Annotated in this window: 57 protein-coding genes (1 of these 57 running past the window's edge); 42 read left to right on the forward strand and 15 right to left on the reverse strand. The window is 41.5% G+C overall.

The features are described 5' to 3' along the window. Positions 1-201 precede the first annotated feature (201 nt). The 5 genes from ACH8E3_RS10375 (at position 202) to ACH8E3_RS10395 (ending at position 3,517) form a co-directional block, all read left to right on the forward strand. Positions 202-942 carry a hypothetical protein gene (locus tag ACH8E3_RS10375; protein WP_458632564.1) on the forward strand — a complete coding sequence of 247 codons (741 nt, stop codon included), beginning with the start codon at positions 202-204 and terminating at the stop codon, positions 940-942. A gap of 119 nt (positions 943-1,061) precedes the next feature. Continuing rightward, on the forward strand, positions 1,062-2,177 hold the full coding sequence (locus tag ACH8E3_RS10380) for an aminopeptidase (protein WP_458632565.1): 1,116 nt from the start codon (positions 1,062-1,064) through the stop codon (positions 2,175-2,177). Between the two features lie 90 nt (positions 2,178-2,267). Then, on the forward strand, positions 2,268-2,513 hold the full coding sequence (locus ACH8E3_RS10385) for an HPr family phosphocarrier protein (protein ID WP_458632566.1): 246 nt from the start codon (positions 2,268-2,270) through the stop codon (positions 2,511-2,513). A 132-nt stretch (positions 2,514-2,645) separates the two neighbouring features. After that, positions 2,646-2,933 carry a DUF1507 family protein gene (locus ACH8E3_RS10390; RefSeq protein ID WP_458632567.1) on the forward strand — a complete coding sequence of 96 codons (288 nt, stop codon included), beginning with the start codon at positions 2,646-2,648 and terminating at the stop codon, positions 2,931-2,933. A 197-nt stretch (positions 2,934-3,130) separates the two neighbouring features. Then, the gene (locus tag ACH8E3_RS10395; protein ID WP_458632568.1) at positions 3,131-3,517 is read left to right on the forward strand and encodes an Asp23/Gls24 family envelope stress response protein; all 387 of its coding nucleotides are present in this window, start codon (positions 3,131-3,133) and stop codon (positions 3,515-3,517) included. Between the two features lie 45 nt (positions 3,518-3,562). Here the strand turns inward: ACH8E3_RS10395 and ftsW are convergent, their stop codons facing one another. Further along, positions 3,563-4,786, reverse strand: a complete 1,224-nt coding sequence (gene ftsW / locus ACH8E3_RS10400) for a putative lipid II flippase FtsW (protein WP_458632569.1) — start codon at positions 4,784-4,786, stop codon at positions 3,563-3,565. A gap of 12 nt (positions 4,787-4,798) precedes the next feature. After that, positions 4,799-5,146 (reverse strand): YugN family protein, encoded by a 348-nt coding sequence (locus tag ACH8E3_RS10405; protein ID WP_458632570.1) that lies wholly within the window; start codon positions 5,144-5,146, stop codon positions 4,799-4,801. A gap of 167 nt (positions 5,147-5,313) precedes the next feature. Here ACH8E3_RS10405 and ACH8E3_RS10410 point away from each other — a divergent pair, with 167 nt between their 5' ends. From ACH8E3_RS10410 to ACH8E3_RS10435, 6 genes are all read left to right on the forward strand, one after another. After that, positions 5,314-6,480 (forward strand): M20 family metallopeptidase, encoded by a 1,167-nt coding sequence (locus ACH8E3_RS10410; protein WP_458632571.1) that lies wholly within the window; start codon positions 5,314-5,316, stop codon positions 6,478-6,480. Positions 6,481-6,616: 136 nt separating this feature from the next. Then, a complete protein-coding gene (locus tag ACH8E3_RS10415; protein ID WP_458632572.1) occupies positions 6,617-8,323 on the forward strand; it encodes a DNA repair helicase XPB in 1,707 nt (568 codons plus the stop codon). Continuing rightward, entirely contained in the window at positions 8,320-10,029 is a 1,710-nt protein-coding gene (locus tag ACH8E3_RS10420; RefSeq protein ID WP_458632573.1) for a hypothetical protein, read from the forward strand. The genes ACH8E3_RS10415 and ACH8E3_RS10420 overlap by 4 nt, the downstream gene beginning before the upstream one ends. A 116-nt stretch (positions 10,030-10,145) precedes the next feature. After that, positions 10,146-10,580, forward strand: a complete 435-nt coding sequence (locus tag ACH8E3_RS10425) for a YlbF family regulator (RefSeq protein ID WP_458632574.1) — start codon at positions 10,146-10,148, stop codon at positions 10,578-10,580. 34 nt (positions 10,581-10,614) lie between these two features. Beyond that, positions 10,615-10,878, forward strand: coding sequence for a YlbG family protein (locus tag ACH8E3_RS10430; protein ID WP_458632621.1), 264 nt, complete (start codon positions 10,615-10,617; stop codon positions 10,876-10,878). 135 nt (positions 10,879-11,013) lie between these two features. Then, positions 11,014-11,916 carry a PHP domain-containing protein gene (locus ACH8E3_RS10435; protein ID WP_458632575.1) on the forward strand — a complete coding sequence of 301 codons (903 nt, stop codon included), beginning with the start codon at positions 11,014-11,016 and terminating at the stop codon, positions 11,914-11,916. A 58-nt stretch (positions 11,917-11,974) separates the two neighbouring features. Here ACH8E3_RS10435 and ACH8E3_RS10440 read toward each other — a convergent pair whose 3' ends face one another. Next, positions 11,975-13,735, reverse strand: coding sequence for an Rqc2 family fibronectin-binding protein (locus ACH8E3_RS10440; protein WP_458632576.1), 1,761 nt, complete (start codon positions 13,733-13,735; stop codon positions 11,975-11,977). 242 nt (positions 13,736-13,977) lie between these two features. Here ACH8E3_RS10440 and ACH8E3_RS10445 point away from each other — a divergent pair, with 242 nt between their 5' ends. From ACH8E3_RS10445 to spoVM, 18 genes are all read left to right on the forward strand, one after another. After that, the gene (locus ACH8E3_RS10445; protein WP_458632577.1) at positions 13,978-16,767 is read left to right on the forward strand and encodes a calcium-translocating P-type ATPase, SERCA-type; all 2,790 of its coding nucleotides are present in this window, start codon (positions 13,978-13,980) and stop codon (positions 16,765-16,767) included. An 81-nt stretch (positions 16,768-16,848) separates the two neighbouring features. Beyond that, on the forward strand, positions 16,849-17,685 hold the full coding sequence (gene dapF / locus ACH8E3_RS10450) for a diaminopimelate epimerase (protein ID WP_458632578.1): 837 nt from the start codon (positions 16,849-16,851) through the stop codon (positions 17,683-17,685). A 114-nt stretch (positions 17,686-17,799) separates the two neighbouring features. Further along, positions 17,800-19,677 carry a bifunctional homocysteine S-methyltransferase/methylenetetrahydrofolate reductase gene (locus ACH8E3_RS10455; protein ID WP_458632579.1) on the forward strand — a complete coding sequence of 626 codons (1,878 nt, stop codon included), beginning with the start codon at positions 17,800-17,802 and terminating at the stop codon, positions 19,675-19,677. Positions 19,678-19,712: 35 nt separating this feature from the next. Continuing rightward, a complete protein-coding gene (locus ACH8E3_RS10460; protein ID WP_458632580.1) occupies positions 19,713-20,609 on the forward strand; it encodes a YicC/YloC family endoribonuclease in 897 nt (298 codons plus the stop codon). Positions 20,610-20,672: 63 nt separating this feature from the next. Continuing rightward, positions 20,673-20,933: an extracellular matrix/biofilm regulator RemA gene (gene remA, locus ACH8E3_RS10465; protein WP_006209218.1), complete on the forward strand. Its 261-nt coding sequence runs from the start codon at positions 20,673-20,675 to the stop codon at positions 20,931-20,933. A gap of 13 nt (positions 20,934-20,946) precedes the next feature. Then, a complete protein-coding gene (gene gmk, locus ACH8E3_RS10470; RefSeq protein ID WP_458632622.1) occupies positions 20,947-21,528 on the forward strand; it encodes a guanylate kinase in 582 nt (193 codons plus the stop codon). Between the two features lie 45 nt (positions 21,529-21,573). Next, positions 21,574-21,789 (forward strand): DNA-directed RNA polymerase subunit omega, encoded by a 216-nt coding sequence (gene rpoZ, locus ACH8E3_RS10475; RefSeq protein ID WP_458632581.1) that lies wholly within the window; start codon positions 21,574-21,576, stop codon positions 21,787-21,789. A 117-nt stretch (positions 21,790-21,906) separates the two neighbouring features. After that, positions 21,907-23,127, forward strand: coding sequence for a bifunctional phosphopantothenoylcysteine decarboxylase/phosphopantothenate--cysteine ligase CoaBC (gene coaBC, locus ACH8E3_RS10480; RefSeq protein ID WP_458632582.1), 1,221 nt, complete (start codon positions 21,907-21,909; stop codon positions 23,125-23,127). Beyond that, positions 23,127-25,667, forward strand: coding sequence for a primosomal protein N' (gene priA / locus ACH8E3_RS10485; RefSeq protein ID WP_458632623.1), 2,541 nt, complete (start codon positions 23,127-23,129; stop codon positions 25,665-25,667). Before coaBC ends, priA begins: the two co-directional genes overlap by 1 nt. 65 nt (positions 25,668-25,732) lie before the next feature. Further along, a complete protein-coding gene (gene def, locus ACH8E3_RS10490; protein ID WP_458632583.1) occupies positions 25,733-26,215 on the forward strand; it encodes a peptide deformylase in 483 nt (160 codons plus the stop codon). 7 nt (positions 26,216-26,222) lie between these two features. Next, entirely contained in the window at positions 26,223-27,161 is a 939-nt protein-coding gene (fmt, locus tag ACH8E3_RS10495) for a methionyl-tRNA formyltransferase (RefSeq protein ID WP_458632584.1), read from the forward strand. After that, on the forward strand, positions 27,158-28,540 hold the full coding sequence (gene rsmB, locus ACH8E3_RS10500; RefSeq protein ID WP_458632585.1) for a 16S rRNA (cytosine(967)-C(5))-methyltransferase RsmB: 1,383 nt from the start codon (positions 27,158-27,160) through the stop codon (positions 28,538-28,540). Before fmt ends, rsmB begins: the two co-directional genes overlap by 4 nt. Positions 28,541-28,693: 153 nt before the next feature. Next, positions 28,694-29,734, forward strand: a complete 1,041-nt coding sequence (rlmN, locus tag ACH8E3_RS10505) for a 23S rRNA (adenine(2503)-C(2))-methyltransferase RlmN (RefSeq protein ID WP_458632586.1) — start codon at positions 28,694-28,696, stop codon at positions 29,732-29,734. Positions 29,735-29,741: 7 nt separating this feature from the next. Continuing rightward, a complete protein-coding gene (locus tag ACH8E3_RS10510) occupies positions 29,742-30,518 on the forward strand; it encodes a Stp1/IreP family PP2C-type Ser/Thr phosphatase (RefSeq protein WP_458632587.1) in 777 nt (258 codons plus the stop codon). Next, on the forward strand, positions 30,515-32,572 hold the full coding sequence (pknB, locus tag ACH8E3_RS10515; RefSeq protein WP_458632588.1) for a Stk1 family PASTA domain-containing Ser/Thr kinase: 2,058 nt from the start codon (positions 30,515-30,517) through the stop codon (positions 32,570-32,572). Before ACH8E3_RS10510 ends, pknB begins: the two co-directional genes overlap by 4 nt. A 54-nt stretch (positions 32,573-32,626) precedes the next feature. Continuing rightward, complete coding sequence (gene rsgA, locus ACH8E3_RS10520; protein WP_458632589.1) at positions 32,627-33,550, forward strand: ribosome small subunit-dependent GTPase A; 924 nt, start codon at positions 32,627-32,629, stop codon at positions 33,548-33,550. Between the two features lie 5 nt (positions 33,551-33,555). Beyond that, on the forward strand, positions 33,556-34,215 hold the full coding sequence (rpe, locus tag ACH8E3_RS10525) for a ribulose-phosphate 3-epimerase (protein WP_458632590.1): 660 nt from the start codon (positions 33,556-33,558) through the stop codon (positions 34,213-34,215). A 207-nt stretch (positions 34,216-34,422) separates the two neighbouring features. Beyond that, a complete protein-coding gene (gene spoVM / locus ACH8E3_RS10530; RefSeq protein ID WP_068659829.1) occupies positions 34,423-34,503 on the forward strand; it encodes a stage V sporulation protein SpoVM in 81 nt (26 codons plus the stop codon). A gap of 128 nt (positions 34,504-34,631) precedes the next feature. Here spoVM and rpmB read toward each other — a convergent pair whose 3' ends face one another. Next, positions 34,632-34,820, reverse strand: coding sequence for a 50S ribosomal protein L28 (gene rpmB / locus ACH8E3_RS10535; RefSeq protein ID WP_458632591.1), 189 nt, complete (start codon positions 34,818-34,820; stop codon positions 34,632-34,634). Positions 34,821-35,163: 343 nt separating this feature from the next. Here rpmB and ACH8E3_RS10540 point away from each other — a divergent pair, with 343 nt between their 5' ends. From ACH8E3_RS10540 to ACH8E3_RS10555, 4 genes are all read left to right on the forward strand, one after another. Then, the gene (locus tag ACH8E3_RS10540; RefSeq protein ID WP_458632592.1) at positions 35,164-36,903 is read left to right on the forward strand and encodes a DAK2 domain-containing protein; all 1,740 of its coding nucleotides are present in this window, start codon (positions 35,164-35,166) and stop codon (positions 36,901-36,903) included. Positions 36,904-36,925: 22 nt separating this feature from the next. After that, entirely contained in the window at positions 36,926-37,783 is an 858-nt protein-coding gene (locus tag ACH8E3_RS10545) for a DegV family protein (RefSeq protein ID WP_458632593.1), read from the forward strand. Between the two features lie 21 nt (positions 37,784-37,804). Next, positions 37,805-39,856, forward strand: coding sequence for an ATP-dependent DNA helicase RecG (gene recG / locus ACH8E3_RS10550; RefSeq protein WP_458632624.1), 2,052 nt, complete (start codon positions 37,805-37,807; stop codon positions 39,854-39,856). A gap of 63 nt (positions 39,857-39,919) precedes the next feature. Next, positions 39,920-40,207: a stage VI sporulation protein F gene (locus ACH8E3_RS10555; RefSeq protein ID WP_458632594.1), complete on the forward strand. Its 288-nt coding sequence runs from the start codon at positions 39,920-39,922 to the stop codon at positions 40,205-40,207. An 86-nt stretch (positions 40,208-40,293) separates the two neighbouring features. Here the strand turns inward: ACH8E3_RS10555 and ACH8E3_RS10560 are convergent, their stop codons facing one another. The 3 genes from ACH8E3_RS10560 to ACH8E3_RS10570 are packed head-to-tail and all read right to left on the reverse strand — an operon-like array spanning position 40,294 to position 42,414. Further along, positions 40,294-40,776, reverse strand: a complete 483-nt coding sequence (locus tag ACH8E3_RS10560) for a hypothetical protein (protein ID WP_458632595.1) — start codon at positions 40,774-40,776, stop codon at positions 40,294-40,296. After that, positions 40,773-42,044 (reverse strand): DNA polymerase IV, encoded by a 1,272-nt coding sequence (locus tag ACH8E3_RS10565; protein WP_458632596.1) that lies wholly within the window; start codon positions 42,042-42,044, stop codon positions 40,773-40,775. The genes ACH8E3_RS10560 and ACH8E3_RS10565 overlap by 4 nt, the downstream gene beginning before the upstream one ends. A gap of 1 nt (position 42,045) precedes the next feature. Next, entirely contained in the window at positions 42,046-42,414 is a 369-nt protein-coding gene (locus ACH8E3_RS10570; protein WP_458632597.1) for a hypothetical protein, read from the reverse strand. 173 nt (positions 42,415-42,587) lie between these two features. Here ACH8E3_RS10570 and ACH8E3_RS10575 point away from each other — a divergent pair, with 173 nt between their 5' ends. Next, positions 42,588-43,085, forward strand: coding sequence for a Crp/Fnr family transcriptional regulator (locus tag ACH8E3_RS10575; RefSeq protein ID WP_458632598.1), 498 nt, complete (start codon positions 42,588-42,590; stop codon positions 43,083-43,085). Between the two features lie 100 nt (positions 43,086-43,185). Here the strand turns inward: ACH8E3_RS10575 and hmpA are convergent, their stop codons facing one another. The 6 genes from hmpA to ACH8E3_RS10605 form a co-directional block, all read right to left on the reverse strand. After that, a complete protein-coding gene (gene hmpA, locus ACH8E3_RS10580) occupies positions 43,186-44,391 on the reverse strand; it encodes an NO-inducible flavohemoprotein (protein ID WP_458632599.1) in 1,206 nt (401 codons plus the stop codon). Positions 44,392-44,556: 165 nt separating this feature from the next. Continuing rightward, entirely contained in the window at positions 44,557-45,531 is a 975-nt protein-coding gene (locus ACH8E3_RS10585) for a multicopper oxidase domain-containing protein (protein WP_458632600.1), read from the reverse strand. A 23-nt stretch (positions 45,532-45,554) separates the two neighbouring features. Next, complete coding sequence (locus tag ACH8E3_RS10590) at positions 45,555-45,845, reverse strand: metal-sulfur cluster assembly factor (RefSeq protein WP_458632601.1); 291 nt, start codon at positions 45,843-45,845, stop codon at positions 45,555-45,557. A 23-nt stretch (positions 45,846-45,868) separates the two neighbouring features. After that, positions 45,869-47,113 (reverse strand): hypothetical protein, encoded by a 1,245-nt coding sequence (locus ACH8E3_RS10595; protein ID WP_458632602.1) that lies wholly within the window; start codon positions 47,111-47,113, stop codon positions 45,869-45,871. A gap of 14 nt (positions 47,114-47,127) precedes the next feature. After that, positions 47,128-47,670 carry a DUF2249 domain-containing protein gene (locus tag ACH8E3_RS10600; RefSeq protein ID WP_458632603.1) on the reverse strand — a complete coding sequence of 181 codons (543 nt, stop codon included), beginning with the start codon at positions 47,668-47,670 and terminating at the stop codon, positions 47,128-47,130. Between the two features lie 177 nt (positions 47,671-47,847). Further along, complete coding sequence (locus ACH8E3_RS10605; protein WP_458632604.1) at positions 47,848-48,180, reverse strand: hypothetical protein; 333 nt, start codon at positions 48,178-48,180, stop codon at positions 47,848-47,850. A 325-nt stretch (positions 48,181-48,505) separates the two neighbouring features. On the opposite strand from ACH8E3_RS10605, the gene ACH8E3_RS10610 reads away from it, so the two are divergent. Together ACH8E3_RS10610 and ACH8E3_RS10615 are read left to right on the forward strand one after the other, a co-directional pair. After that, a complete protein-coding gene (locus ACH8E3_RS10610) occupies positions 48,506-48,874 on the forward strand; it encodes a cupredoxin domain-containing protein (protein ID WP_458632605.1) in 369 nt (122 codons plus the stop codon). A gap of 335 nt (positions 48,875-49,209) precedes the next feature. Next, positions 49,210-49,920: a YitT family protein gene (locus tag ACH8E3_RS10615; RefSeq protein ID WP_458632606.1), complete on the forward strand. Its 711-nt coding sequence runs from the start codon at positions 49,210-49,212 to the stop codon at positions 49,918-49,920. A gap of 196 nt (positions 49,921-50,116) precedes the next feature. On the opposite strand, the gene msrB is transcribed toward ACH8E3_RS10615, so the two are convergent. Beyond that, entirely contained in the window at positions 50,117-51,085 is a 969-nt protein-coding gene (gene msrB, locus ACH8E3_RS10620; RefSeq protein ID WP_458632607.1) for a peptide-methionine (R)-S-oxide reductase MsrB, read from the reverse strand. A 201-nt stretch (positions 51,086-51,286) separates the two neighbouring features. Here msrB and ACH8E3_RS10625 point away from each other — a divergent pair, with 201 nt between their 5' ends. Continuing rightward, positions 51,287-51,604 carry a hypothetical protein gene (locus ACH8E3_RS10625; protein WP_458632608.1) on the forward strand — a complete coding sequence of 106 codons (318 nt, stop codon included), beginning with the start codon at positions 51,287-51,289 and terminating at the stop codon, positions 51,602-51,604. Positions 51,605-51,607: 3 nt separating this feature from the next. Here ACH8E3_RS10625 and ACH8E3_RS10630 read toward each other — a convergent pair whose 3' ends face one another. Next, positions 51,608-52,429 (reverse strand): AraC family transcriptional regulator, encoded by an 822-nt coding sequence (locus ACH8E3_RS10630; protein ID WP_458632609.1) that lies wholly within the window; start codon positions 52,427-52,429, stop codon positions 51,608-51,610. Between the two features lie 182 nt (positions 52,430-52,611). On the opposite strand from ACH8E3_RS10630, the gene ACH8E3_RS10635 reads away from it, so the two are divergent. From ACH8E3_RS10635 to nirB, 5 genes are all read left to right on the forward strand, one after another. Then, entirely contained in the window at positions 52,612-53,379 is a 768-nt protein-coding gene (locus tag ACH8E3_RS10635) for a sugar phosphate isomerase/epimerase family protein (protein ID WP_458632610.1), read from the forward strand. After that, the gene (locus ACH8E3_RS10640) at positions 53,372-54,454 is read left to right on the forward strand and encodes a Gfo/Idh/MocA family protein (protein WP_458632611.1); all 1,083 of its coding nucleotides are present in this window, start codon (positions 53,372-53,374) and stop codon (positions 54,452-54,454) included. Before ACH8E3_RS10635 ends, ACH8E3_RS10640 begins: the two co-directional genes overlap by 8 nt. A gap of 49 nt (positions 54,455-54,503) precedes the next feature. Beyond that, the gene (locus ACH8E3_RS10645) at positions 54,504-55,472 is read left to right on the forward strand and encodes a sugar phosphate isomerase/epimerase family protein (protein ID WP_458632612.1); all 969 of its coding nucleotides are present in this window, start codon (positions 54,504-54,506) and stop codon (positions 55,470-55,472) included. Between the two features lie 191 nt (positions 55,473-55,663). Further along, entirely contained in the window at positions 55,664-55,981 is a 318-nt protein-coding gene (locus tag ACH8E3_RS10650) for a winged helix-turn-helix transcriptional regulator (protein ID WP_458632613.1), read from the forward strand. Positions 55,982-56,192: 211 nt separating this feature from the next. Next, on the forward strand, positions 56,193-57,671 hold the 5' portion of the coding sequence (gene nirB, locus ACH8E3_RS10655; RefSeq protein WP_458632614.1) for a nitrite reductase large subunit NirB. It continues 960 nt past the right edge of the window; 1,479 of the gene's 2,439 nt are visible here — the first part of the coding sequence; its start codon is at positions 56,193-56,195; its stop codon lies beyond the right edge, outside the window.

Below are 57,671 nucleotides of genomic sequence, written 5' to 3' on the forward strand. Positions count from 1 at the left end.
AGAACACCTAACCTTCTCCTACAAAAAAACAAACGGGGTGCCCCTAGTCATTTTCGTGACTTTTGGGACAGCCCCTTTTTATTTTCGCTCCAACATATTCTACGATGCGTCATTTATATTTAATGTTTGAATGGGAACGATATAGATATCGATACCTTCATGAACATGAGAAGGGTGTAAATGAATGAGGAGTAGATCAGTATGGAACTAGGAAAATTTTTATTGTGGAGAAAGGGCATCATTATAGCGTTAAGTGTGGTGTTATCCGGATGTCATATGTTATCTGCTCATGAATCAGCTGAAGAAAAGTTTCAACTCTCATTAAGTGGTCTTACGAGTGTTGAGAATTTGAAATTTACAGGAGAAGCTGCGTTGAGAAGAAATGAACAGCGATGGTATGAAGAACAATATACGTACGAGGGTCAACTAACCAACCATAATATATTAAGTCTGCAAAGAAAGAAGCCTATGGAGGGCACAGGTAACATCGTTACTGAGGATTTGCACGTAGATAAGCTTCTCGTAAGGTTTAACCCTTTGAGTCAATTAGAGGGTATCTCTACATTGAATAAGCAGATCCATGAGGAGTTAGGTGCATCTAGAGGTACGACAATACTTAGAATTGAACTTGAACCTGAGGATGCATTGAAATGGTTAGCTCATCAATTAAGTAGTGAAATGGAAAGTCTAAAACCTGATACCAGTCAGAAGACAAATGACGCCATGAACACCACTGCTGATGTAGAAGCAATATGGAAGCAAGGTTCAGATCAATTGAAAATGATGCTGAAAGAGGCAAGGGTGCGCACAGTATATCATTTGACGATGGATTCGAAGAATAAAGTTCCATTAAGGCTAACATCAGAGACTACAATTTCCTACTTAGATTTAGAAGGGAATAGACAACAAGAAATGATGGTGAATGACGTAGTGGTCCAATGAGATTAGATGTTTATCATCCTGCTATAGCTGACTAGTACGAATGAAACGTGATATAATGAATCATGAATTAACCAATGTTCAAAAAAAGAGATATATTTAATTGAGGAGGAGCGATTTGAATGCGAGACCCTAGAATTCAAAAACTAGCAGAAAACTTAGTTGGTTATTCTGTAGATGTTCAATCTGGTGAGAATGTATTGATTGAAATGATTGGAACTGAACGCGATCTTATGAAAGCTATCATAGAAGAGGTTGCTAAACGTGGAGGGAATTCGTTCGTTGAACTGACGGATAAGTCTGTTCAGAGAACACAATTGACTCACGCATCGAAGGAACAAATGGAGACATGGACTGAAATTGATCTAGAACGAATGAAAAAGATGGACTGTTATATTGGTATCCGTGCAGGAGAGAATGTGAATGATCTATCTGATGTACCTGAAGATAAAATGAAACTTTTTAACGCCATTTATAATCATAAGGTACATAGTCAGCAGCGGGTAAACCATACGAAGTGGGTTGTTCTTCGTTATCCAAATGCAAGTATGGCTCAATTGGCTAATAAGAGTACGGAAGCTTTTGAACAATTCTATTTTGACGTATGTAATCTTGATTATGCGAAGATGGATATTGCCCAAGATCCTCTTGCAGAACTTATGAACAGAACCGACAAGGTGCGTATTACAAGCCCTGGTACGGATCTAACTTTCTCTATCAAGGGCATCGGCGCAGAGAAATGTTCAGGTCAAAAGAATATACCTGATGGTGAAGTGTATAGCGCTCCTGTACGTACATCCGTTAACGGAACAATTCATTATAATACGCCTACTGTATATAATGGTATATCGTTTGAGAATATTAAGTTTACATTTAAAGATGGAAAGATCATAGAAGCGACTAGTAATGATACAGTTCGATTAAATGATATTCTTGATTCAGATGAAGGAGCACGCTATATAGGGGAGTTCGCTATAGGATTTAACCCTTATATTCTTCATCCGATGAAGGACATTCTATTCGATGAAAAGATTGCTGGAAGTCTACACTTCACGCCTGGTCAAGCTTATGATGTAACGGATAATGGTAATCATTCTTCGATTCATTGGGATTTAGTGTTGATTCAACGTCCTGATTATGGTGGTGGCGAAATCTACTTTGATGATGTGTTGATTCGTAAGGATGGTTTATTCGTTATACCAGAGTTGGATGGACTTAATCCAGATAATCTAATATGAGAAAGAAAGCACTTGCATCAAAAAGTGGATTCAAGGTACTATTGTAATTAGAATATCAAGAAATACTATGAGAAACTACGGAGGGATTCTATGTCTAACAATAATGCAGCAGTTGTAGAGATTGCTCAAACGGCAGGTAAGTTCACGTCTTCTATCGTTCTTCAAGCAGAGAATAAGTACATTGATGTTAAAAGTATCTTGGGCTTGTTCACGACACTAGTGAGCCACAAAGATTATGAACTACATGTTCATGGTCCTGATGCGGACGAGGCTAAAGTTGCTATGAAAGAAGTATTTGCTAAACATGGTTTGCACATTTCTTCTATAGCTGAATAACAGAAGCCAAGGCATCCTTACTTTCACAAGTGGGGATGTCTTTTTTTGAGGAGTTCTTGTATTGAAGTCTATTATCGACTAATATTAAGGGTAGCATTAATTTTTTTACTTTTTTACATAGGGGGAAGAGAGATGACTTCGTCTGATACACAGGAACATTTGAATCTCAAAGCGATTAATCTTCTTCAAGAAGATGCAGATAAAATTCAAAAACTAATTGAAGTTCAGATGGAGAATTTGGCAACGCGTTATTGCCCGCTCTATGAGGAAGTTCTGGACACTCAAATGTATGGATTCTCGAAAGAGGTTGATTTTGCTGTGCGTTTAGATTTATTAGACGTATTTACAGGCAGACAATTAGTTAGTCAGCTTGAACGCAAATTAGCAATTCTTTATGAGGCGTTGAACGACAAAGAGTAGCCTGTAGATAACAGGCATAGATGGAATTTGAATGCATGCCGATTTGTGGACATGCATTTTTTTGTTCAGATGGATAGCTGATATATATGACTAAGAAGTAGAATTGGATGTTTATAAATATTTTTCTCGAAGAGTATTTGCTTTTCCGTCATTTTGGAATTACAATTACCAATAATGAGGTATAAGGGGGGATGGGCATGACGGAACAACTTCAGCTAGAAAATGGAAGCATTCGTATTTCGAACGATGTCGTCTCTAAGATTGCCGGTATGGCAGCCCTGGAGACACCGGGTATTGCTGCAATGTCTGGGGGACTATCTGAAGGATGGGCTAAACGTCTTAGTGGTAAAAACGTACAAAAGGGTGTTACAGTCGAAGTTGGCCAGCTAGAGGCAGCTATTGATCTGCGTATTATTGTACTTTACGAAACTCCTATACATGAAGTGTGTCGTATGTTACAACAAAATGTGCGTGAAGCTATTGAGAGTATGTCAGGTTTACGCGTTGTAGAAGTGAATGTCAAAGTTGAAGGCGTCGCTTTCAAGGATGATGAGATTGAGGAATTAGTTATTCGTAATAAGTAAATCAATGAAACAGTATATAAGTATGATCCAAGCTATTAAAAAAGACTATCGGGTAGCCCGATAGTCTTTTTGTGATTTGATTTGTTCTTGTACCGCGGGTTTATTACTCTCGCGTGAAATGCTAAGCACAATACCCATACTGATCATCATGACCAAGGTGGATGAACCACCATAACTTATAAATGGTAGTGTGACACCTGTAAGTGGTATCGTCTGAGTCACTCCACCAATATTGATAAAGGCTTGAATGGCTACAAGTCCCATGACACCAATACCAACTAAGGTACCAAATATATCAGGGCAACGTAGAGATACGATGATCCCTCGCCAAATGAAATATAAGTACACCAATAAAAAGAATGTTGTACCTATGAATCCGAATTCTTCACCAATAACAGCAAAGATAAAGTCATTATACGAATTCGGAAGGTAGTGTAATTTCTGTATACTCTGGCCGAACCCTGAACCGGTAATGCCACCTTGTCCAATAGCCGTAAGCGATTGAATGAGATTGTAGCCAGAACCATCGGGATCTGCAAACGGGTCGATAAAGGCGGATATGCGATCCTTTTTATAACTCTGATTAACCGTTGATGTAGTGTCCGTTTGAGAAAAGGAACTTATGAGTGCATTCATTCCAAGCACAAGACCAGCGCCTAGTATAAATAGCGCAATAGAGCCTATGATATGCTTCATACTAGCTCCCCCGGCATAAATAATCAGACCGCAGGTGCCTACAAGGATCATACAAGAGCCAAGGTCTGGCTGCATCATAATAAGACCAGCAACTGCTCCAGCAATCATAATGACAGGTATGAAGCCTTTCTTCAGATCACGCAAACGATCGCCTTTTTTGGTTATCAACGCAGCAAGGTACAGAATGGTTGCGAGCTTGGCGAATTCAGTAGGTTGAATACTGATTGGACCAAATCGGAACCAGCTTCGTGCGCCATTGGTCGCTTCCCCTATATAAGGTACTAGAATAAGCATGATAATCGTGACCATGAAAAAAGGAATAAATAATATCTTGTATTTATTGTACGGTATGTTCATAGCAATAAACATGAAAAAGGCACCTAATGCAACAGAAACAAATTGGCGCTTCGTGAAGTAAAAAGCATTGTGATTAAACTTCTCGCTGGCGACAGCTAAGCTCGAACTAGCACTGAAGACCATGACAAGTCCAAAGCCTACAAGTAACAGTGTAAGGATAAGTAATTGAAAATCCGGGGCCCCCTTCTTAGGAAGAGGATTATGTTCTTTCACCATGGTATGCTCACATTACGCTTCAAGCATGGATTTGAATTGTTGTAGTTTCTTATTCGCAATTCCTAGAATATGTGATGGAATAACGATATCGTAATCTAACCCATGCGGATATGTTGCAATACCCATAAACACGGCTTCGATCTCAAGGATGGTATCTGGATCTTCTAATTTACCCTCAACTGCTCTAGTATTCATACGAAGAAAATACTCGTTATTATTTTCTTTGTCCTCAATTTTATATTCGTAAGTTGCACGATAATATTCCCACTGCCAACGGAAGAATCCAGCTTTATCTGCCGTTTGATCCATATAAGCTAAATCACTTTTAAGGCCAACCAAACCTGTGTTTTCAAAAATCATTGCTTAATCATCTCCTTATTCGTCAATCTCTAAACTTCTTTATTCATGATATTATGTTTCGAGAAGTTCTGCAAGCAAGAGTGTTGTAGCTAATACCTATTCTGAAGCCATTTCTGATACAATAGAAACAATAAATTGGTTAGCATCTTGAAACGAGGCGGATTGTAATGATAGAAGAATTGGCACTAAATGACATCCATTTAAAGATGGTCGAATGGAGAAGATATTTACATCGCCATCCTGAATTGTCTTTTCAAGAAGGGAATACGGCTAGATACGTTGCAACGATATTGCGTGAGTTAGGATTAGAAGTACAGATAGAATTTGGTGGAGGGCACGGCATTGTAACTACGATTAAGGGTGCATTACCGGGTAAGAGAGTTGCTCTACGGGCAGACATGGATGCTCTTCCAATTCAAGATGAGAAGTCATGCGAATATACTTCTGAGGTAGATGGTGTTATGCATGCTTGTGGGCATGATGGGCATACATCCATATTGTTAGGTGTCGCGACCTATTTCAGCAAACGTAGAAGTGAACTACATGGGGAAATTGTTCTGATCTTTCAACCTGCTGAGGAAGTCTGTCCAGGTGGTGCTAAAGGGATGATAGCTGGTGGTGTGCTAAACGACGTAGACGTTATTTATGGATTGCACTTATGGACGCCAATTCCTGTAGGAACCGTGGGTAGTGCACCAGGTGCACTCATGGCAGCTGCTGATGAATTCTTTATTGATGTGTTTGGAAAAGGGGGGCATGGCGGGATCCCTCACGTGACCATTGATAGTATTATCGCAGGGTCAGCACTTGTTATACAACTGCAAAGCATTGTAAGTCGGTCTGTAGATCCACTTCAACCTGCTGTTGTCACAGTAGGAACGATTCAAGGTGGGGGCGCACAGAATGTGATTGCAGAGAAATGCAGTATTACAGGTACAGTTCGTACTTTTGATGAAGATACGAGACAGATGATTCGTTCGCGAATCGAAACCATTGCCCATCATACGGCTCAGACCTATGGGGCAACAGCTAAAGTAAGGTATGTTCTCGGTTATCCACCATTAGTGAACGATATATTAGAAGTAGAACGTTTCTTTGGTGCAGCGCGAAAGATATATAACACGGAGGATGTTTGGTCTCTACCTAAGCTCATGCCAGCAGAAGACTTTGCATACTATCTCGAACAAATACCGGGATGCTTCATGTTCGTAGGGGCAGGTAATCATGATAAAGGCATGACGTATCCTCATCATCATCCACTCTTTGATTTCGATGAAGAGGCGATGCGTAATGGGCTTATGTTGTTCATTGCAATGGTGGAATCCCAACAATAAATACGACATGAAGAATACTCCACGATTCATTGGGGGAAGATACCTCTCAATGGATACAAGATTAGAAATATGATGTGTTCGAAGGATTGCTTGTATAATATCCTTTTATCATATAGATCTTGAGGGGGAGGCAGTCATGAGTAATGGGAAGCCATGTATTGTTCAGCGAGATCGTACGGTGTTACTAGAGTGTGGACATGAAGCATTTGAATTAGCGAGAGAACAGCTTATTTGTTATGCAGAGTTAATTAAAAGTCCGACTACATTCCATACCTATCGAATGACATCCTTATCATTATGGAACGCTGCATCGCTAGGATGGTCTTCTAAGATGGTAATGGATAGCCTAAAAACGTTATCTCGATGGGATATTCCGTCAGGGTTGATTCAGGATATGGAAGAGATCATCTCCCGCTACGGGAAGCTAACGTTAGTGAAGCATGAAAATACTCCACATCAGCTTATTCTGAAAAGTACAGATGTGACTCTAATGGATGAGGTTCTGAAGTGGATTGGTAAATCTAATACAAGCTTCCAAAGAAGGTCTCCCACTGAGGTTGTTATTCATGCCATTGTTCGTGGATGGATGAAACAAGAATTGACTAGATTAGGGTATCCGGTACTAGATTTGGCTGGGTATGATAAAGGTCAATCTTTGTCGCTATCTTGGAAGTCTAAGAATGGACAATCACTAGTACAACTAAGAGACTACCAGTTAGATGCTGTTACAGCATTTGAAGGCTTACCTGGAAGTGGTGGGAGTGGCGTGGTTGTTCTACCTTGTGGTTCAGGCAAGACGATCATTGGAATGGCGATTATGGAAAAGTTGCAATGTGAAACACTTATCCTAACCTCAAATACAACATCGGTTAAACAATGGATGGATGAATTACAAGACAAGACAACGCTGACCTCAACTGAGATTGGGGAGTATTCAGGAACTACCAAAGAAGTGAAACCAGTCACCGTTGCGACATATCAAATTCTTACACATCGTCGTAATAAAAATGCTGAATTTGAACATATGAAGTTATTTAATGAACGGCGATGGGGACTTATTATATATGATGAGGTTCATCTACTTCCTGCACCTGTATTTCGTGCGACTGCGGAGATTCAAGCGACACGTAGGTTAGGTTTAACAGCTACATTAGTCCGTGAAGATGGTTGTGAGCAAGACGTCTTTTCTTTGGTTGGCCCAAAGCGAGTGGATGTCCCCTGGAGACAGTTAGAGAGTAAAGGGTGGATAGCAAAGGTGCAATGTCTTGAGATCAGAGTACCGATGTCCATGGAGATAAAGGAACAATACCAATCTGCTGGGAACAAGTATAAATTTCGAATTGCAGCAGAGAATCCAGCTAAATTGAACGTCATTCATCGTATTGTGCAACGACACTTGAATGCACGGATTCTCATTATTGGGCAATATTTAGAACAGCTGGAGTTGATTGCGACATCCATCCAAGCTCCACTAATAAATGGAAAGACACGACAACAAGAACGCACCCGTCTATATGATCTATTCAGAAAAGGAGAGATATCTATTCTTGTCGTTTCTAAGGTGGCTAATTTCGCCGTGGATCTACCAGAGGCGTCGATTGCGATAGAAGTATCAGGTAGCTTCGGATCGCGACAGGAGGAAGCACAGAGGCTTGGTAGAGTGTTGAGACCTAAAGCTGCCGATAACAACGCATATTTCTATACCTTAGTATCAAAGGACAGTAAAGAGGAAGATTTCGCAATAAAGCGGCAAATGTTTCTGTACGAACAAGGATATGAATATGTGATTACGGATAACAACCATGCGATTCAATTTGGCAGAAGGGAGCATATCCTTTCATGACAGGGTCGAGAATAACAAGCTTAGAAGATCAGTTTAACTTGGTCTCATTGAGTTCCGATGAGCGAGAGCTTTTGAAGACGTTATATATTTGCTATGCAGGACAATTATTCGATGAGACACAATTGATGAGACACAGAAGGATGGGATGTAGCGGGGCAGAGCATATGATCCTGTTCCTATCTTTAAGAAAAAAGAATAGCATTTGCGCAATGATGAGATCATGGGGAGAACGGATGTATTATATACCGAAGGAGAATTTGCCACGACTCCACCATGCATTTATGGAACATAGTCCACATGACGTGATAGAGCCTGTCCGCATTCTAATGGAGGCGAAGACAGGATTAGTATTAGACCTGTTGCAAGTGCTGTCCTATATAAGTCAGGGTCATTTCTTGATTAGCTCTAAAGGTTGTATACATAAGAAAAGTATTCAAAGATTAAATGAAAGAGTACATTTACGTTCGGAAGATCTGGCTCAATTATCAATATCATTACGTCATGCGGAAGATACACCTGTGCATATTGCATTTCTTGTGGATTTACTTGATGGACTAAAGCTTGTAGAAATTGAAGGTAAGCATATGAAGCTACAAGAGACACAGTTATTCAGATGGTTAAGTATGAGTACAGAACAAATGACAAGTATTCTTGTGAAATCAGTATTAGATCGTTATGGTTCATCAGATGCGAACATGGAACACCTCTATTGCCTGATCTCTCAACCTGACTTGTTGTCTGGTCAGTGGATTGACATTCAATTCCTTATGGAAGAATGCGTAGATCAACAACTGCTGAAGAGATCACAAATAGAAGCCATGACTGAACGGATAAAGACATGGGTAACTGCCTTTGCTGGTTGGGGATGGATGGATGTAGGCATGTCTGTGGATCATCGAATTTGTTTTCGTTGGACACTTCCTAGTAGCCAGATTCGTAATGTGTTGTATGAGAATCATTTAAGTTCTTCAATGACAAGCGCAGTGGATGTATCCATGCGTAAGTTATACGTGCAACCTGAATTCGATATCATTGTATTGCCTGATGTTCCTCATACGCTACGGTTTACCTTATCGTTATTCACGAGTCTACAAATGAACGATCATACATCTATATATAAATTGACGGAGGATTGTGTCCTTCAAGCGTTGCAAAGAGGAATAACGATAGAAGAAATAATATCATTTATGACTTTTAATTGTGAAGGTGAACTGCCTGCTCACGTATTATTGACACTTCGGAAATGGGCTGAACATGCGAAAGACAATCGCTGCGTCACCAATGCACCGAAGTGGCATCGTTATTTCACTGCCAAAAAATATGATGAAGACAAAGTGTTAGATGATTATGCGATGTTCATGAAGGAACTACATCTTGATGTGGATCGACAAGAGGAACAATCCCCGTCGCTTCCACTCTCCTATACTAATCTTCAACAAATACCTAACAGATGGAAGGAAGACTTTAGAAGCTATCATAGTTCTACTGCGAAGCAAATCATCCAACAAGCGTTAGATTGGCAGACGAAAGTGCAACTATCTGTAAATGGAATAAGAGTGGAGTTTATTCCCTTAAATATATCCAATAGTTGTGATATAATCTCTGGAGAAATATATAATCATACGATAAATAGGTATGAGAAAGTTGAATTAACATGCCATGATTGGCAGGAAATGAGAATTATTGTTCCTGTATTTGTGGAATAAGTCCATATTTCATGATATGAATACATCTTCATAAGCTGTGAGGGATATGTTATGATGAAATTATCTACTAGATTATACGAGTAGAAAACCATCAATAAGAATTGGGGAAAACGTTCATGAGCGTAGCAGAATTACAAACATTTGATATGGCAGAAGTGTTGACTTACGCCTATGAATTGGGCGATTTGATTAATCAATCTGTGGATGTATCAGATTATCTATATTGGAAGCAGCAAGTTGATGGGCATGAAGGTGTTCAAGGCCTTATCAAGAAATTAGAAACAAAGAAAGAGTTGTTTGATGAGACAGAGCGTTTCGGGCATTTCCATCCCGATTATCATGCTGCTCAAGATGCGGTTCATGCTGTGGAATTAGAACTTGAATCTTTTGAGGAAGTTCGTAATTTCAAGTGGGCTGAGAAGAAGCTGGATGATATGTTACATCAAATGTCCGAGACGATCGCATTCTCGGTGTCAGATAGTATTAAAGTACCAAGTAATAATCCACAGCCAAAAGGTTGCGGTAGTGGCGGGAAATGTTCCTGTGGTTAAGAGCTGAGATGGTTAGTAGAGAGGTGGCAAGATGATGTTTGCGGAACGAACAGGTTTTATTATTTGGGTAAATGATATAAAAGCAGCTCGGAACCTGGAGAAGTACGGAACGGTACATTACGTTTCTAAAAAAATGCATTATGTCGTTATGTATGTCAATGGGGATCGTGCAGAAGAGACTGCGAAGAATGTTCGTAGGCTATCCTATGTACGTAAAGTCGAACGCTCCTATCGCAATGAGATTCAGACTGAATATAGTAGTGATGTTCCGGACAAAACAAGCTATTACGGTCTGTAAATTGGTTTCTCAGTGATTGAATACCTTGTCGAAATGATTTCATAAAAGTACAACAATACGGTCCATTGGGGCCGTTTTTTTTATACGATAAGACCATAAATATTTCGGGCTTATATCCGAAAAGGAGTGAATGAGATGAGTATAGAATATGGAAAATGTGACCTTCATACGCATACGCAAGCATCGGATGGCATGCAATCTTCTAGCATCAATGTCAAGCTTGCTAAAGAAAAGGGACTCTCCGCGATAAGTATTACGGATCACGATACTGTGGCGGGTATTGAAGAAGCGTTGGCTGCAGGAGAGAAGCATGGAATTGTAGTTGTACCTGGTGTGGAAATAAGCACCCGCTCTGGCGGGAAGGATATCCATATTCTTGGATATTATGTAGATTATACGAATGTGATATTTCTAGAACGGCTTGTACAGTTACGAGAGACACGACAGCTACGAAATGGAAGAATCATAGATAGATTACAACAGTTAGGCCTCCACATCGAATTGGAAGACGTCATAAACGGATTAGGACGACCACTTTTACCTGATGAAAGCATTGGGCGCCCGCATATTGCCGATGTACTCGTTCATAAAGGGTATGCTACGGATATGAGAGATGCATTTGATCGATACTTAGCTGAAGGAGCGCAGGCATTTGTGTCTGAATCGCGCATTTCTCCGAAGGATGCATGTATATGGATCAGAGAAGCTGGTGGTTCACCAGTTCTTGCCCATCCTGGTATATATGGTAATGATGTCTTAGTTAGGGGAATTATCAACAGCACGGACTTAGCAGGGATCGAAGTATATCATTCAGACCATGGGGAAGAAGAGGAGTTACGTTATGCATCCATGGCACAAGAATATGATCTGATCATGACAGGTGGATCGGATTTCCATGGAGCAAGACAGGGTGTCGTATTCCATGGTGATATTGGAAGTGTAACCGTACCTATATCCGTGTTGGAACAATTGAAGGGCTGTGAAAGAAATAATCGGTTTGCAGAGCGCTCATGCGACATATCGAGCGGATTCCTATAAATGAAAAGGTGTCTTACAAGCCATGTTCATGGTTTGTAAGACACCTTTTCACTCTTTCTTAATTCTTAATTATGCTGGATAGGCCTTTGACCATCTGTTCATCAGGAGTAACGAATAATGTCTTTTGATGATCATAAATGACAAATCCAGGTTTCGATCCGCTTGGTTTACGAACATGACGGATTAACGTTGTGTCTACAGGAACACTACTGGATTCCTTAGCTTGACTGAAATATGCAGCAAGTTGGGCAGCTTCCTCTAGCGTCGCTTCACCGAAACTCTCACTACGGATAACAACATGAGAGCCTGGAATATCTTTGGTATGTAGCCAAGTATCATTCGGACTGGCTAAACGGTTGGTGACATATTCGTTCTGAAGATTATTCTTCCCGACATAGATCTCTATGCCTTCTGAAGATGTGAATACATGAAGTGTTGGACGGTCCGTCTTCTTCTTAATCTTCTTCTTTTTAGATTTCTTACTGCGATCACGTAAATATTGTTGCTGAATTAATTCCTCGCGAATTTCCTCAATATCATTCATAGAAGCGTAAGACAGTTGTTGCAACAATTCATCCATATAGCGAATCTCTTCATGCGTTTTAGTTAATTGCTGATCAATGACGATGAGGCTGTTCTTATATTTATTATATTTTTTAAAATAACGTTGAGCATTCTCAGTGGGACTTATTAATGGATCTAGCGGAACAGTAATCATCGCTTGATCTTCATCGTAGAAATTAGTTAATTCGGCAGCAATGTCCCCTTTTTGGATCATATGAAGCGAAGCGAATATCAATTCACCCCAAATACGATATTGATCGGCATCGCCCGCTTCGTTGATGTCTTCTTGAAGGTGATCGAGTTTCTTTACATTCTTAGCACGCTCGTTGGTTAGGAAGCGAAGTAGATCACTCACTTTCTGTTTCACCGTATCTCGTTCAGCTTTGTCTCCGAAGAACTCCTCTAAACACTCACTGATCGAAGGATAGTTCGTTACCTCACCGTTAAGCATTGTAAGTGGAATAGCTGAGAATACGGCCTTCCCTTTGGCATTATCACCAATAGAAGGTTGGTATTCGTGCTTCTCTACAGAGTCCATGACTTGAGAGAAGACATTCCACAATAGTGTAGCATCGACTCTCTGATCTTCTGAAGGAGAACCTTGTTGTTGTCGAGCACGAAAGACAAGTTCCTGAGCGACCAAAGGACTAAGACCGCTGAAAGAATCGACGATCCAAGAAATAGGCTCTTGATCTGTAGCTATATAAGAATCAATAAACGAAGTCTGTTGTACTTCAAGCGGGTTAAGCTTATGCTGCTCGGGTGGTTCTGTGTACGAGACACCTGGCATGACAATGCGATAGCTGCTGATCGCAGGGGTGATATGGTGGATACCATCAAGGATATTACCGTTTGAAGCATCTATAAGAATGATATTACTATGTCGACCCATCAATTCAATAATGAGCTTCTTTAATGATACATCGCCAAGTTCATCACGTTGTCGAATCGAAATGTGAATGATCCGCTCCATACCCACTTGTTCAATATTCTCGATCGTACCACTCTCACAATGTTTACGCATAAGCATGCAGAACATAGGGGCTTCCTGTGGATTAAGGAAAGTCTTATCTGTAAGTTGAACGCGTGGATAAGTCGGGTTGGCCGACAATAAGAGCTTAGAGTTTCCTTCTCTAGAACGCAGATTAAAAAGTATATCGTGTTGGTTGGGTTGATATATTTTATTAATACGGGCACCAATGTATCGTTGTAATTCTTGTACAATGGCCCTTGTTACGATGCCGTCTAATGCCATGATTTATATCTCCCGTCTACTATAGTTGAATATGATTGTAACAGTTTATCTTGATTCCTCCAAAATGTTGTTGAAAACTTATGAACGATCAAGTACCTAATCTCTATGATGCCATAGTTCAGAGGAAAACTTAAGAGCGGGTCTGTGATAATTTAACACCTGTCCGAATATCATTACGTTATAAGAGGTGGAAAAGCTATTGCACCACCTAAACTGTAGATAGATCGGGAGGGAACGATAGCATGGAATTAAAAAGTTGGCATCAGATGGATGTGGAGGAACTACAGCATGTTATGGGTGTTCAACCACAGACAGGCCTTACCAAAGAAGAAGTAGAACATAAGAGGGCGAAGAGTGGTTTGAACGAATTGAGTGAAGGCAAGCGGGTTTCTCCTGTTATTCTTTTATTGAACCAGTTCAAAGATTTCATGGTTGTTGTATTAATGGCAGCGACTTTATTGTCAGCCGTACTAGGTGAGTATCTGGATGCGATAACTATTCTCGCCATTATTATTCTAAACGGGGTACTTGGATTTATTCAAGAATTCCGAGCGGAACGCTCCCTAAGAGCGCTGAAGAAATTATCTGCTCCAAGTGCAAAGGTATTACGTGGTGGAAAGTTAGATGTTATATCAACAAGCTTACTTGTACCAGGAGATATCGTTCTGTTGGAAAGTGGTGATCGTGTTCCAGCGGATGTGCGTTGGATTGAGACGAATATCTGTAACGTGGAAGAATCTGCACTTACGGGTGAATCTTTACCGGTATCTAAACACTGTCAAGTGATCTGTGAAGATGACGTTCCACTGGGTGATCAGAAGAATATGGGATTCATGGGAACGATGGTGACTAGAGGCACGGCAAAAGGAATTGTCATCCGTACAGGAATGGATACGGAAATGGGGAAGATTGCCGATCTAATTCAAAGTACAGAGTCCCAAGAGACGCCATTACAACACAGATTAGAACAACTTGGCAAAATACTTATTATCGTTGCGTTAGCCCTAACCATTATGGTCGTTGTAGCAGGTATTCTACACGGACAGCCTCTCATGAGTATGTTGATGATCGGAGTCAGTCTAGCCGTTGCAGCTATACCAGAGGGGTTACCAGCTATCGTTACGGTTGCGCTCGCCCTAGGTGTACAACGTATGATCAAGCGCAGAGCCATTGTTCGTAAATTACCCTCTGTTGAGACACTTGGTTGTGCATCCGTTATCTGTTCAGACAAGACTGGGACATTAACTCAGAATAAAATGACGGTTACTGCTGTATGGGTGGAAGGACGGACGCTGGAAGTGACGGGGGATGGGTATGCACCACTTGGATTGATTCTAGAGAATCAGCATCCCGTTGATCTGAAACATGATCAAGGTTTGCGTCGCCTACTCCAGATCGGAGCTTTGTGTAATAATGCTGAGATTGTGGAGAGTGTACCAGATGAGCTACGTAGCAAGAAGAAGATGAAAGAGGAAGCTATGGCTTCTACTTGGGATCTAAAAGGCGATCCTACCGAGGGAGCGCTCGTGGCTCTTTCATCTAAGATGGGATTGTCACCTCACTCCTTAGGTGGTCTATATCAGAGAGAGCAAGAATTCCCATTCGATTCAGAACGTAAGCTCATGTCTGTTATCGTCAAGCATCAAGGAGGAAGGCTGCTGTATACAAAAGGTGCGCCTGACGTATTGCTTCATCAATGCACTTATATATTGTGGGGTGGTAAAGTTGTTCCGCTAACGGGCACGCTTCGGCAACATGTGTTGACTGCGAATGAAGCCATGGCTTCGGGTGCCTTACGTGTTCTTGGAACAGCCTATCGGGAATTGCGAGCACAGGAGAGAGTGGAAAGTGACCTGCAGGCAGAATCCCAACTTGTCTTTGTTGGACTTGCAGGTATGATTGATCCGCCACGACGTGAAGTTCGAGATGCTATAGCAACATGTCGTCGTGCGGGAATTAAGACCGTGATGATTACAGGAGATCATGGCACCACTGCAGAAGCCATTGCGCATCAACTGGGCATTCTGCCAAGAGGCGGACTCTCTCTTAGTGGACAGGAATTGACTAAACTCAGTGATGAACAGCTAGATACTCAGGTGGATCAGATCTATGTGTATTCCCGTGTATCTCCAGAGCATAAATTACGAATTGTGAAATCGTTGCAACGAAAAGGACATGTCGTTGCTATGACAGGTGATGGTGTGAATGATGCACCAGCGATCAAGGCGGCGGATATCGGTATATCGATGGGTATAACCGGCACGGATGTGACTAAAGAAGCTTCTTCCTTAATTCTCAGTGATGATAATTTCTCGACCATTGTGTCTGCTATTGAAGAAGGGCGTAATATTTATGAGAACATCCGTAAGTTCATCCGTTATTTATTAGCTTCAAATGTAGGCGAGATCCTTACCATGTTTTTTGCGATGATGCTGGCATTGCCTCTTCCGTTACTACCTATTCAGATTCTATGGGTCAATCTCGTAACGGATGGATTACCAGCAATGGCCTTAGGTGTAGATCAGCCAGAGAAAGATCTGATGGAGCATAAACCTCGTGGTGCGAAAGAAAATATATTTGCTCGTCGACTGGGTTGGAAAATAATAAGTCGAGGTGTGCTTATTGGTTTATGTACATTAGGCGCATTCTGGCTAACATACCGAATCTCGCCAGAGCAACCAGGGCAACTATTGAAGGCCCAGTCTGTCGCCTTTGCTACATTGGTTATGGCGCAATTATTCCATGTGTTTGACTGTCGTAGTTCACGTTCTGTGTTTCATCGTAATCCATTTCAGAATAAATACTTGATTCTAGCCGTATTATCATCTGTCCTTCTGATGTTAGGCGTGTTCTATATTGAGCCTCTTCAGCCGATATTCAAGACGGTACCTCTTGGATTACGTGAATGGGCACTTACACTTGTAGCAGCAGGTATCCCTACATTCTTGATGGGAGCGGGAAGTGTATGGGGAGGAAGAAAACAAAAACGTAATCATGCACAACGAATTATTGCAAAAAGTACAAACATTTAAGCACAAAGTGAATAGATTGATCCTGCGGGAATACGTTATGCTTAATTGCAATAATGTATTCCCTGTAGGAGGTTAAGGCTAATGGAATTCACAAAAATGCATGGACTAGGCAATGATTTTATTATTATATATGGAGAAAAAGAGTTACCTAATAATGCAAATGAGTTAGCTGTTCATTTATGCAATCGATATATGGGTATAGGAGCAGATGGGCTTGTCTTTATTGTCGAGTCCAAGATGGCAGATTTTCAAATGATCATTATTAACTCAGATGGTTCAATGGCAGAACAATGTGGAAATGCGATTCGCTGTGTTGCCAAGTATGTATTTGATCGCGGATATATAAGTGGAAATGAACTAACGATTGAAACGATTGGAGCCGGTGTGCAACAGGTTCGCCTGTTCATCCAAGATGGACGTGTTCATAAAGTAATGGTAGACATGGGAGAACCCATACTCGATGGAAACTCCATACCAACGACACTTTCTTTAGATCCAATCGTAGATTATCCGTTAACGATCATGGAAAGAGAGTTTCGAGTTAACGCAGTATCTATGGGTAATCCTCATTGTATAATTTATGTTGAAGATGCTGCATCTTTTGAAATAGAGAATTGGGGGCCACAAATTGAGGTTCATCCCATGTTTCCTCGAAAAGTAAATGTGGAATTTGTTACGGTGCTTAATCGCAACCATGTGGATATGCGCGTGTGGGAACGTGGCGTTGGACCCACGCTTGCGTGTGGAACGGGAGCTTGTGCCACGCTTGTATCGTCTGTTCTGAATGGAATGACAGACCGATCAGCGACGATTAGCCTTGCGGGTGGCGACTTATTCATTGAGTGGAATGAGGCGGATAACCATGTGTACATGACTGGGTGCGCCGCAGAAGTATATACCGGATGGATCTGTTTGTAGCGGACTAGAATGCACTCTTTTGTGAAACTATCATTTTTTCATAGGAAAATGCTTATCTTTCATAGTGATGTATGATACATTTATACGAAACAATGTTGATGATGGAGGGTAATCATGAAGCCAGATTTGCGAAAGGCATTAGAGAATAATGTGCTTATCGGGGATGGTGCGATGGGTACTTACCTATACCAGATGGGATTTCCTGTTGGAATATCTTATGAAGAACTTAACCTCACTTCACCTGATGTCATTGCGGATGTACATCGTCGTTATAGGGCAGCAGGAGCACAAGTGTTGGAATCGAACACCTTCTCTGCTAACTATGATAAGTTGTCCAAATATGGGTTGGAAGCCAAAGTTGAAGAGATTAACCGAGCAGGAGTTCGGATCGCTAGAGATGCAGCTGGATCTGAAGGTTATGTCGTAGGGGCTGTAGGTTCAATCCGCGGTGGCAAGCGCACGAATGTTTCTACGAAAGAACTAAAGAAATATTTCGAACAACAAATATCTATTCTTCTTGATGAGGGTGTAGATGGTATATTGCTAGAAACATTCTATGATGTAGAAGAAATACTTATTGCTCTTTCCAGAGTTCGTAAATTAAGTAATATTCCTGTCATTTGCCAGTTTGCTGTTGAGGATGTGGCGAGAACTTTAGATGGATATACGATGCCCGAAGCATTTCAGATTCTACAGCAAGAAGGCGCAGATATCATTGGGTTCAATTGTCGTACAGGGCCTAATGGCATTATGCGTGCGGTGGAGACCCTCAGTGGCCAATTAACGGTTCCAGTGTCCGTATTTCCTAATGCCGGTGTGGCAGATCTAGTAGACGGTGAGATTCGCTATACAGCAACGCCTGAATACTTCGGGGAAATGGCCGTGCGATTTGCAGATATGGGTGTTCGGATTGTAGGGGGATGTTGTGGGACAACACCGGAACATATTACAGCAATATCGCATGCTTTAAAAGGTTATGTTCCTAAACCGATTGATAAGAATGCTGTATATAAAATAGCTACACCCGTCGTAACATACGACTATATTGAGAGCGGATCTAATGATCAGGATGATGAACCAACAATCGTTGATCTTGTGAAGCAACGGCATACCGTTATCGTGGAACTTGATCCACCTCGTGATTTAGATATCAAGAAATTTATGCGTGGAGCCGAGGCGTTGAAAAAATCTGGTTGTGATGCTTTGACATTAGCTGATAACTCCCTCGCAGTTACACGTATGAGTAATATGGCGTTAGGGTATCTCGTTCAAGATCAGATTGGAATTCGTCCACTTATTCATATCGCTTGTCGCGATCGCAATTTGATTGGAACGCAATCTCATCTTATGGGCTTTGATGCACTAGGTATTGATCATGTCCTAGCAGTAACAGGGGATCCGGCGAAGTTCGGTGATTTACCTGGATCTAGTTCTGTATACGACCTTACCTCTTTCGAGATTATTCGTATGATTAAACAGCTGAATGAAGGCATCGCGTTCTCTGGGAAACCATTGAAACAAAAGGCCAAGTTCATGGTTGGAGCAGCATTTAACCCGAACGTCAAACATTTGGATAAAGCCGTGCAACGATTGGAAAAGAAGATTGCCGCAGGTGCAGATTATATCATGACTCAACCTGTCTATGATCCGAAATTAATCATTGCGATTAAAGAAGCCACTGCACATTTAGATACACCAATCTTTCTAGGTATTATGCCGCTTGCAAGTGGTAGAAATGCTCAATATCTTCATAATGAAGTTCCAGGTATTCTGCTATCTGAAGAGGTTCTTGCGCGTATGGCTGGATTAGAAGGTGAAGAAGGAAGAGCGATGGGTGTTTCTATTGCGAAAGAGTTGATTGATGAAGCCATGAAACATTTTAATGGAATCTACATTATGACACCATTTTTATTTTATGAGATGAGTGTTCAATTGACAGAGTATGTATGGAAGAAGTCTGGACGTGAGCTCTCCCCCTTGTTTCGTTCATAGTTATCAATTACAATAGGTAGATGGATGTGGTGCCGATGTCATACAGTATGACCGGATTCGGTCAATCGAGTCTGCAATTTGCAGGTTATAAGGTAGGAATTGAGATCAAATCGGTGAATCATCGTTACTGTGAAGTTGTACTTCGGCTGCCTCGGGAATGGACATGTTTCGAGGATGTTCTGAAAAGAACAGCGCAGCAGTACGTGAAGCGCGGAAGGATTGATATTCATATTCATAAAGAGGCGGAAATGGACAATGCAACAAGTGTTGCATTGAATCATTCCGCCGTTAAAGCGTATTTGCAAGCTGTTGAAGTGCTACATACCCAATATGGTCTGGAAGGTACATTGACAGTGAAGGATATACTTGCTTTGCCTAATAGTATTATTCCTGCAGAGCAGCTCCCCATCACGGATGACGTGGATATCGAGAAATGGGGCGAAGTTCTTCTGGAAGGACTTCATCTTTCCCTTGAAAGTCTGATGGTGATGCGTCGTAAGGAAGGGATACATTTAGCACAAGATATTGCACAGCGATTACAGCGATTGCAAGAATTGCATGATGAGATGGTAACCTTTGCTCCACATGTAGTGGAGGAACATCGCGCTAAACTTCGACAAAGACTATCTGAATTAGAGGATGCACCATTCACTCTTGATGAACACAAGCTTGGAATGGAGATTGCACTATATGCAGATCGATCTAATATTGATGAAGAGTTAATTCGACTTCAGAGTCATTTCGTGCAAAGTCAGGAATTACTTCTTGCCGAAGAAGCAGTGGGACGGAAATTAGACTTTCTGATTCAAGAGATGAACAGGGAAGTCAATACCATTGGTTCCAAAGCGAATCATCTTTCTATAGTGACCCGTGTTGTAGAAATGAAGGCGGAACTGGAGAAGATGAGGGAACAAACTGCAAATATTGAATAAGTAAGTGTGCATTTATGGACAGCATTGTGTCAAATGTATAGGGGGAAGAACTCAGATATGGCAATCGCAATTAAACTCATTAACATTGGCTTCGGGAATATCGTTTCAGCGAATCGTATTATTTCCATCGTTAGCCCAGAATCTGCACCGATCAAACGTATCATTCAAGAAGCTAGAGACCGGCATATGCTCATTGATGCAACTTACGGTCGACGTACAAGAGCGGTCATTATTACAGACAGCGATCATGTTATTTTGTCAGCAGTACAACCAGAGACAGTAGCTCATCGCTTATCTAGTAAAGATGATGACAATGACGAATAAGATGGAGAACAGAATGGTTAAAGGATTGTTAATTGTCTTATCAGGTCCTTCGGGAGTTGGTAAAGGAACGGTGTGCAATGCATTACGGGATAAAATGGATAATATAACATACTCAGTATCCGCAACAACACGTCTTCCTCGCTTGGGTGAAGAGAATGAAGTCAATTATTTCTTCAAGACGCGTGAACAATTCGAGAATATGATAGAGAATGATCAATTGCTCGAATATGCTGAATATGTTGGTAACTATTATGGAACACCTCGTGATTTTGTGGAAAAGACGCTTCAGAGCGGTAAAGATATCATTCTTGAAATTGAAGTGCAAGGTGCGCTGAAAGTGAAAGAAAAGTTCCCAGAAGGTGTCTTCATATTCTTACTTCCACCATCATTAGATGTACTGGAAGATCGGATTAAAGGACGTGGAACAGAAAGCCAGGTTACAATCAATAACAGACTTGCCGTTGCGCTTGATGAGATTAATCTGTTGGAGCATTATGACTACGCTGTAGTGAATGATCAGATTGATCAAGCATGCAAACGAATAGAATCTATTGTAATAGCCGAACATTGTAAGGTTAGAAGTAGTGATAGCTAAATCTGCTACCATAGAACTTCAATAAAAAAGAAGAGGTGTCCTATCATGTTATATCCTTCCATCGATGCGATGATGAACAAAGTTGATAGTAAGTATTCGTTAGTGGTAGCTTCTTCCCGTCGTGCTAGACAATTACGTGAAGGCGGAAAGACGATGTTGAGCGCGCCGAAATCACATAAGAATGTAGGGGTAGCTCTTGAAGAGATCTACGCAGATATGATCGTGATTGTACCTGGTACAGAAGAAGAAAACAACAAATAATTGTAATAATACATTAGAATAACAAGTTGTTGTAAAGTTGCACATAAAGGTTCATTACTCAACAACCGTAAGGTTGTTGTTTTTTTTTTGTATTCCAGATGAAAGGCGGGAGTGCACATGTTGCATGGTAAAAAAATAGTGTTGGGTGTTACAGGAGGAATTGCTGCATATAAAGCGGCAACGCTAGTTAGTCAGCTTGTACAAAAAGGTGCGGATGTACATGTGATCATGACAACTTCAGCGCAACAATTCATAACGGAGTTAACCTTACAAACACTGTCCAAGAATCTGGTATATAGTGATACTTTCGATGAGCGAGAGCCTTCTGTAGTGTCACATATTCATCTAGCAGATGTAGCCGATTTAGTTATCATTGCACCTGCAACAGCAAATATCATTGCCAAAATGGCTCATGGATTTGCAGATGATATGTTATCCACAACATTATTAGCAACGACAGCACCCGTTATGGTAGCACCGGCGATGAATGTACATATGTATCAACATCCAGCTGTTATTGAGAATATGAGGATTCTTCGAACGCGCGGGGTGTCTTTTATCGAACCAGGAGAGGGATTATTAGCTTGTGGATATGTTGGTAAAGGGCGAATGGAGGAACCAGAGAATATCATTACTATGATTGAGGCGTTCTTCTCGGGCTCAACAACTCAACAATCGCGGCTTCTAGAAGGTAAAAAGGTTGTAGTAACTGCAGGCGGGACAATAGAGAGAATTGACCCTGTTCGCTATATTACAAATGATTCATCAGGTAAAATGGGTGTGGCTATTGCCAAGGCAGCTCATGAGATGGGAGCGGAAGTTACGCTTGTAGCAGGACATATAGATGTAGCACCACCTATCGGTATTCATGTTATTCCTGTCCAATCTGCTCAGCACATGTATGATGCTGTCATGACGGTATGGGAGGACTGTGATGTCTTGATTAAAGCGGCTGCTGTAGCGGATTATCGCCCCCGAGATGTAGCGGAACGCAAAATGAAGAAGTCGGGAGATAGGTTGAGCTTGGAATTAGTGAAGAGTATAGATATATTGGAACAGCTAGGCACCTTGAAAAAACAACAATTTCTTATCGGTTTCGCAGCTGAGACGAATGACATAGAGAAATATGCCCGTGAGAAATTGGCTCGCAAAAACTGTGATTTGATGGTTGCTAATGACGTGACGATAGAAGGTGCAGGATTTCGTTCGGACACGAATATTGTACAGATTTACGACGCTCATGGATTGGTAGAACAATTGCCAACACTCTCCAAAGAGGAAGTTGCCCAACGTTTGCTCACGATAACGGCTACACGTATAGGTAGAGTACAGTCTTGATGGAAATAGCGAAGGTCATTGTCGATGTATCGGTCAAGGCAACGGATCGACCATTTGATTATTTGATTCCTGAATCGATGCAAGATTGGGTGGAAGTGGGGAGCCGAGTAGGGGTACCTTTTGGACATCGTACAGTTCAAGGATTCGTCGTATCCATTCACCCACAGGTGGAGATAGAATCTTTTAAAATGAAGCCTATACAAGAAGTGCTTGATCTGATTCCTCCCCTCTCAGAAGAATTGGTAGAGTTGGCCCAGTGGATGAGTCAGCAATACGCCTGTCGCCTCATTACAGCGCTTCAGGTGATGATTCCGACGGCGCTAAAAGGAAAAGCGGAACGATATATATCTGTGGCTAACCAAGATATTGATCCAATCGTGGAAAGTGATTCTGGTCTTGCATTATTTGAAGAACAATCATTTCGTGGTCGAGATGAAGATGAGATTCTTATATATGTTAAACGCAAAGCTGAAGTGACGATGCAACAACTAAGGAATGCTTTTCCTGATGCGAGTGTTGCGATCAAATCTTTACTTCGCAGAGGTATGCTGCAAGAGAATCAATATATTAAAGATAAGTTACAGAAGAAAACGATTAAAGCTGTTGATTTAGTATTCAGTGTTGACGAGACGCAAGATATTATGAATCAATTCTCAACGAAGGCGCTTCGGCAAAAAGAAGTGCTTCAATTCATTCTGGATTCGAAGGATCTTCTTCCATTATCTATGAAAACAATCATTTCTGCTCTACAAGTGACTTCGAGTACAGTGAAGACTCTTGCGGATAAAGGATATGTCAGAATGTTGGATATAGAGGTATCACGTGACCCTTATGCAGGTCGTCAATTTAAATCAACTACACCACTTATATTTACGGAAGAGCAACAACATGCTTATGACCGTATTATTCAACCGTTAGATGATCAGATACATGATGTATTCTTATTACATGGTGTGACAGGTAGTGGGAAGACGGAAATTTACTTACAAAGTATACAGCGTTGTCTGGAACAAGATAGACAAGCTATCGTACTTGTGCCTGAGATCTCCTTGACACCTCAAATGGTTGAACGTTTCAAGGGGAGATTCGGAAATCTAGTAGCTGTCATGCACAGCCGGTTGTCTGCAGGAGAACGGTATGATGAATGGCGCAAAATACGTGAAGGGAAAGCTACTGTCGTGGTAGGCGCCCGATCCGCGGTATTTGCTCCGTTTACAAATCTAGGATTAATTATTGTGGATGAGGAGCATGAGACATCTTACAAGCAAGAAGAAAATCCGAAATACCATGCAAGAAATGTTGCTGTTCATCGTGCTAAGCAGCTTGGTGCTGTAGTTGTTCTAGGTTCAGCGACACCATCGCTAGAGACATATCATGCAGCTAAATCGAAATCGAATCCGAATTTCTCACCATGGCTACTTGAGATGCCTACGAGAGCATTAGGAAATAAACTACCTGAGGTTCAGATCGTAGATATGCGAGAGGAATTACGAGTTGGGAATCGATCCATGTTCAGTCGTGGCCTACATGAGGCGATTATCAAACGATTAGAAAATAAAGAACAGATGGTGCTGTTGTTGAATAGAAGAGGTTATTCTACATTCGTCATGTGCCGTGGTTGCGGTTATGTTGCGGGGTGTTCAGAATGTGATATTTCATTAACATACCATCAGAAGTCGAATCATTTACGGTGCCATTACTGTGGTCATGCGGAGCCCGCACCACAGGTATGCCCCGACTGTGGAAGCGAACATATACGTTTCTTTGGTACGGGTACACAGCGTGTTGAGGAGGAACTAGCCAAGTTATTCCCAGGCATTCGTGTCATTCGAATGGATGTTGATACGACAACAGAAAAGGGTTCACATGAGAAGTTGTTGAAACAATTTGGAGATCGTAAAGCGGATGTCCTACTTGGAACTCAAATGGTTGCGAAGGGGTTGGACTTCCCAGATGTCACCTTAGTGGGTGTCATTACAGCGGATTCAGCGCTTAACCTTCCAGATTTCCGTGCGGCAGAGAAGACATTTCAACTGTTAACTCAAGTTGCCGGACGTGCAGGTCGTCATCATTTGCCTGGTGAAGTATTTATCCAGTCTTATACACCTGAGCATTATTCCATCGTGCATGCTAGCAGTCATAATTACACCTCATTTGTAAGAGATGAATTTCGTCACCGTCAAGCGCTACATTATCCGCCCTATTGTCGGTTAATTCTTGTTACTATGTCGCACGAACAACTTCCGTTATTGTTGAGAATGGCGGAGAATATGGCTATGACAATGCAAGGAAAGGCTAGACAACGCGGTTGGTTCGGCAATCTTGATCGATTAACCCCGGACGCATTAGATATTCTTGGGCCTGTAGCCTCACCGATCCCTAGGATTAAGAATAGATACAGATTCCAATGTATGATAAAATGGCGTGGGAACATTGATGCGATTGGACTCGTTCTGGATGCTGCTCAGCAGATAGAAGATTCTGTTCATGATAAAAATCTTCAAATTAGTATCGACATTGATCCCCAAATGTTAATGTAAGGTACTCATGATATGACAATAACGTACAATAATATATAACAACGGTTAAGGAAGGTGTTCAATTCATGTCTATTCGAATTATTGTGTTAGAACCTGATGAAGTGCTTCATCAAATAGCTAAAGAAGTTAAGAGCATTACACCAAATGTGAAGAAATTGCTGAATGATATGGCAGATACGATGTATGATGCTGAGGGCGTAGGTCTAGCTGCACCCCAAGTCGGTATTTTGAAAAGATTAATAGTGATTGATGTTGGGGATGAGAATGAATTAATCCAAATGATTAATCCTGAATTAGTATCCTCTGAAGGAGAACAGTTCGGTCCTGAAGGTTGCCTTAGTATTCCAGGGGTGAACGGTGATGTTCGTCGTGCCGAGACGGTGACAGTCAAGGGGCTAAATCCAGAGGGAGAAGAAATCATGATCACAGGAAGTGGGCTATTAGCCCGTGCGTTCTTGCATGAAATCGATCATCTTAATGGTGTAATCTTCACGGATATCGCCGAGAGTGTATACGAGGTTACTGCCGAACGACTAGGGAAGGAATGATCAACACATGAATATCATATTTATGGGGACTCCGAATTTCGCCGTTCCTAGTCTGCGCATGTTGCTGGAAGAAGGACATCATGTTGTGGCCGTCGTGACACAACCCGATCGTCCACAAGGTCGCAAGCGGATTCTAACTCCAACGCCAGTGAAGGAAGTTGCTCTGGAATACGGAATTCCCGTGTTACAACCTGTACGTATGCGCAATACAGAAGCTGTGGATGAACTGGCAACTTATCAACCAGATTTGATCGTGACAGCAGCATATGGACAAATTCTTCCCATAGCTGTATTAGACCTACCATCTCGTGGATGTGTGAATATCCATGGTTCCTTGCTGCCTAAGTATAGAGGAGGGGCTCCTATTCAGCGTTCTATTATGAATGGTGAAGCTGTTACAGGCGTGACATTGATGTATATGGCTGAGGGTCTAGACACAGGAGATATGATTGCCCAGGTAGAGGTCACTATTGAGGAAGAAGACACTTCGGGAACGATATTCGAGAAATTGAGTCTCGTGGGTGCTTCCTTGCTTAAGGATCAGTTGCCTAATCTTCTTACAGGGGAAGTGAAGAGAATACCTCAGAACGATCTTGAAGCTACCTACTCTCCTAATCTTAAACGTGAGGACGAACAAATAGACTGGAATCGTAGTTCACGCGATATTTATAATCAGGTAAGAGGCCTGGTTCCCTTTTCGGGGGCTTTCTGCATATGGGAAGGTGAGGTGTTCAAAGTATGGGCAACCTCAATGAATGTTGAATCCTCATCCACTGAATCCGTAGATGCAGGTACAGTTCTGAATCTTAATGAACAAGGCATTGAAGTGAAGACGGGGGACGGATCGATCTGGCTTACTAGCATTCAGCCAAGTGGCAAAAAAGTGTTAGAGGCAAAAGCATTTATCCGTGGGACCAGTATGGTTCAAGGAACGGTGTTGTTATGAGTAAAGATCGTAGACCGGCTAAAGGTCATCAATGGACCGCACGAGAACTAGCTATGGATGTATTAACAAAGGTTGAAGAAGAAGGGGCTTATAGTAATTTGCAATTAAATGCAGGATTACAACGAGCCTCATTCATCAAAGAGGATGCTGCTCTTGCTACAGAGTTAGTATATGGTACAATTGCGCGTCTGAACACGCTGGACTACTTCTTGAGACGTTATGTAACTAAAGGGATGGACAAGCTGCAGCCCTGGGTCCGTAATTTATTGCGAATCAGTCTATATCAATTCATGTATTTAGATCGTATACCACCACATGCTGTAGTCAATGAGGCTGTCAATATTGCCAAGAATAGAGGACACCAAGGTATTTCTGGTATGGTCAATGGTGTGTTGCGAAGCATATTGCGTAGTATAGATGAGTTGGTACTACCTGAGGACCTTGAGCCAGCTATGAGAATATCATTACAACACTCGCATCCCAAATGGCTAGTTAAACGTTGGATAGCGCAGTATGGGGAACAGATAGCTGAGAATATATGTGCTGCGAATAATGAACCACCATCCATTAGTGTGCGTGTAAATACAATGATGATTAGTCGCGAACAATTGCTTCTGGATATGGGGAAGCAAGGTGTCGTAGCCATTCCTTCCCCATTAACCGCGGAAGGAATTCTTGTCACGAGCGGTGGGAATATGGCTTTGACAGCGTGGTATCGCGAAGGAATATTATCCGTGCAAGATGAAAGTTCCATGTTAGTCGCAGATGCTGTTGGTCCTAAGCCAGGCATGAGGGTATTGGATTGCTGTGCTGCTCCCGGAGGTAAGACAGCTCATATGGCAGAATTAATGAAGGATGAAGGCACCATTGTTGCTAATGATCTATATCCGCATAAAGAAGTGTTAATCCGCCAACAAGCCGATCGATTAGGATTAACGTCGATTAAGACGACAATCGGGGACGCATTGGAATTGCAAGACAAATACCAAGAAGGATCGTTTGATCGTATTCTTGTGGATGCTCCTTGTTCGGGGCTTGGTGTTATTCGTCGGAAGCCTGATCTGAAATGGGTCAAGACAAAAGAGGATATTGAGAAGATTGCCATTGTGCAGTGTGAGTTGTTAGAGCGTATTTCTCCGTTGTTGCGAGTGGGTGGTATTCTAGTATATAGCACCTGTACGATAGACCGTATAGAGAATGAAGAAATGGTGCAACAATTCTTAGCTAAGCATCCGCAATTCGAAATGGCGACAGATGATCCAGTATCTTGGAAAAATCTGAATAGCAATACGTTATCTCGTGGCGTAGGATTACAGATATTACCTCAGGATTTCAAAAGTGATGGATTTTTTATTGCAAGAATTCAAAGAATCTCCTAAAATGGGGAGATCAATATCAACAGTTGTGTATCCTCTTAACCCGCTGGGCATAAGCTATAGCGGGTTTTCTCTTTTAATATCACTTTTATTTGTGTTAAAATAGGAAGAATGAGAGATGATATGCATATGAATAAAATAAGCGGGTGGGAAAACATGAAACCATTTATATATGATTATAGTCTAGAAGAGCTACAAGAATGGGCTAAAGAGAACGGCGAATCTACTTTTCGAGGCGGTCAGATTTTTGACTGGGTATACGTAAAAAGAGTCAACTCTTTTCAAGACATGAATAATTTGTCCAAGGAATTACGCCAAAAGCTAGAGGATCAATTTCAATTTGTAACACTGAGCGAAATCACGAAATTTGAATCCAAGGATGGGACTGTTAAATTTTTGTTTGGTCTACACGATGATCATGCGATTGAGACCGTTATTATGAAACATAATTATGGAAACAGCGTCTGTGTGACAACGCAAGTGGGTTGCCGAGTTGGATGTACATTCTGTGCATCTACATTAGGTGGTTTAAAGAGAGACTTAACGGCTGGCGAAATTGTTGCACAAGTCGTCCAAGCTCAAAAGATATTGGATGAAAAAAATGAACGTGTTAGTAGTATCGTCATTATGGGCACAGGAGAACCTTTTGAAAACTATGATGCATCGATGAAGTTTCTAAGAATAATGATTCATGAGAAAGGTTTGAATATTGGTCAGCGGCACATTACGGTATCTACCAGTGGGATTGTTCCTAATATTTATAAATTCGCTGATGAGAATACCCAAATTAACCTTGCGATTTCTATTCATGCACCTAACGATGCTTTAAGATCGAAGTTAATGCCTGTGAATCGACGTTTTCCTTTTGCAGATGTGATGGAGTCCTTGCGATATTATCTAGCCAAGACAGGTCGCAGAATTTCATTTGAATATGCGTTAATCGGTGGCGTTAATGATCAGCCGGAGCATGCTCAAGAGCTAGCGGATGTAATCAAGGATATGCTATGCCATGTCAATCTCATTCCAGTCAACCATGTGCCAGAGCGTAAATATGTACGTACATCACGCAGTGATATTTTCCAATTTCAAAGAATACTTGCAGATAACGGAGTGAATGTGACCATTCGCCGTGAACAAGGCCATGATATTGCGGCCGCCTGTGGACAGCTACGGGCTAAGCATATGGAGTTGAGGTGAGGTAATTGTGATCAAGTATGTACATGTTAGTCATATTGGTAACGTTCGGTCTATAAATGAAGATGCCGTGAATGTGAGTGTAACTAGTTCTGGATACACCCTTGGAATTCTTGCAGACGGTATGGGTGGTCATATGGCTGGAGAAAAGGCAAGCCAGCTTGCTGTGGATACTGTATTAGCAGATTTATCGTCTCTTGAGAAAGGGATGTCTTCTAATGCTCTTCATGCGGCTCTTAGTGATGCCATTCTTCATGCGAACCACGTTGTACATCAAGAAGCTTCTAACAATCCACAGTGCCATAATATGGGGACAACGATTGTCGTCATATTACTAGACGGTGCTTCAGGCTGGATTGGACATATAGGGGACAGTCGTGCCTATAAAGTGACAGAGGGCAAGGCTGTACAGTTGACAGATGATCATACGCTTGTGAATGAATTGTATAAGAATGGACAGCTAACAGAATCAGAATTAGAGACGCATCCAAGACGGAATGTTCTTACGAAAGCATTGGGCACGGACACCGAAGTCACAGCAGAATTCGATCACGTAACACTTGCCGAACAGGAAGTACTCCTTCTATGCAGTGATGGTCTTAGCAATATGGTGAACAATAAATATTTGGGTCAAATTGCTGGGCTACAGGAAATACCACTAGAAGAACGAGCAGAACGGTTATTGCAATTAGCGCTTCTTGCAGGTGGCGATGATAATATTACAATGGCCCTGTTTGAACTTCAAGATGAAGCCGTAGTGGAACGCATAAAGGAGAGGGAGTCATGATTGGGCACGAGTTAGGCGGTCGGTATGAGATTATTGAGCGAATCGGCGCAGGTGGTATGGCGCTCGTATACAAAGCTCACGATATTTTGTTAGGCCGTAACGTTGCCATTAAAGTGCTGCGCCAGCAGTTCGTGGATGATGATGAATTTATTCGCCGCTTTCGCAGAGAGGCACAATCGGCCGCTTCTTTGTCGCATGCGAACGTAGTTAATATTTATGATGTAGGACAAGAAGATGAAATACATTATATTGTAATGGAATATATAGAAGGACACAACTTGAATGAAATCATCAAGGAGCGTGCTCCATTACAGGTTGAAGAGTCAGTGCGTATTGCATCGCAAATTTGTGATGCACTTGATCATGCCCATCAGAACCAAATCATACATCGAGATATCAAGCCTCATAATATATTGATTGGTCGTAATGGTCGTGTGAAAGTAACGGACTTCGGTATTGCCCGTGCAGTCACATCAACAACGATTACACAAACGGGGTCAGTTCTTGGCTCGGTTCATTATTTCTCTCCTGAACATGCTAAGGGTGTTATAACGGGTGAGAAGTCGGATATATATTCACTTGGTATCGTATTATATCAAATGTTGACAGGTACTTTACCATTCTTAGGAGAAAGTCCAATTAGTGTAGCATTGAAACATTTACAAGAAGAGTTCGATGATCCTAAAAGTGTCAATCCACTTATTCCACAAAGTGTAGAGAATATCATTATGAAATCCATGCGTAAAAATCCCAGTGAACGCTATCATTCTGCTAAAGAAATGCTCAAGGATCTAGACACTTGTTTGCAACCTGAGCGTCGTAATGAACCTAAAATTATGTTTGCAGATGCTGATATAGATCAAACAAGGGCAATGCCTGCGATTAAACATATGAATAAAGAAGCCTCAACCATCAGAGCAAATAAATTATTTGACGAAGGTGAGGATGAGTTGACAGAGGTACAGCATAATAAGAAATGGGTTAAACCAACATTATTAATCAGTGTGATACTATTGATACTCATTGGTATGGTCGGAGTCATCTGGTATGTGAATCATAAATTTGTAGTTCCAGAAGTAACGATTCCTAATGTAATCAATGTCCAAGAAATCAAAGCAGTAGCTGATCTAACCGCACTCGGTATTGAGATTGAGGACCCTATCATTCGGACGTATAAAGAGGGCTTTGAAGAGGGTGTTGTATATGATCAGAGTAAGAAAGAAGGTACAATAGTTAAAAAGGGCGCAATGATCAGGTTGTTTGTTAGCACGGCTAAACCACTTGCTACTATGCCTTATGTTAAGGGTAAGACTTTTGATGAAGCTTCCAAAGAGCTTATTGCTATCAAGGTGAAAGAAAAGAGTATAAAAAAAGAGCTCAAGTATAATGACGAACCCGAAGGCACGATCATCGGACAAATACCGGAAGCTGATTCTCAATTTGATCCTGAAGATGTTGAAGTTGTTCTGACCGTTAGTCAAGGGCAAGAAACAATCGAAATGCCGGATCTCATCAATATGACTCGTAGTAAAGCTGAAAGTGAATTGAAAAAGCTTGGTTTAGTATTATTAGCTGTTGAAGAAGAACCAAGTTACAAGATAGAAGTAGGGAAAGTAGCGAGACAGTGGCCATACGATGCTAAAACGTCTGTAACCGTCGGGGAAGAAATTAAAATATTCGTAAGTACTGGTTACCCTCCGGAAGCTTTGAAGTATACGTTCAATCTACCTGTAGCGCCGGCTGTTGAGGGTCAGAACAGTAAGATTCGAATTGAATACTCTGATGCTCGTAATGATGATGGTGAGAAGAAGGATTGGGGCACAAAGACCATAACAACGACACAAGTATTCCCAGTTGAACTCGTTCTTGCACCTAACAAGGATGCGGTAGTATATCTGTCTCGAGATGGAGAGTATTTCGATACGTATCCAATCTCTTATACGGATGCGAAGAATGGTTTGGTTCAAGAAGTAGAGATTCCTCATAATGATCTGTTTCCTCCTGTTAGTGAAGGAAATACTGAGTCCGATCCTGACCCCGATAATGAAGATTAACATTTATGTTATATCTCATGATCTGAGTCCTTGTGAAAGTGAGGTCAATGTAACATGCCAGATGGTGTAATCATTAAAGCGTTAAGTGGTTATTATTACGTTAAGCCTATTGCCAATGGCAGAGCGGTAACGACAGAAGGACAACGTGCGATCCAATGTAGAGCGCGTGGTGTATTTAGAGAACGCGGCATTACTCCTTTGGTAGGAGACCATGTCGTATATTCTTTATCTGATCATGATGAGGGTACCGTGACTGAAGTTAAGCCACGGCACTCCCAGTTAATTCGACCACCAGTTGCTAATGTAGAATTTGCTGTTCTCGTATTTTCTTTACGTGAGCCAGATTTGAATTTGCCATTACTAGATAAGTTTCTTGTGCACATTGAACACTCGGGACTGAAGGCTATCATTTGTCTAACGAAGCAGGACTTGTTAGCGGGTGAGGCATTGGATAAGAAAGACCCTATTCATTTCGTACAGCAGCTTTATGAACAAATAGGGTACGAGGTGATTCTAACCAGTTCTCGTACGGGTATGGGACAAGATCAATTACGTGAACGTCTTGCGGGAAATATCAGTGTGTTTTCAGGGCAGTCAGGTGTGGGTAAGTCATCCTTACTTAATGCTCTGATGCCTAGTCTAGATTTGGAAACGAATGAGATAAGTATGAAGTTAGGTCGAGGTAAACACACCACTCGCCATGTTGAACTCATCGAATTGGATAACGGAGCATTCGTTGCAGATACGCCTGGATTTAGCCAATTGGATTTCCTTGAGATGGAAGTCGGAGATTTATCATCATGCTTTATTGAGTTTAAACCGTATTCAGATCATTGTAAATTTCGAGGATGTAGCCATCTACACGAACCGGGATGTAAGGTGATTGATGCTGTTAATGAAGGTGACATCTCACGAATTCGTTATGATAATTATGCGAATTTCTATGGAGAAATGAAGGATAAAAAACGGAGGTACTAATATATATGATCAAAATAGCCCCATCGATATTGTCAGCTGATTTTGCCAAATTAGGAATGGAAGTAGCCGAAGCAGAAGCAGGAGGAGCAGACTGGATCCATGTAGATGTTATGGACGGTCATTTTGTTCCGAATATTACGCTTGGTGCTCCTATTGTGAATGCTATTCAGTATCATACGAAGTTACCTCTTGATGTGCATCTTATGATCGAGAACCCGGAATTGTATGTGGCCGATTTCGCAAAAGCTGGTGCGAAGATAATTACGGTTCATGCAGAAGCTTGTACTCATTTACACCGTGTAGTGCATATGATTAAAGAGCTTGGCGTACAAGTTGGGGTTGCGATCAATCCTGGCACACCTGCGTCGGTCTTAGAGGAAGTATTGCCCGATCTGGATATGGTATTAGTGATGACTGTGAATCCGGGCTTTGGCGGGCAGACGTTCATCACGCGTACACTGCATAAAATACGCACAATACGTCAAATGTTAGATGAGGCCTCCTTGTTCGATGTGCATATTGAAGTAGATGGGGGAGTTACAGCGCAGACGGCACCACTTGTTGTTAAAGCAGGCGCAGATGTGCTAGTTGCAGGCAGTGCTGTGTTTGGACAAGCGGATAGAGCGTTAGCTATTTCACAGATTAGAAGTAGTGTGGAAGGTTAGTAGAAGTAGGGCTTTCTAAGTCATCCAATTTCTTGATATTCAAATTATGATTCCCCGAACAACACCTATAAGTCATAGGCCGTGTTGTCTTCGCATAAATATGGTTACATGAGCAGAATTTTCATGTAGCCTTTTTTTGTTGCCAGTCATAGTGAAGGCTCACTGGATGCATATGGAGAGGCATGAGAATGATGGGGAGGATGAGACATGAAATTTTACACATTCAAGCTACCAAGGTTCTTGGGGGGATTTGTCAAAGCCATTCTGAACACATTTAATAAAAATTGACACTAACTCTACCCTATTGTGTAACCTTTGCACAAAACTCTGACCGCAGCGTAGCGGACTCGGTCAGAGACACCAAAAAAGCACCTACTCAAAAGAAGGTGCTTTTTGCTTATATGCTATTGTTGGCATTATGCGCGAGCAATTTTACCTGATTTCAATGCACGTGTGCTAACATAAACACGTTTTACCTTACCATCCACCAAAATACGGACTTTCTGTACGTTAACGCCCCAAGTCCGACGGTTGCGGTTGTTGGCGTGAGATACATGGTTACCAGTGCCTGGTTTTTTACCTGTAATATAACATTTGCGAGACATAGATTACACCTCCTTGTTCCAATACACTTACCTAAACAATACTTATATATAGTATCACAGCAAAAAATGCTTAGTCAACCATCGTAAAAACATTTATTTCTTTTCATACTTATAGTACAATGTTGTATAACCTATATTATTATAGTATGGGACTAATATAAGTTGAATTATAGTGCAGTTTTCTTATTGATAACACATAGCCTAGGGGTGAACATCTAAAATTATATTTGCAATTTCATGAATGGTAAAGAAAGCGCGAACTTTGATAGTAAATGTAGTATTATGAATTATAAATAATTGAAGCTAGTTCTTGGTGTATCAAGCTAGGAAGGGGATTTCACACTTGAGTAAGCGTTCTTTGAATGGAACTGATTTTACCGCGATGGTTATACTCGGAGCGGAACAACTACAACAACATGCAGAACATGTGAATTCTCTAAATGTATTTCCTGTACCTGATGGAGATACGGGAACAAACATGAATCTAACCATGACCGCAGGTGTTACTGAACTAAAAAGGAATAATTCTGCATCGATAGGACATAATGCCAGTGTATTATCCAAAGGACTTCTTATGGGAGCACGGGGAAATTCCGGTGTAATTCTGTCACAATTATTCCGTGGATTTGGTCGTTATGTAGCTAATTCAGAAGAATTGAATACACAACAGTTCGCGGCCGCATTGCAGGTTGGCGTTGATACGGCTTACAAGGCCGTTGTTAAGCCTGTTGAGGGCACGATACTCACAGTAGCTAAGGAAGCTGCCAAGCATGCGCTATATATATCTAGACGCAGTAATGACATCGTTGAATTGATGGAGCAAGTGCTTATGAAAGCTAAGGAAGCTTTGGCACATACGCCAGAGTTGTTGCCTGTGCTTAAGCAAGTAGGTGTGGTGGATTCTGGTGGACAAGGACTTGTGTACATTTACGAGGGCTTTCTGCAGCATTTGAAAGGTGGCGCTGGTTCAATAGTTAACCTATCACCAGTTCAACCTATGACAGCTATTCCAAGTGTACCATTGAGTGCTCAATCACGTTTGGAGACGGAGGATATCGAATTTCTATACGATATGGAATTCTTTATTAATCGTCAACTTGGTGGGGAGCAAGTGATTGTATTTGATGAAGATCATTTTCGTAAGGCACTTGGAGTCAATGGCGATTCCATTATTGTCATCGCAGACGATGAGATTATCAAAGTTCATGTGCATTCTAAATCGCCAGGCGAAGTTCTGAATTATGCTTTACAATATGGCGAAATCACACAAATTCATATTTTGAATATGCGAGAGCAACATCGTGATCTGCTGTCAAATGGCCTCGATGGTTCACCGATGCCAGAATTATTTGCAGATATTCCCGTCCAGACAGAAGCTTTGACACCGAATCCAGCAGAACCACCCGCCGATGAAATGGCACCATATGGTTTCATAGCGGTTTCCTCTGGACAAGGTATCACGGATATTTTCACAAGCTTGGGTGTAGATGCTATTCTCTTTGGTGGGCAAACGATGAATCCAAGCACGGAGGATTTCGTCAATGCGATCTCGTCTATTTCAGCAGAACATATCTATTTACTTCCTAACAATTCAAATATCATCCTAGCTGCACAGCAAGCAAAGGAACTATTGGAGGGAGAACGTAACGTTACGGTAATCCCAAGTAAAAGTATTCCGCAAGGTATGGCTGCTGCATTTGCCTTTTCTGAGGAAGAATCGCATGAGAACAATGCCGAAAATATGCTGGCTGCTATAGCGCATGTGAAGTCTGGCCAGATTACTCATGCTATTAGAGATACTGTCATTGATGAGCTTGAGATTAAGGCTGGACAATATATTGGTATTCATAATTCTAATATCGTAGCGGCTAATGAAGATATGCTGGGTGCATGTCAAAATTTGCTATCACAGATGTTGGTGAACCATGATGAGATTGTAACGGTTCTAGCAGGTGAAGAAGCTGACCCGCAAACGACATCTCAACTCGAAGCTTGGTTGCAATCAGAGTATCCCAGAGCAGAGATAGAGATTCATAAGGGTGGGCAACCCATCTATTATTATTTATTCTCAGTTGAATCTTAAATATGATGTAGGGGGGATTTCCTTGACTCATACCGTTATAGTTACGGATAGTACGGCGGATATTCCAGTGGAGTTAGTAAAAGAGCTTGGCATTCATGTCATTCCGTTACGGTTACAGTTCGGTGAGGAATCTCTGTTGGATGGCGTAGAGATTTCGGCTGAGGAATTCTATAATCGGTTAGATAAGGTTACAGAGTTGCCAACGACATCTCAACCTTCACCTGCGGATTATATTCGGGTATACGAGCAAATTCAACAGGAGCATCCTAAGGCATCGATTCTGTCTATTCATATTTCCTCCGGTTTAAGTGGGACGTATCAATCGGCACTGATCGCCAAATCAATGGTCGATGAATCATTTGATATTACGGTTGTTGATTCTCTGTCAGCTTCATATGGTTTTGGTCTGCTCGTTGTTCATGCAGCGCGTCTGGCTAATCAAGGAATGCAAGTTGCGGATATTGCTGTCGCCGTTGAACAGTTACGTATGCAACGCAAGTTGTATTTCCTAGTGGATACATTAGAGTACCTGCAAAAAGGCGGAAGAATAGGCAAGGCTGCGGCATTATTCGGTACTTTACTTAATATTAAGCCGATTCTCTCTATTGATAAAGAAGGGATTATCTATCCCGTTGAAAAGGTAAGAGGTCGTAATAAGGCTGTGGCACGCATGATTGAGTTGTTCCAACAAGATCTCGGTGATGTTGTGAAAATAAATGTGGCGGTAGGCCATACGGTGAATCCTGCAACTGCGGAGTCTTTCTTAACAGAACTCTCCAGTCACTTCCAGCTCGAAGAAGTCGTGCTAACGAACGTAGGATCTGTCGTAGGAAGCCATGTGGGCAGAGGAACCATTGCTGTATTTATATGGCCTGCCTGAATTGAGGTATAAATGATGAACATGAACCTATCTTTGGATCAGGTATCTGTTAAACAAGTCCGCGGCGTGAGTGCTCTCAAAGAAGGAGAGCTTCACGCCTTTGGCATTTTTACAGTTAAAGATTTATTAGAGTACTATCCATATCGTTATGAGGATTACCGCCTCCGTTCTTTAAGTGAGGTTCAAAGTGGGGATAAGATTACGATTCAAGCCAAAGTGATTGGGATCCCTGTGTTACAACGATTTAGCGGTAAATCGCGCCTGAGTTGCAAGATGATGGCGGAGGAATGGATGTTCACGGCAACTTGGTTTAACCGTCATTTCCTGCGTGATCAATTGACTGTCGGTCGTGAGATTATTCTGAATGGCAAATGGGAACAGAATCGAATGCAGATCACGGTGTCTGATTCGGAGTTCCCAGATCAAGGTGTGAAGCGTGGAGGCACCCTACAGCCTGTCTATTCTATAGGGGCTAAGATTACTCAGGCATGGATGCGTAAGACAATTGGACAGGCTCTGGTGCAGTATGGAGAGATGATTCCGGAGATACTACCACAGCCGTTGTTAAAGAAATACCAATTCTTATCTCGCAAAAAGGCGATTTCTATCATTCATCAACCTGTGGATACAGAAGAAGGTCAACAGGGTAGACAGCGAATGGTGTATGAGGAATTATTCTTGTTCCAATTGAAGATGCAGGCATTCCGATCTTTAAGTAGAGGACGTATGGATGGTGTAGTTCATACGGTGGAGAATGCGGTTATACGTGAATTCGTAAGAAGTCTTCCGTTTGAACTAACGGATGCTCAAAAGAGGGTGGAATTAGAAATCTTGCGGGATATGCGTTCTTCTTATTGTATGAACCGCTTGCTTCAAGGCGATGTGGGTTCAGGTAAAACGATTATCGCTGCCATCGCTCTATTCGTAACGGTACGGTCTGGCTTTCAAGGTGCACTAATGGTGCCTACGGAGATACTATCAGAACAACATTTGCGATCATTGGTGCGTATATTTGAGCCGTTCGGCATATCTGTAGGACTACTTACAGGTAGTGTCACGGGACGTAAGCGTAAAGATATACTGGCTTCGTTACAAATGGGAATGATCGATATTGTGGTAGGTACACATGCCTTGATTCAAGACGAAGTATTCTTCCGCAACCTTGGATTGGTTGTCACCGATGAGCAACATCGCTTCGGAGTTAATCAGCGGAGTGTACTTCGACGTAAAGGTTACAACCCAGATGTATTGACCATGACAGCCACACCCATCCCGCGTACGTTAGCGATCACAGCTTTTGGTGATATGGATGTGTCAACACTTGATGAGCGTCCTAAAGGGCGTATACCGATATCTACGTACTGGGTGAAGCATAGTATGATGGATCGTGTGCTTGGATTCATCTCGAAGGAAGTGGATCAAGGACGACAAGCTTATCTGATCTGTCCGTTAATTGAAGAATCGGAGAAGCTAGATGTGCAGAACGTGATTGATCTTCACATTCAGATGCAACAGGCTTTTCCAACCTATCGTATTGGACTATTGCATGGTCGAATGACACCTGCTGACAAGGAAGAGATGATGCAAGCTTTTAATCGTAATGAAGTGAATCTGCTTGTCTCGACCACGGTGGTGGAAGTAGGAGTTGACGTTCCTAATGCGACGCTCATGATTATTATGGATGCCGATCGATTTGGACTCTCGCAGTTACATCAATTGCGGGGGCGCGTAGGAAGAGGTCAGCATGCTTCTTATTGTGTATTGATCGCTGACCCCAAGTCGGAGGTAGGGCAGGAACGAATGAGGGTCATGACAGATACAGATGATGGATTCGAGGTATCCCGCCGTGACCTTGAACTACGAGGGCCTGGTGATTTCTTTGGTACGAAACAAAGTGGCCTACCTGAATTTCGATTAGCTGACATGGTGGCTGATTTTGCCGTGTTAGAGCAAGCACGTGATGATGTTGCCGAATTGATTGCAGAACCGTTATTCTGGACATCACCCACATATGATTCGCTTAGGCATAATTTGCAACAAGAACAGATTTTTCAAGATAGTCTAATAGATTAGGCACAATGGACAACACCCTCGTCATATACTGAGAAAGACTATATTTGACGGGAGGTGCTGATCTTGGGTTATCAACAGTATGGAATTACGCCGCAGTTAGTGGAGCGGATTAAATTAAAGATGAAGAATCCAGCGACGAAAGATCGTGTGAAAGAATTCCTTCATGGCATCACTAAAAAGGATTTGCAGAATACTCCTAAGGTACAACGGCTGGTAAAATCAACAGCAAATATATTGAATGAGAAGCTTACACCTGCTGAAGAGGAGAAAATTGTTAAATTCGTCGTAGGAGAACGTATTGACCCTAATAATACGTTCCATCTAATTAAGCTGTGGGGTATGTTTCGGTAGTTCATACTTAGATTGAAGAGTCCGTGAGACAATGGATTGTGGATGAAGACATCCTTTCGCACATCGTTTATGTGTGAAGGATGTCTTTATTTCATTTCTCCAGCCAACTTCCCCACATATCTCCCAATCCTCACGCTGATTTCAGCCCGCATAAAGTCTCTTGTCATCATGAATTGATTCTCATATCCACGACAAATATAGCGATAGGTGAGTTCGGAATCATTCTTGCTATCTTCAAATAGACGAATATGTCTGTCGAAGAGAGCCTTTTTGGATTTGTGGACATCTTCACGTATATGGTTGGCGAGAACCTTTCCGGCGGTGGCGTACAATAACTTAAGCATTTGGGGGGACCGTTCAACCTCCAAGATCTTCCTCTCAACAATATGGAGAGCGACGGGAAGAAGGACATATTCGCGCATCATATCTAGTTCTCTTCTTGTCGGAGGTTCTTTTGATAAATGCGTATTATCATGTAGTACAGACATGGACATCGATTGTTCTTTATGCTGAGGTAGCATCATGCGACTGGATTCCCATAAGCCGTTTCCTTCTAATTTCTTACTCATTTATAATGCCCTCCAATTTTATGCGATCTTTCTAGGGCCTGACCTGAACTGGTTAATGATGAGGCTCTTATAATAGCGGTAGTGCCATAACGTTCCTTAATGGCATCGGTAACTTGATCTAAGGCACGTGACTTGATCTGATCATCAAATAGTGTCAGTTGATATTCTTGATCCGATGCGAAGCTACTCAGTGTAAGACCAATTCGACGTACAGGGAGCGTATTCCAATAGCGGTAAAAGACGGATTTGGCAGCTTCGTAGACAACATTCGTGTTGTTGGTCGGATCAGGCATTTTCATTTGTCTAGAGAAGCGAGTAGGGTCGTCGTAAGGAATACACATGCAACTTACCGAAACGACAGAACCCATATATCCTTTGCGGCGGCAATCACGACAGACTTCTTCTGTTAGTTCAAGCAATATGGTGTTTATCTGATCTGTGTCTATATAATCCTTAGGGAGCGTCATCATATGACTAACTGATTTGGGTGCTGTATTAAAAGTGCCCGGTGTAACAGGGGAGTCATCCAACCCATTAGCTGTTCTCCACATCACCTCGGCTTGAATATCACTTTGTTTACCAAAACGCGCTCGGAACTGTTCCTTTAATCGCGGTAAGGGTGTTCTAGCGATATCCCCGATGGTGTGCATGCCAAGACGCGAGAAGTGTGCTGTCATACGGGAGCCGACACCAAACATTTTATTCACAGGCTGGGGCCATAATAACGATTCGACTTCTGATTTAGGTAAGGTAAATATGCCAGTCTTATTTTTTTTGGCCCAGATATCTGTTGCAATCTTAGCAAGTATCTTATTGGAACTGATGCCTACTCGTACCTTGACACCAGTCTGCTGAATGACTTTATACTGTATCGATTCCGCCATTGTAATTGGATCTCCGAACATCCGCAGACTTCCAGAGATGTCTAAGAACTGCTCATCGATAGAGAAAATCTCAACGAGGTCGGTATACTCCATGTAAATCTGTGTAATCATTAGTGAAATATCAATGTAATGTTGCATTCGAGGACGCATGACGATTAGATCAGGACATTTATTCAGAGCTTCACCCAATCGTTCTGCTGTCGTAATCCCGTAACTTTTAGCTATAGGACAGGCTGCAAGGATTATGCCAGAGCGTCGCGAGGGGTCCCCAGCCACAACAAGGGGCTTATCTTTGTATTGTGGGTAATCCGCCTTTTCTACGCTAGCGTAGAAGCTCTGACAATCGGCTAAGAGGATAACTCGGTCGTGCTTGTGATTCTTCATGTTAACTACCTCCGCGTAAGCTCATAAGTAGCGTGATTAGCTCCGCTCGTATCAAACTCCTTAAGATGTGGAAATGGTGGGTATAACCACGAACCTGATACTCAACATCGATACCGAGCCTGTTCATTTCTGTGTTTAGCATGATAATTTGTCGTTGCTTCATTCTTTGCTTAAGGTTGTGTAATATGGAATAGATGGATTGTTCAATTTCTTGCAAATGATAAATAACATATTTGTATATGAGTTTATCTGGATACATCGCTAAGTACTCACTATCTCTTGCCAGCATATCCAATAGAACGGGCAGCAACGTGTATTCTTTAACGATCTGAATATCTTCTTCTGTTTCAATGCTTGGATGAGCATTCATTATTTACACCACCAAATAGGGGAACGTATATTCTTATTGTATTATACTACGAACATGCGTTCGTTATGCAATGTATTTTTTGGAAGATGGGTATGTACTTCTGTTATAATAGATCTAATAACGTGAACAACGGCCTTTTGTGTGAAAGTCTATAACATAATGGAGGAACAGAAATGATTCTACATAAAGGAGAAATCTTATTTCATCAAGGGGATGGAGGGGAATATCTATATCATGTAAAAAGCGGTCTGTTTAAGGTGACAAGACTTCATGAGAACGGAAATATGGTATTGTTCAATATTCTATATTCGGGAGAGACTGTCCCACATCATTCCCTTATTACACCGAAAGAGACGCATGGTACGGCTATCGCGCTAATGCGAAGTGAAGTGGAGATGATACCTGCTAACGAATGGTATCGCCAATTGCGTGAAGAACCTGGCAAGCCGATGGAAGTAGCTATATTGCTACAGGAGAAGCTACGCTTTATGCAGCAAAGACTTGATCACTTAACTGTGGGTACACCTGCAGAACGTCTAGCCTTGCTGACAGAATGGTTAAGTGATTATTCGCATGGGGTGGATGTAACGGAGTTATTAACGCAAGAGGAGATAGGTCAGTTAATTGGAGTTCGTAGAGAAACGGTCAATCGATTATTGCGTTTGAAGTAACAATAACATAAAGGGGCTATGGTTCGGATCCGTAATGGATCTCAACCATAGCCCCTTCGTATAGAGGTGATAAGCAGACAATGCTGCTTAAGCTTATATATTAATCCTCTAGGCTACCTGCAGGACCGAAGAACTCGAAATGAATTCGTTCAGCAGGTACTTTCCATTCTAGAAGTGCTTTGAATATAGCGCTCATAAAAGGTGTAGGTCCACAAAAGTAGAAGTCAGCGTCGTGATCTACGACTCCTTGGAGCCAAGGTAGATCGATGTAGCCAGATTTATGACAAGTATCGTCTTCGTTTGGCGACTCATAACATACATAAGATGTAAGTTGAGGATGACATTGTTCAAGTTCCCCCACTAACCCTTTCATGGCATGTAATTGGCCATTAATGGCAGCGTGTATATAGGTTACTTTACGCTGAGGTTGTTCAGCAGCTAAAGTCTCAAGCATACTAACCATTGGCGTAAGTCCTACTCCACCGCTAATAAGGACGACCGGAATATCTTTGGTGCTATCTAATGTGAAGTCACCAGCTGGAGCACTTACTTCTAATATTGAACCAACATTAACTTCTTCGTGAAGGTATGTTGACACAACACCTGCAGGCTTCTCTTCACCCGCTTCTTCACGTTTCACGGTGATGCGATAATATGGATGTCCCGATGCAGTAGATAGACTGTAGTGACGAACCTGAGTATATTCCTGGTCTTTTGGTTGCACGCGTAAGGTAATATATTGTCCTGGTAAATAAGCAGAAATGTCGCCACCATCTCGTGGTCTGAGATAGAAGGAAGTGATTAGTTCACTTTCTTTTATTTTCTGATCGACAACGAACTCTCTGAATCCGCTCCAACCCCCGGGTGCTTCTGCCGCTTCACGATATTTCTCTACTTCAATCCCGATAAATGCATCAGCAATGACACCATAAGCATCTGCCCAAGCATTCAAGATTTCTGGCGTAGCTGCATCACCAAGAACCTGAGCAATAGCGGCTAACAAATTCTCGCCCACAATTGGATAATGTTCAGGTAGTACACCAAGTGCACGGTGTTTCTCTGCGATTTGTTTCACAACAGGCAGAATATTTCCAAGCTGATCAATATTAGCTGCAGCCGCAAGAACGGCATTGGCAAGTGCTGTCTGTTGTTTACCTTGACGTTGATTAGCATGATTAAATATATTTAACAATTCAGGATGATTCTCGAATAACATCCCGTAGAAGGCAGTGGTGATTGTTTTTCCATGTACCTGTAATACAGGTACGGTTGATTTTATAATATCAATAGTGCGTTGGTCTAACATAAATAGATAACCTCTTTCCTACAATCAGATATTTGCTACTTCTAACATCGTATAGAAAATAGGAATAGCAGAGTGTGCGCTTCGTCACAGGAAAAAATGAGAATCTGTGAACATACAGTAAATAGCAATGACATTCATCACACGAAAAAAGAAAAACCAAGGATATCAATGTGACATCGTTGGTTCTCCCGTATCAAGTCCATCATCGGTGACTCTTAGAATAGCGACAGCTCCCTTGGTAGCGTCATTGAACTGATGTGTCACAATAGGATAATCGCCCGCTTGTGTTACAACAAACTCTACAACAGCGCCGCCGCTAGCTGGAAGCATGACGGTCTGTAGGCCATACATCATATTCTTGGGGTTACCATCAATGTAGACAACATCCATGATTGCTCCTACGATATGGAAAGAAGATACCCTGTTTGGACCAACATTGTTAACGTATAGCCGAACCCGGTCTCCAACCTTAGCGAGTAAAGGGTGTTCCTTCAATGTAAAGTCATCTCCGTTGAATACGACATATTCAGGAGCATCTTCTAAGAAAGCGTTGAAATCATGCTCTGCATACCACTCACTTTGAACAATAGTATACTCGCGATCTACCTTCTTATCCGTCGGATAACCATCTGTAGGTTCAACGATGATGATGCCGTACATGCCATTAGCAATATGCTCCAATACCGGGGATGACCCACAGTGATACATGAAGACACCAGGCATGTTTGCAGGATAAACGAAAGTGCCATGTTCAAGTGGCATAATATCCACGAAGTTCTTGCTTGGAGCAACTTGCACAGCATGGAAATCCATCGAGTGAGGCATATTGGGATCCATATTGTTAAGTGTGAAATGAAGGGTATCTCCTTGTTTCACTCGAAGAACGGGACCCGGAACCGTACCATTAAACGTCCAAGCATTGTAGAAAACCCCAGTAGATATTTCTACGTTGGTGACTTGTGCAGTCATTTCAATGTTGACGATGTTCCCATCTCGCACAATAACAGGCTCAACTGGTGGCTGATTCAGAGCTTCGGGGATGGGTTCTTCTTCGACAATGATCACCGGATTCACAAAGAAACCAGATACAATAATAACAAATCCGATGATAACAACGACATATAATTTCCAATTGAACATGATCTATAACCTCCGTTTTGAACTTACATATATCCGAGATCTTCCTTCGCTTCATCGGACATAAGACTTGGTGACCATGCAGGTTCCCATACGACTTTGACGTCGACAGACTGAACATCAGGCAATGTTTCTAGCGCTCGATTCACACCGCCTACGATCATATCATGCATAGGACAACCGGGGGTGGTAAGTGTCATTACAATGGATACTGCTCCATCCACAAACTGTATGTCATAGATAAGACCAAGATCGACGATGTTAACACCGAGTTCGGGGTCATATACCGCTTTGAGACGTTCTGTTATAAAATCCATTTCAAATCCTCCTCATATCACATCTATTTCCGAAATACATTCGCAACCAGGCTTATATACAAAAGGGAACTTAGAGCAAGTAAACTTCCGGCAATCGATGTGAGCCATGGCTGGTTCCAACTTAGACCAATCGTAAGCACGAACAATGAACTAACGATAACGGATAATCCAATATGCACATAACGATCATCGATCAAATCGGTCATCGTAGGTATCTTTTCTTTTCCAATTAAGGGACCGTATTTATGTGTCCACCACAGGAATGGCACGATCTTAGAAAGATAGGATAGCAACGTTAGTCCGACCCAACCCCATAAGTACAACCAGCCAAGAATAACGATCATCCGGGATTGTTCCATAATATCGGGAATGAAGGGGATCAGGATAACAAGGCAAATTCCAATGAGCGTCAAAGCATGTGCGGATGAATAAGCCCATTTCATACCAATACCAGGATTGGGTTTATGACGATGTGCAACGATTTGTGATAGATGAATGGAATACGTGATCAGGGCAAGTACAACTAGCAATAAAGAGGTCCATTTCAACCATCCAGGTCCATTCAACAAGAATGATGTAGCGCCAACGAGCACCCCTGCATTCCACAGCGAAATCACAAGCTTCTGTAGTATTTCTGGATGCCCATGTGATAGGTAGAACATAGGAAGCATTTTATAACTGAATCCTGTAATAAGGAGTCCGAACCATCCGATAGCTGCGAAACAGATGTGGGCACCAAGCAATTGCTCGTGGAAGTCGCCCCACTGATCGAAATAGAAGTTCATCCCCATCAGCATGCCGGAGGTACCTGTAAGTACAAGATAGAATACGGAGCATGCAACGCTGATCGTAATCGAATTCCATTTCTTCGCACGAACGAGTGTGACACCAATATTAATTGCGAACAACAAGATACCTATGAAAGCTAATGTGGCAAATATGGCAATCGACATCACCTGCATGGATTGAAAACTAATGAGCAAACCAATCGTTCCCACTGTGAAGAATCCGTAATGAACAAATCCAAGATTTTTACTGAATAAGCTATGGTTCTGAAGTACAACGGGAATCAGTTGGTATATCGCACCCATTGCAATCATTGTAGCCCAACCAAGGACGAGTAAATGTACGCGAAACCACCCTGTAGGATACCTAGGCTGATCACCCAAGATCGTCAGCCACGATGCGAAATCGAATAAGGAGAATAATTGAAATAACGCAAAGCTGATCAGACCGGTAATAATGAACAGAAATGGCAGGCGAAACATGTGAACACACCCCCTTATTTTTTATGAATATGAATTCGGGCTGATCCGTCAGGCTGTTCTTCGACATTGTAGTCATAACCCAAGGAATTTAGCTCTTCGATGAGAAATACAGGTACTCTATCATTATGGATAATGACTTGATCCCCGGGAAGGGCATCTTCCAGTTTCTTTAACGTTCGTATCATCGGTTGCGGTGGCTCTAACCCACGATTATCTAACTCGTAAGTCTGAGAAGGATGAGAATCGGAAGGGCATTCTTGTGCCTGTTCGGTATCTAGTTCTTGCTGATATTCCTGTATATTCGCGAGCTTATGATCGCTGTCTTTATGCACGAATGTAATGACCCAATGATCAGATGCTAATTTCTCTGTTTTATGAGAATATCCTTTTGTTTTCAAGAGTCCAAATAAAGGTGTCGGCTTAAATGTGGCATGTAGTATAAAGATATCATCTTTATGGAGTGATTTGACCGTGTCCATAATGATCTTAAAAGGCTCAACCTTCTTACGTAAATAAGGACGAACATCCAACTCCACAGTCTGTCCTGTATGATCCATGTGATCAACTCCTAAAAGTTTTTTTGTAGCGACACTTCCAGAATAAGCTTCGTAAAAAAACTTGCATCGGAAGCATGGGCCTTGAGTTTTTTGTAGCAACACTTCCAGAATAAGCTTCGTAAAAAAACTTGCATCGGAAGCATGGGCTTTGAGTTTTTTGTAGCAACACTCCTAAGTTTAAATATCCGACGGATATATTTCCTTGGCTTTGTCGTACAAAGCAGCCATACCACCGTACAAGGCATAGAAGAATGAATCTGGTGCATCAAGGGAGAAGTTATTGTATTGCTTCGGATCGATCCCTAGCATGAATTCAAATAATGCGGCACTGTCATAGGCGTAGAAACAGAAATAAGTATACTCAAAAACAGGCATTTTCTCATAAATCGTTACAATATCACGAGCATACAGGGATATGTCCCTCGCAGCTTCTGTTACCATCGAGATAGCATCCTCTAAACGAACACCAATCTTGATGGTTGTGTCATTTATAATTGTAATCTCAGCCATAATGATCAGCCCTCCAATCTAGTGATCGCGACACGAAATATATCGGGACCTTGTTCGAGATATTCCCATGTGAACTCATTAGGGTTGACGGTAACTGTAATTGTATTCATAGTTCAATTCCTCCTGAGAATAATTATCATTACATGCCTCATTATAAAAGATATAAGGATTGCCATTGTGATTATAATCACAATGAGTTGAAAGAGATTGTTCTACGCTTTAGTAAGAGTTACCATAGTTGATGGTTCTTTGTTATACGTGGCATCCTCAACTAGCCTATATCAGATGTACTATGAATATAAAAAAGAAATCAGGAGGAATATAAATGAATAAGTGGATAAAGATAACCGTTATAATAAGTATGATGGTGCTAATCTTAACGGCATGCGTACAAGGAGAGACAAGTAATTCTAATGCAAGTTCGACCGGTAAGACGAAGGAATTCACGATTGAAGCGACATCATTTGAATTTGATATTACAGTCATGAAGGTCAAACAGGGTGATAAGGTCAAAATCAATTTAAAAAATAAAAAGGGCTACCATGGCATCAAAATAGAAGGATATAACAAAGAGGTTCGTCCGAATCGTTCGATTTCATTTGTAGCGAAAGAAAAAGGGGAATTTGAATATAAATGTGCTGCTTATTGTGGTGCTGGGCATAACAAAATGGTCGGAAAATTAATCGTACAATAGTAGATTGAAGATACATTATATTGGTGATATGCAGATTTTTTTAAATTAGAGGTTCAGAAATACAGCTAATGGTGATATAATGTAAAAGAACATATCCAAAAAGAGAAAGGATCAGGATACCATGTGTCCCCGAAGGAACATTCCCCAAAGGACGATCTGGAAACGTTATGATCTCTCATACACTTAGCGTACCTCGTGGAGATAAAGTCGGATATTCATGACAAACTTTGCGAAAGAGGGAAGCTAAGTATGCGAAGGACAAAGTCCTCAAAGTTTCTCCTAGTAGCAGGTTGTCTCATCTATGACCACAATCTACTATAAAGAGGGAAACTTGTATGAGGAAAAGAGAACAACTGATTTCTATGTTGCCGCAAGTCGCTGTAATGCTATTTGGAACACTATTGATGGCTTTTGCTTACTATCACATTAATTTTCAGAATCATTTAACCGAAGGTGGATTTGTTGGTCTAGCGTTACTTGGGAAATACGTATTAGGTCTACCACCAGCACTAACTATGCTTGCATTGGATATCCCAGTGTTAGTAATCGCGTTATTCGTTAAGGGACGTACGTTTCTTGTGAATACGATGATTGCTACAACATCCTTTTCAATATTCTATGCTTTTTTTGAACGCTATTCATTTATCGTTATCGATTTGCAGAATAATTTATTCATTGCGGCACTTCTATCAGGTTTATTAACTGGATTGGCTACAGGTCTTGTATTACGTTTCGGTGGGGCGAGTGGCGGTGATGATATATTGTCACTTTTTGTTAGTCGTTTGACTGGATTGAAGTTAGGCACTGTATTCTTCTTGTTTGATGCGATCGTATTATTGCTATCTTTGTTCTACATGCCAATAAGAGAGACATTATATACGATTCTCGCTGTAAGTATTGCGGGAAGAGTGATCACGTTCACGGTGACATCTGGAAGAAAGAGTCCATCAACCCAACGCTCGTTATTCAAACGTAAGGTCAATGGAACTTTACCAGTACAGCAACAACATGCAAAGACGGTACCTGCAATGCAAAATGCACATTAATAGTAAGATACGAAATTATCCTATCGTTCGTCAAAGGATGAAGTATAGGGTAAACGTATCTAATCCGAAATAACCACGACGTTTCTTCATAGGAACGTCGTGGTTATTTGTTATCTACCTATTGTATTGCAAAACATCCATACACAGGAGAACAAGCCAGCGATCTTGTCGCTGGCTTGTTGATGTGCCTCGAGGTTTACTCAAACAATATCTTATACTCAGAATAACCTTCTTCATCTAACTGTTCCAGTGGTATAAATCGCAGTGCAGCAGAGTTAATGCAATATCTCAGACCTGTAGGATCCGGACCATCATTAAAGACATGACCAAGATGGGAATCGGCTTCTCTACTTCGTACTTCAGTACGGATCATGAAATGGCTCGAATCTGATTTCTCTCGAACCGTATAGTCACGAAGAGGACGTGTGAAGCTTGGCCAGCCACAACCTGCATCGAATTTATCCAGTGAACTGAAAAGCGCTTCACCTGACACGATATCTACATAAATACCGGCACCATCATGATCCCAGAACTCGTTCTGAAATGCAGGTTCTGTACCATTGTTCTGTGTTACCGCATATTGAACAGGCGTTAGTCGTTCTTTCAATTCCTCTTTATCTACAATAGTAGACCAGTGTGTCTGGATGTAATCCTCACGTCCGGAACCTTTGCGATAGCGGTAATAATGACCGGGGTTCTTCTTGTGATAATCTTGATGATGCTCTTCTGCTAAGTAGAATGGTTTAGCTGGCAGAATGGGCGTGACAATAGGTTTATCGAAACGCTGGCTTTGCTCTAATACTTGTTTAGAGTGTTCTGCTTTCACACGCTGTCCTTCAGTATGATAGAAGATGGCAGTGCCATAAGAGTCACCTCTATCATGGAACTGTCCCCCGGCATCCGTGGGATCGATCTGTTGCCAGAAAAGATCAAGTAATTTATCATATGGGAAAATATTAGGATCATAAGTTATTTCAACGGCTTCCACGTGTCCTGTTGTATGTGTGCATACTTCTTCATACGTTGGGTTCACTGTATGTCCACCTGTATATCCAGATACTACCTTGATAATGCCCGGAAGTTCTTCGAACGGGCTTACCATGCACCAGAAACATCCCCCGGCAAAAGTAGCTTTCTCAAATGTGTGTGATTGTAAATTGCTCATGATTTCACTCCGTTTCTTAAACTGTAGATGATATAAGTCACTTCTATTATAATGCATTTGGTGCTTAGAACCAAGGACGGGTAGATATCAAGGCCATTTAGAACGTTGAAGGCTTGGCAGATAGCGATGTAGGCCGTAAACTTTGTTATAATATAAAAAAGCATAAAAAGGTTTTAAATTCGTGTTGAGGAGTTGTAACCAATGGATGATGAATATAACAAAGAAAGGCAACAATCCATGGAAGAGCATATTAAGAAGAGTTATCGGCAAGATGAAGATATGATGATTTTGGTCTTTGCCCAGTGGTGTCTTAATCAACAGCTAGACCCGTTCCAGTTATATCAGCAAGCGTATCCCCAGCAATCCCATAATGAACAATTAACAAGAGTGATGGAGTTAACGGTGGATCAGGATGAAGCTGGAGACATTGCAGACGATACGGTGCTTGGTGTATTATCTCTTTTTGGTAATGATGATTTGGCATATGTAGTGACAGAAGCAATCTCAAGAAGACCATAATGATTAGTTCAAGAGTTCCCTATTCGCTATACGGAATTGTTTAGGAGACATGCCGTACCTAGCTCTAAACACACGGTGGAAGTAAGTATAACTCGCAAATCCAGAAGTCTCGGCCACGTTGTCAAGCGATAGCGGACTAAATATAACACGTTCTCTAGCCATATCCAGTCTTACATCAAGTGTGTACTGCATAATACTTGTATCAAATGTCTGTTTAAATAAGTGCACGGCTCGTGAAATGCTAATGCCAACATGTGCAGCAACATCTTCTAACTTAAATGTGTATGTCGCATTCTCTTCTATATAATGTTTAATCTGATAGGCAAGATATGTTTTGTGAGTTGTTTTGGGTTGTTCTAGTAATAACCGATCGACTTCTAAACACAAAATTCTCATAAAATATCCTGAAATCTCTGGATAGGGATTTTCCAATCTCCGTTGTTCTAGCACAATTTGGCGGAACAAGCTAAGGAAACTCTCATGAAGAGGTATATTGACCCGAGTAGGACGAGATGAAGAATTCCACCATTGATCTACCCAATCTCCACCGAAGAAGATATGGTAATCTCCACTTTCGATGATGGATTCGCCAAGAGAATTGGTTTCGTGATCGACTTTTAGTTCATACGGTTCATCTGGAGAATATAACAATAAGTCGCCTGTTTTAATCAATCCTAATTTGCCGTCATACAATGCACGACATCGACCATCCGTCTGAAGGCGAATAAGATATCTGCTATTCCCATCTAAATGTAACGAGTAGAACGGTTTACTATGGAATGAGAATCCTGCAACATACACTTGACAAGAATCTATGGAGTTCATTACGAGACATCCTTTCAGTATGAAAATAAATTATGACCAGATTGTTCATGTTTCAATCATATTATTCATTTTAATATAATACGATTAGGATTACTATGTGAGTAGATCGTTTACAATCTATAATGAAGAGATGGTGTTCTAGCAAAGTTAATCTTATAAATCCAATTAGGGGTGAATTAATCATGTTACAAGTAGGATTACAACTATATACTATCCGTGATCAAATGGAGACAGATTTCGAAGGTACACTAAAGAAAGTTGCTGAACTAGGATATAAAGGTGTGGAGTTCCATGCATTCTTTGGACGTAGCAGTTCTGAAGTAAAGAGATTGTTAGATGAGAACGGACTTGAAGTCATTGGAACACATTTACCCTATGAGGACTTGCTAGGGGATATACAGTCTATCATTACGTATAATCAAGAGATTGGGAATAAGAATCTCATCATTCCTCATTTAACAGAAGAACAACGCAAATGGGATGAAGTGTTCGACAATCTTACAAGAATAGGCGAGAAGTGTAAAGAACAAGGGATGGTACTTCTTTATCATAATCATGATTTTGAATTTAAGGAATCCTACGGTAATCAAACGGCGTTTGATGCTATGTATGAGGCTGTACCTGCATCATTACTTCAGGTAGAAATGGATACATGCTGGGTACACTTTGCAGGATATGATGCCGTAGAGTACATTCATAAATATAAGGGTCGTTTACCTCTTGTTCACTGGAAAGATGTGGTGAGACAAGAGGATGGGACTGCACTAACTGTTGAATTTGGTCATGGTGAAGTCGACTTAGTTGCCATTGCGGAAGCTGCGAATCAAGTTGGAGTAGAGTGGCTGATCGTAGAACAGGATGTATGTGTTAATCCATCTATGGAGAGCATCGCAACGAGTATGAATTGGATAAGAAATTATAAGAATAATGGGGGACCCATACATGTCTAAGATATTAAGAATTGGGATCATTGGTTGCGGAGGTATTGCTACAGGGAAACATCTACCCAGTCTTTCGAAACAAGCGAGTGCCGAATTAGTAGCTTTTTGCGATATTATTCCAGAACGTGCAGAAGAAGCTTGCGAGCAATATGGCGCTGAGGGAGCTAAGGTATATAGTGACTTCAGAGAACTGCTGGAAGATAAGAGCATTGATATTATTCATGTATGTACACCTAATGATTCCCACTCCGAGATTACAGTCGCTTCCCTTGAAGCGGGTAAACATGTGATGTGTGAAAAACCAATGGCTAAGACAGCCGCTCAAGCTAGAGCAATGCTCGAAGCTGCACAACGCACAGGTAAAAAGCTGACGATAGGATATCAGAATCGATTCCGTAACGATAGCCAGCATTTGAAGAAAATATGTGACAATAATGAATTAGGCGATATCTATTATGGTAAAGCATTGGCAACTCGTCGTCGTGCTGTTCCAACTTGGGGCGTATTCCTGGATGAAGAGAAGCAAGGTGGTGGCCCACTTATCGATATCGGTACGCATGCTCTTGACTTGACATTATGGTTAATGGATAACTATAAACCAAAAAGTGTGATGGGATCTACATTCCACAAGCTTGGGCATATTGAGAATGCAGCGAATGCTTTCGGATCATGGAATCCAGAAGAATTCAAAGTGGAAGATTCCGCTTTTGGTTTCATTACAATGCAAAATGGTGCAACAATTATGCTTGAAGCAAGCTGGGCATTGAATATCCGTGATTTCAGTGAAGGACGAACGGTTCTTGCTGGAACCGAAGGTGGAGCGGATATGAAGGATGGCCTAACGATCAATGGTGAGAGCTTTAGTCGCCTCTATGAGACAAAGGTAGACTTAGATGCTGGAGGCGTTGCCTTCTACTCAGGTGAGACAGAGACGGATTCGGATCGGGAAGCAAGATTGTGGCTACAAGCTGTAATCGAAGATACAGATCCTGTCGTCATGCCTGAACAGGCATTGGTGGTGACTGAAATACTTGAAGCTATTTATGAATCAGCTAAAACAGGAAAAGCCGTATATTTTGATTAAATAGTGACGTAACAATTATAAATTAGACATCATCTAAGGAGGAACAATAATGAAATTAGGCGTATTTATGGTGTTGTTTGGTGGACGAGAGTTAGAGGATGCGTTAGATTATGTCGTCTCTAAAGGACTTAAAGCAGTTGAGATTGGATCGGGTGGAAATCCAGGTAAATCTCATTGTAATCCAGCGGAACTTCTGAACGATGAGGCTAAGCTTAATCAGTTCAAGCATGCCGTTGAATCGCGTGGACTTACGATAAGTGCGCTGAGCTGTCACGGCAATCCACTTCACCCACAGAAGCATCTAGCACAGGCAGATCATGAAGATTTCGTAAATTCTGTATTACTTGCAGAGAAGCTTGGCGTACCTATTGTAAATACATTCTCGGGTTGTCCTGGCGATCATGAAGATGCTAAATATCCGAACTGGCCTGTTGCACCATGGCCAAATGATTACCAAGAAATTTTGAAATGGCAATGGGAGAATAAAGTCATTCCCTATTGGACAGAACAAGCGAAGTTTGCCAAAGAGCATCATGTGAAGATCGGGTTGGAACTTCATGGTGGCTTCTCTGTACATACACCCGCTACACTTCTTCGTCTGCGTGAAGCAGCCGGTGACACGATTGGTGCGAATCTAGATCCTAGCCACATGTGGTGGCAGGGGATTGATCCTGTCCAAGCTATACACATTCTAGGTCGTGAGGGCGCAATCCATCATTTCCATGCGAAAGACACTGTCATTGATCCTATTAATGTGAATAGATATGGCTTAACCGATATGCAATCCTATGAAAATATGTTAGATCGCGCATGGCAATTCCGTAGTGTAGGTTACGGACATGATATCAAAGTATGGGCTGATATGATGAGCGCTCTACGCTTAGTAGGGTATGATTATGTTGTGAGCATTGAACATGAGGATGGACTGATGTCTGTTGATGAAGGGTTCACCAAAGCTGTAAATAATCTTCAACAAGTTCTCATTGAAGAGCCACTAGGTGAAATGTGGTGGGTATAGCCGTAATATTCACATACGTGCTATAAAGGAGGAGTTGTCCCGAAGTCATGAATAATGACTAGGGACAACTTTTTTTGTATAAGAATAAAATGAATATAGAATGTATAAAAAAAATGACAAAAATGATAAAATGAAATATACTTACGAATTGAAAGCTTGATACCCGTACAATAACGAAGAGGTGAATAACCATGGAATTTGATGAACTACGAATGTGCCCACGTTTTGAAACCGCATTTGCCTTCTTGGGTAAACGTTGGAATGGGCTAATTATTCAAGTCTTAATGAGTGGTCCCAAGAGATTCAAAGATATTTCTAAAACCATTCCTGCCATGAGTGATAAGATGTTATCTGGACGGATGAAGAATCTAGAATTGGAAGGAATCGTTGTTCGTCATGTATATCCGGAGACGCCAGTGCGAATAGAGTATGAATTAACGGATAAAGGTAGAGGGTTAAAACCTGTGATGGATCAGATTCAATCTTGGGCCGAGAGTTGGATTGACTAATGATAAGTAAATGGCATCGATGCTAGGACCTATTTCATGAATTGAAATGGGTCCTTTGTGCTATATAAGTATGGATTCAAGTACATATTAGTTTGAATTGTGAACACGAACGTGAAATTATTCACATTGAAAGTGAATAGAATCACATGGATAATTCCGTAAGTTGTTAAAATTGTATTATGAGCAAGGAATTGAAGGAGGGTTTACAAACATGAAAAATCAAAAAGAAAAACTCATAGTGATTGGTAATGGAATGGCGGGAATTAGTACGGTTGAACAAATATTGAAACTAAGCGATTCATTTGATATTACGGTGTTTGGTAGTGAACCACATCCTAACTATAATCGAATCATGTTGTCTTATGTACTAGAAGGCAGCAAGACGATAGATGATATTGTTCTGAATGATTGGAACTGGTATAAAGATAATCAAATTACACTTCATACGACAACAACGGTAACGCATATTGACCCAATTCAGAAGCAAGTGAGTACGGATAACGGTATGACACAGATGTATGATAAGATCATCATCGCTACAGGTTCTAATCCTTTTATATTGCCGATTCCTGGTAGTAACAAAGAGGGTGTGATCGGATTTCGAGATATTCAAGATTGCAACCAAATGATAGAAGCTTCACAAAAATATAAAAAGGCTGCCGTCATTGGCGGTGGACTCTTAGGATTAGAAGCGGCTAAAGGTCTTGTGAATCTAGGCATGAATGTAACGGTTGTTCATTTAATGGAAGATATTATGGAACGACAATTGGATCGTAGTGCTTCTTCCATGTTGCAAGCTGAACTAGAGCGTCAAGGAATAGCATTTGCCATGGGCAAACAAACCACAGAGTTAATTGGAGATACACGTGTCAGTGGGTTGCGTTTCAACGATGGTTCCGTGTTGGATGCTGATCTCGTTGTGATGGCAGTAGGGATTAAACCGAACATAGCGATTGCTTCAGCAAGTGGTATGGAAGCAGGACGTGGAATTATTGTAGATGATTACATGCGTACATCATTCGAGAATGTCTATTCTGTTGGTGAATGTACTGAACATCGCGGTGTATGTTATGGACTGGTAGCTCCATTATTCGAACAAGGACATGTATTGGCTAAACACATATGTGGCGTAGATACCTCGCCTTATGAAGGTTCAATCGTAGCTACGAAATTGAAAATCTCTGGTGTGGATGTGTTCTCAGCAGGTGAATTTGTTGAAAGACCAGAACATATCGTAATTTCTACGAAAGACGAGTGGAAAAGAACCTATAAGAAAGTGTTATTGCTTGATAAAGTGATTGTTGGAGCCGTGTTATTCGGAGATGTTACGGAGTCAGCTAACCTACAGAAGTTAATTAAACAACAATCTGAGATGACGGATGATATATACGGTACCATCATGGGTACAGGATGCTGTGGAAATGGTGGTAATAAGCAATCCTCTATTGAAACGATGTCCGATGAAGAAATTGTTTGTGGATGTAATGGTGTTACTAAAAGGGCGATTGTGGATGTAATTACAGATCAGGGGCTCACAACAGTCGATGAGATAAAGGCTTGCACAGGTGCAACTCGTTCTTGCGGAGGATGTAAGCCAGTCGTCGAACAAATTCTACAATATGTATTAGGGGATAGTTTTAAGACTGCTGAAAAAACAGGTATTTGCGGTTGTACGCCACTCGATAGGGAT

The sequence above is a fragment of the Paenibacillus sp. CMAA1364 genome (assembly GCF_054373195.1).

Excerpts from the sequence above, each read along its gene's own strand:
- ACH8E3_RS10575 (WP_458632598.1), top strand. The coding sequence starts at position 42,588 with ATGATTCTACATAAAGGAGAAATCTTATTTCATCAAGGGGATGGAGGG.
- ACH8E3_RS10610 (WP_458632605.1), top strand. The coding sequence starts at position 48,506 with ATGAATAAGTGGATAAAGATAACCGTTATAATAAGTATGATGGTGCTA.
- ACH8E3_RS10385 (WP_458632566.1), top strand. The coding sequence starts at position 2,268 with ATGTCTAACAATAATGCAGCAGTTGTAGAGATTGCTCAAACGGCAGGT.
- ACH8E3_RS10635 (WP_458632610.1), top strand. The coding sequence starts at position 52,612 with ATGTTACAAGTAGGATTACAACTATATACTATCCGTGATCAAATGGAG.
- ACH8E3_RS10405 (WP_458632570.1), bottom strand. The coding sequence starts at position 5,146 with ATGATTTTTGAAAACACAGGTTTGGTTGGCCTTAAAAGTGATTTAGCT.
- ACH8E3_RS10390 (WP_458632567.1), top strand. The coding sequence starts at position 2,646 with ATGACTTCGTCTGATACACAGGAACATTTGAATCTCAAAGCGATTAAT.
- coaBC (WP_458632582.1), top strand. The coding sequence starts at position 21,907 with ATGTTGCATGGTAAAAAAATAGTGTTGGGTGTTACAGGAGGAATTGCT.
- pknB (WP_458632588.1), top strand. The coding sequence starts at position 30,515 with ATGATTGGGCACGAGTTAGGCGGTCGGTATGAGATTATTGAGCGAATC.
- ACH8E3_RS10415 (WP_458632572.1), top strand. The coding sequence starts at position 6,617 with ATGAGTAATGGGAAGCCATGTATTGTTCAGCGAGATCGTACGGTGTTA.
- hmpA (WP_458632599.1), bottom strand. The coding sequence starts at position 44,391 with ATGTTAGACCAACGCACTATTGATATTATAAAATCAACCGTACCTGTA.
- ACH8E3_RS10430 (WP_458632621.1), top strand. The coding sequence starts at position 10,615 with ATGTTTGCGGAACGAACAGGTTTTATTATTTGGGTAAATGATATAAAA.
- ACH8E3_RS10595 (WP_458632602.1), bottom strand. The coding sequence starts at position 47,113 with ATGTTTCGCCTGCCATTTCTGTTCATTATTACCGGTCTGATCAGCTTT.
- rsgA (WP_458632589.1), top strand. The coding sequence starts at position 32,627 with ATGCCAGATGGTGTAATCATTAAAGCGTTAAGTGGTTATTATTACGTT.
- recG (WP_458632624.1), top strand. The coding sequence starts at position 37,805 with ATGAACCTATCTTTGGATCAGGTATCTGTTAAACAAGTCCGCGGCGTG.
- ACH8E3_RS10410 (WP_458632571.1), top strand. The coding sequence starts at position 5,314 with ATGATAGAAGAATTGGCACTAAATGACATCCATTTAAAGATGGTCGAA.
- rpmB (WP_458632591.1), bottom strand. The coding sequence starts at position 34,820 with ATGTCTCGCAAATGTTATATTACAGGTAAAAAACCAGGCACTGGTAAC.
- ACH8E3_RS10640 (WP_458632611.1), top strand. The coding sequence starts at position 53,372 with ATGTCTAAGATATTAAGAATTGGGATCATTGGTTGCGGAGGTATTGCT.
- rpoZ (WP_458632581.1), top strand. The coding sequence starts at position 21,574 with ATGTTATATCCTTCCATCGATGCGATGATGAACAAAGTTGATAGTAAG.
- ACH8E3_RS10605 (WP_458632604.1), bottom strand. The coding sequence starts at position 48,180 with ATGGCTGAGATTACAATTATAAATGACACAACCATCAAGATTGGTGTT.
- ACH8E3_RS10650 (WP_458632613.1), top strand. The coding sequence starts at position 55,664 with ATGGAATTTGATGAACTACGAATGTGCCCACGTTTTGAAACCGCATTT.
- fmt (WP_458632584.1), top strand. The coding sequence starts at position 26,223 with ATGAATATCATATTTATGGGGACTCCGAATTTCGCCGTTCCTAGTCTG.
- ACH8E3_RS10440 (WP_458632576.1), bottom strand. The coding sequence starts at position 13,735 with ATGGCATTAGACGGCATCGTAACAAGGGCCATTGTACAAGAATTACAA.
- spoVM (WP_068659829.1), top strand. The coding sequence starts at position 34,423 with ATGAAATTTTACACATTCAAGCTACCAAGGTTCTTGGGGGGATTTGTC.
- ACH8E3_RS10560 (WP_458632595.1), bottom strand. The coding sequence starts at position 40,776 with ATGAGTAAGAAATTAGAAGGAAACGGCTTATGGGAATCCAGTCGCATG.
- ACH8E3_RS10435 (WP_458632575.1), top strand. The coding sequence starts at position 11,014 with ATGAGTATAGAATATGGAAAATGTGACCTTCATACGCATACGCAAGCA.
- gmk (WP_458632622.1), top strand. The coding sequence starts at position 20,947 with ATGGTTAAAGGATTGTTAATTGTCTTATCAGGTCCTTCGGGAGTTGGT.
- ACH8E3_RS10395 (WP_458632568.1), top strand. The coding sequence starts at position 3,131 with ATGACGGAACAACTTCAGCTAGAAAATGGAAGCATTCGTATTTCGAAC.
- ACH8E3_RS10425 (WP_458632574.1), top strand. The coding sequence starts at position 10,146 with ATGAGCGTAGCAGAATTACAAACATTTGATATGGCAGAAGTGTTGACT.
- ACH8E3_RS10600 (WP_458632603.1), bottom strand. The coding sequence starts at position 47,670 with ATGGATCATACAGGACAGACTGTGGAGTTGGATGTTCGTCCTTATTTA.
- def (WP_458632583.1), top strand. The coding sequence starts at position 25,733 with ATGTCTATTCGAATTATTGTGTTAGAACCTGATGAAGTGCTTCATCAA.
- ACH8E3_RS10590 (WP_458632601.1), bottom strand. The coding sequence starts at position 45,845 with ATGGATTTTATAACAGAACGTCTCAAAGCGGTATATGACCCCGAACTC.
- msrB (WP_458632607.1), bottom strand. The coding sequence starts at position 51,085 with ATGAGCAATTTACAATCACACACATTTGAGAAAGCTACTTTTGCCGGG.
- ftsW (WP_458632569.1), bottom strand. The coding sequence starts at position 4,786 with ATGGTGAAAGAACATAATCCTCTTCCTAAGAAGGGGGCCCCGGATTTT.
- ACH8E3_RS10570 (WP_458632597.1), bottom strand. The coding sequence starts at position 42,414 with ATGAATGCTCATCCAAGCATTGAAACAGAAGAAGATATTCAGATCGTT.
- ACH8E3_RS10420 (WP_458632573.1), top strand. The coding sequence starts at position 8,320 with ATGACAGGGTCGAGAATAACAAGCTTAGAAGATCAGTTTAACTTGGTC.
- rsmB (WP_458632585.1), top strand. The coding sequence starts at position 27,158 with ATGAGTAAAGATCGTAGACCGGCTAAAGGTCATCAATGGACCGCACGA.
- rlmN (WP_458632586.1), top strand. The coding sequence starts at position 28,694 with ATGAAACCATTTATATATGATTATAGTCTAGAAGAGCTACAAGAATGG.
- ACH8E3_RS10625 (WP_458632608.1), top strand. The coding sequence starts at position 51,287 with ATGGATGATGAATATAACAAAGAAAGGCAACAATCCATGGAAGAGCAT.
- ACH8E3_RS10645 (WP_458632612.1), top strand. The coding sequence starts at position 54,504 with ATGAAATTAGGCGTATTTATGGTGTTGTTTGGTGGACGAGAGTTAGAG.
- ACH8E3_RS10375 (WP_458632564.1), top strand. The coding sequence starts at position 202 with ATGGAACTAGGAAAATTTTTATTGTGGAGAAAGGGCATCATTATAGCG.
- priA (WP_458632623.1), top strand. The coding sequence starts at position 23,127 with ATGGAAATAGCGAAGGTCATTGTCGATGTATCGGTCAAGGCAACGGAT.
- ACH8E3_RS10380 (WP_458632565.1), top strand. The coding sequence starts at position 1,062 with ATGCGAGACCCTAGAATTCAAAAACTAGCAGAAAACTTAGTTGGTTAT.
- dapF (WP_458632578.1), top strand. The coding sequence starts at position 16,849 with ATGGAATTCACAAAAATGCATGGACTAGGCAATGATTTTATTATTATA.
- ACH8E3_RS10455 (WP_458632579.1), top strand. The coding sequence starts at position 17,800 with ATGAAGCCAGATTTGCGAAAGGCATTAGAGAATAATGTGCTTATCGGG.
- ACH8E3_RS10615 (WP_458632606.1), top strand. The coding sequence starts at position 49,210 with ATGAGGAAAAGAGAACAACTGATTTCTATGTTGCCGCAAGTCGCTGTA.
- ACH8E3_RS10630 (WP_458632609.1), bottom strand. The coding sequence starts at position 52,429 with ATGAACTCCATAGATTCTTGTCAAGTGTATGTTGCAGGATTCTCATTC.
- rpe (WP_458632590.1), top strand. The coding sequence starts at position 33,556 with ATGATCAAAATAGCCCCATCGATATTGTCAGCTGATTTTGCCAAATTA.
- ACH8E3_RS10445 (WP_458632577.1), top strand. The coding sequence starts at position 13,978 with ATGGAATTAAAAAGTTGGCATCAGATGGATGTGGAGGAACTACAGCAT.
- ACH8E3_RS10565 (WP_458632596.1), bottom strand. The coding sequence starts at position 42,044 with ATGAAGAATCACAAGCACGACCGAGTTATCCTCTTAGCCGATTGTCAG.
- ACH8E3_RS10460 (WP_458632580.1), top strand. The coding sequence starts at position 19,713 with ATGTCATACAGTATGACCGGATTCGGTCAATCGAGTCTGCAATTTGCA.
- ACH8E3_RS10585 (WP_458632600.1), bottom strand. The coding sequence starts at position 45,531 with ATGTTCAATTGGAAATTATATGTCGTTGTTATCATCGGATTTGTTATT.